Origin of the sequence: Methanolobus tindarius DSM 2278 (assembly GCF_000504205.1) — an archaeon.
GTDB lineage: Archaea > Halobacteriota > Methanosarcinia > Methanosarcinales > Methanosarcinaceae > Methanolobus > Methanolobus tindarius.
Genome location: NZ_AZAJ01000001.1, coordinates 346,030 through 403,700 on the forward strand (window position 1 = coordinate 346,030; position 57,671 = coordinate 403,700).

Below are 57,671 nucleotides of genomic sequence, written 5' to 3' on the forward strand. Positions count from 1 at the left end.
AAGTTTGTTGTATTCGGTTGGCACACCGCCACCTACTCCACCATCCGTATAGAAGAAGCCGGTTACTGTGTCCTTACTGGTTGCACTGTAAACGTTCCTGTACATGAGCGGAATCGTTGGCACGTTGTCAGCTATAAGAACCTGCATCTTGTCAACCAGTTCCTTACGCTCATCCTCATCCATTGTGCTCATCTGCTCTTCTGCAAGAGCCATGAATTCCGAATTGTTCCATCCGGTTGATGTCGGGAATGAGTTCAGCATTCTGGCAGGGTCTGTGGATGTACCATGTGAGTATATTGCAAGGTCAAAATTACCTGCACCGACCAGTCCGTCAACGGTCTTGGTGTCTCCAGGTTTAAGAGTTATACTAATGCCTATTTCCTTCAGGTATGTCTGGACAAGTTCAGCAATCCTCTGGCTCTGCTGGTCAGAAGAATACAATAACTGGAACTCAAGTGGGTTTCCTTCTGAATCCAGTCTTATACCATCACTGTTAGTCTCAGAATAACCTGCATCATCCAGTATCTGATTGGCTTTTTCAATATCATATTCATACTGGGTTACATCAGGATTATACCAGCTTGAATAAGGAGGAACATATCCCGGATTTCCTTCAATTCCACCACCATGAAGTACTCTGCTCTCAATATCCGAACAATTCAGTGAATAATAAATTGCCTGGCGAACAGTCGTATCATTGAGTATTGTATTTGAAGGAATATTGAATCTCAGGCGGTAAACCCAGTAACCTGGTCCGCTGATAACCTCCATGTTGTCTGATTCATCAAGTGCCTGAACCTGGTCGAGAGTGAGGCCTGATTCATCCACTTCCCCTGTCTTCAGGGAAATAACAACATCGGATGTCTTGACATAGATGAGAGTGTCTATAATTGGTTCGCCAAGGAAGTAATCCTTGTTAGCAGTGTATTTGTAGGACTGCTGGTCCGTGTCATAATCTTCAAGAATGAAAGGCCCTGTACCTATTGCAGCCTCATCTTCCATGTATTTACTTGGGTCTTCAACATCTTCCCAGATGTGTTCTGGCATTATTGGGATGACTGCTGCAACCTGTTGCATGAAAGGTGCATAAGGATAATTTAGTGTGATAACAACAGTATGTTCATCGAGAGCCTCAACACTGTTAATTACGCCAGTGTTATACCAGCTTGAACCTATAGGACTTATTGATGCTTTTCCTTTTATGTAATCCATTGTGAAAACGACATCATCTGCTGTGAATGGTTCACCATCATGCCATGTTACTCCTTCTCTCAGGTGGAATGTCCATTCAAGACCATCATCGGAACTTTCCCATGATTCAGCAAGCAGACCAGTGAAATCTCCTGACTCTTCCGGCCACACAAGTGCATCAAAACAGTAGCTTGTCATGATATATCCGGGACCACGAGGATAGAATGTCAATGGGGAAGGAAAACCCCAGTCTGCTGTTGAGCTTGTGCCCCAGCTTGCAGTAAATACTCTTTCTTCGGTGCTGTCTTCGCCTGAAGCTGATGCAGGTACGAATAATGCTGCGATTACTGTACTTACAAGAAGTAATGATATGAAAAGAGAAATTGATCTTTTACTCAATTTCATCGTTACCATCCTCTGTTGTATTCCTCATAACAAGGAATACAGATATATTCACCATTCTGCACTCTGGCTCTGGATTCTGCCATCATTTCACCGCATTTTGTACACTGGACTGAATTGAATATCCTTGCTTTTCCGGGAATTTTTGCATCAACAAATTTGACCTCAAACATCTCGTCAACAGGAGTGTTTCTCATTGTGACTGAAATGCCATCCATTCTTTCCCTGAACTCTTTTACCTCTTCATCAGTAGCAGTTCCTGACATGACCTTAGGACGAAGTTCACTGACCTTCGGGTCGATGTTGTCTATATTGAAACTTGCTTTAAGGGCTACCCTTACAGCTTTTTTGCTGTCACGGCAGATGAATGTGAATACCTGTTTTGCATGGTCCTTGTAAATGAGATTGCCTTTGCCTATTGTGCAGCCCGTAAGCACCTGAACTGCATCGACTCCACAAGCATCGTTTTCCACGATGGTGACAAGTTCCTCGTCAATGTCCCTTTCGGTTTCCAGTTTTTCAATACCTGCTTTTGCTGCGATGTAACCAATTGTAAGGCCAGGACAGACGTGTCCGTGGAACTTCGCAGCATCTTCAAATGGAGCAATTTCTCTAGTTGTGTTTTCGGTAGAACAATCTGATGACATGATAATCACGAATGGTAAAAGTAAGTAATACATATAATAGTTTTCGTGTTATTAGATTTTACTCGAATATAATAATAACATCGATAATTTGATATCAAATATTGTAAATCATATGATAACACAAATTATACGATACCCGTAATATTGTGAACTAAAAATCAATAAAAAAGATGAAAAGAATAAATGTGCAGACATCATTTTATCTGATATTAAGTAGAATCATTTTCCCTGTACATTTTAGCAAGCGGGTCTTTTCCCTGGGGAAACATTGCACTGAAAGGTTCGAATTTTCCAAGTTCTTCAACTGTGCAGAAATGCATGCCATCATCTGCACCCATCATCATTAAAGGACGGGCTTTGTCCACATTGCATAATCCAGTCTCATCATATACTTCATCTTCAACTTCCAGGTGGACAACTTTTCCCATAATAAGTATGTAGCTGGCTTCTTCATACAGTTTGAAAAGTTCACACTCCATCCATGCATAAGATCCTTTTATTCCGGGAGCACTGATCTTTTTTGATGGTTTTTCCTCAAGACCTGCAAATTCAAATTCATCCTGATCGGCAGGAATCGCTTTTGCAGTTGGTATAACCTTGTCTGCAAAATCTGCACCGGCAAGATTCACGACAAATTCTCCTGTTTCTCTGATATTGTCAAGCGTGTCTCTTCTTTTTGCCGTTGCGATGCATATAAGATCAAGAGGTCTTAGTACCGGCATTACGCAGCCATACGGAGCAATGTTTCTTACACCTTCCTTACTTACCGTAGATATGAAAGCAACAGGAAGAGGCATTACAGATTCTTTTTTGAATGGTTTTAATTCCATAGTTTTCACCATTTTATTTACAGATTTTAGTAATACCATAATACAATAAATAGCTATTAGTTGTTATTTTTATGTTTATTCGTAACATTGATATATGAAGAAATACTATTTAGAACCAGACAGGTCGAACACTATCACAACAATAACTAGAAGTTCTCCGAAATATATTCTGTATAGCATGTTAGTGGTTCACGCATAACTGCTGTGTTTGGCCTGTTAATATTGGCCAATTTATTTACCAAGACCTTCCACTTTAATTGGCCAATCCTCCTATTCTACGGAAAAAAGGCTTCAGATAATTGAATCTATAGGATTAGTAAAGATTGCGGATTTTACAGAAAATATACTACAGTGACGTATAAATAGCCGTAAAAATACATAGAGAATTGCAATTAAAAATAGTTCTTCCGTATAAGAGTAAATTAGCATTATAATATAATTACATCAATTTGTAGCATAGAAACTAAGATGTATAACTAAAATAAAGCACTATATATAGTATTGTTACTACTTCTTAATAAATTATTTCTTTAGAAATATAGATTCGTAGGTAGGTTTCCAGGTATTTTGCAGGTTGCAGAATTTATGAATACGGATACATCAAGGAGTTACCAAATGGTTGAAAAGACTAACATGATTAAAGTGGTAGGTAATGAAACAAGATTAAAAATACTGGATTCACTTTCTTCCAAAGATAAACACATCACAGAAATTGCAAATGAGCTTGGAATTTCATGTACAAGTATTTCCAAACACGTACGGGTGCTGGAAGAAGCGAAGCTTGTTGAAAGAAATATATTTGGTAAAAGTCATGTTCTTTCACTTCCAAATAAAGTGAATAAAAAAATAATTAATCAAGACTACTCATCAGATTTGGAATTGTACATTCTGGATAATTATTATTTGGTTTGATAAAACCAACTACTATTTTTCACCACCAATTCAGAGTCATTCACACTCCGGCAAAAATGCCATTCAAAATGCCATTATTACTTAAAAAGCTAATAGCTATGAGGTAAAATCCACTCTATAAATACAACTTTTTTCAGATGCTCCGTGTTAATTTTGGTATGAGATTTTTCAATTTAATATTACATCATCCATGAAAAATACCTTGTTAACCGGTGATTGAACATGAATGGAAAAACAGATGAAAAAACTATCATCTCATCTATGGAAAACAGCCAGGTTGAAGTAAAAAATGATAGCTGGCTTTCAAAAGAATTATTATGGCAAACATCTGGTGGAGAAAGGGTTTTCCTTCATGAGAAGTCGATTGTCGTGGAACTGCCATCTGGTAGAAATACGCTCACTACATCCTGGTTAAATGGAGGATACCGGAACGATATTCGCTACATATATAATCATCAGGTTCTGCATGAATCTGATGTTGACCATGAAGTTTCCTCTCTAGAAGGAGGAGGAATTTCAGCTTATGCTGCGCTGGTTTCAAAAAAGCTGGGACTTGATCCACTATATTCTACCGGTCTTATGACGGCAGCTAATATGAAAAACGTGGCAATAGTAACCCACAATTTCAGAGATCTTGAAGTTACAGCAATCATCACCGGTGGAATTGAAGTCAATGGGGGACGTGCAGGGGATCCTGCAACATATTACCAGGAAAACGGACAGTTCACCATGATTCCCGGGACAATTAACACCATTTTGCTCATCGGTGCCAATGTTCCGCATTATGCCATGGTGAACGCGGTAGTTACAGCTAGTGAAGCTAAAGCCGTTGCAGTAAATGAACTTATGGCTCCCAGCCAGTATTCTCAGGGAATCGCCACCGGGTCAGGAACAGATATGATAGCTGTGGTTTCTGATAATACCAGCCATCTGTATCTTGACGACTCCGGAAAACATTCCAAACTCGGGGAGCTCATAGGAAAATGTGTGAAAGAAGCTACCAAAAAAGCCCTTGCACAGCAATCTGACCTTACATCACAGACCCAATGCAATATGTTAGTGCGGCTTGAAAGGTTTGGAATTGATGAAAAAAAATACTGGGAAGAAGCTTCCTCCATGGAAGGGGAAAACAGGAAAACGCAATTTATCGAAGAGCTCAGGATTATTGCAAAAAATCCTGCACTTGTGAGTCTAACAACATCCCTGCTCCATATTGTTGATGAAATATCATGGGAATTGCTTCCTGAGAAAGCCGGCAAAAAAGCTGCACTTTCACTTATAAAAAGTATTCCTGAAATTTTACCTTGCGATAAACAACCACCATTTTACAAACTCCTCAACGAAAAAGACAGTATACTCAACAACTGGGTACGTATTACTGCCTGGGTCTGTAAAAATGGAAAATGTTATGCAGAAGAAAATCACAGCGAGAGCAACAATTAAAATAAATTACCCAGTATGAACCGGAGAGAATTCAATGAATAGAAATTATGTTTTTGTTTTGCTTATACTTTTGATCTGTAGTCCCTTATCAGGATGCATAGGAGACAGCAGTCAGGAAACAAATAATCCTGTCAATGAAGACTACAATTCTTCAAAAGATTATTTTCCTGACAAGATAGACATAGAATATGCACAGGGATTCACAGTTGAATATCATAATAATTACAAACTTGTAACTGTGATGGACTCTGTTACAAACAATGAATATTCATACATACTTGTGCAAAAGGGAACTCCTGTTCCTGAGCATGATGAAGATTCCGTTGTAATTGAAATACCTGTAGAAAGTGTTGCTACTCTTTCCACAACACATTTGCCAGCTCTTGAGATTATCGGAGAGACTGACAAACTCAAAGCTGTCAGCTCTTTTACATATATAAATTCGGTTCCTGTAAGGCAAATGATTGAAGAGGGAACTATAGAAGAAGTAGGAACCGGCAGCTACATGAATACCGAAGCAATGGTCAGGATAAATCCGGATCTTGTTTTTACTCTCACTACAGGTGTCCCTTACGATGACAAACATATAGACAATCTGATTGATATCGGGATAAAACCCGTAGTTGTTGATGAATACAAAGAAGAATCCGCACTTGCCGGAGCAGAATGGATCAAGTTCATATCCCTGTTTTTCAATGCGGAAGATAAAGCTAATGAATATTTTGATCAGGTTGCAAATGACTATAATGAACTTGCAGAAATGGCAAAATCTGTAGAAAACAGACCGGTTGTAATGAGTGGAATGGCATGGGAAGGTACATGGTACGTACCTGGTGGGAACAGCCTGATAGCCCAGTACATCGATGATGCCGGAGCTAGCTATTTCTGGAATGACAATAATGACACAGGTACTGTAACCCTTGATTTTGAAGCAGTATTTGACATGGGTAAAGATGCTGATTACTGGGTTTCTTCAGGAACCTGGAACAACTTAGAGGAGCTTGAAGCTGAAGATTCTCTTTACATAGAATTTAATTCAGTAAACAATGGAACTGTCTATTCCAGTTACTACAAGGTCAACGAAAACGGAGGGAACGACTATTATGAATCCGGAGTTGTGAGACCTGATCTGGTACTGGCTGATTTTGTAAAAATGTTCCATCCCGAATTAGTTCCTGACCATGAAATGGTTTATCATAAGAGGATAGAATGAAAAAAACTGAAAAACAAGATTTGAATAAAAAAATGCAATTAAAGAATCATTCACAGAGAACAGCACTGCTCCTGGGATTCTTTCTTATTGCATTGTTTTTTTTCTTTGTGTTAGACCTTGTATTCGGATCAGTGAACATCCCACTTGGAGAAACACTTTCAGTAATACTCGGGAATACTCCGGTAGATGATTCATCAAAGATAATAATAATGGATCTGAGACTTCCAAGGGCATTAGCGGCTGTTTTTGGTGGTGCTGCACTGGCAGTTGCAGGTCTTCTGATGCAGACATTATTCAGGAATCCCCTTGCAGGACCATTTATTCTTGGAATCAGTTCAGGTGCAAGCCTTGGAGTTGCCATAGTAATTCTTCTATTTGGAGGAGTTTCTGCAGCAACACTCCCACAAATGCTTCGAAGCCTTGGTTTTCTGGGTAGTGCCACAGTTGCCATGGCAGCATTTCTTGGATCTTCAGCGGTGCTTATGATAGTACTTTTCGTATCGCGGAAAATCCAGAGCAATGTCACAATTCTCATTTTAGGACTGATGTTCGGTTACATCACAAACGCCCTGGTTACAATCCTTATACACTTCAGTGACCCTGAAAAAGTAAAAGCATTTTCAGAATGGACTTTTGGTACTTTTGATATCAGATGGACGGAAATAAGCATACTTGCCCCCGTGATTATAATCGCCCTGATATTTGCATTTTTACTTACAAAGCCCCTGAATGCTTTGCTGCTGGGCGAAGAATATGCTACCAGTATGGGAATGAACTTCAGCAAAACACGGAGCTACCTGATAATTATCACAGCCCTTCTTGCAGGTGTTGTAACTGCTTTCTGCGGACCAATCACTTTCCTTGGCGTGGCTGTTCCACATCTTTGCAGAGGAATTTTTGTCACTGCCGATCACAGGATACTGGTACCGGGATGCACATTAATCGGAGGAGGACTTGCATTATTTGCAGATATGATAGCACATCTTCCGGGAAGTAGTCTTACTTTGCCGTTAAGTTCAGTTACATCAATGCTTGGAGCACCTGTTATCATATGGGTCATACTTTACGGTAACAAACTTGGAAGAGGTGTTTCCGTTTGAAAGATGCACCTCTTATATCAACATCAGGCCTTTCAATAGGTTACAAACACAGGAACAAGGAATCCACAATAGTCTCCAGTAATCTTAATTTGGATTTGATGCCTGGAGAACTTGTCTGTCTTATTGGTCCAAATGGTGCCGGTAAATCAACTTTAATAAGAACACTTATTGGAATGCAACCCGGTATTTCAGGTGACGTACATCTTGCAGGAAAATTACTGAGTGATTACAGTGCCATAGAAAAAGCCAGGGTTTTAAGTGTGGTATTGACATCACAGGTATCAATTTCACATTTCAGGGCTTTTGATGTTGCATCTTTAGGCCGTTATCCGCATACAGGATGGTCAGGCACTTTATCAGAAAAGGACAGGGAAATAGTATCCTATTCATTAGCAGCAGTTGGTGCCAGTGAACTTTCCTCACGTTACATGTCAGAACTAAGTGACGGAGAAAAACAGAAAGTGATGATCGCACGTGGACTGGCCCAGGACCCTTCAGTACTTATTCTTGATGAACCAACTGCATTCCTTGATATGCCACACAAAATAGAGATAATGAGAATTCTTAAATCACTTTCACGTCATCCGGGCAGAGCTGTTCTGCTTTCGATTCATGATCTTGATATTGCCATGCGAACAGCCGATAAAATATGGCTTTTTAATAAAAATGGAGATTTTTATTCAGGTGCTCCTGAAGATCTTATTTTAAAAGGTGTTTTCGGATCGGCTTTTGAAATGGGAGGAGTACATTTTGATAATAAAAAAGGGACATTTGTTATTTCTCCTGAACAAAAAGGAAATGTCACCCTCATAGGGGAAGACAATAATGACAATAACGAATTTATCTGGACATCTCATGCACTTGAACGTGCAGGATACAGTATTTGCAGTGATGGTAACTGTGATATTACTATTGAGATTCAGAATAACAATGGAGATACCTGCTGGAGATATTTGAACCATACAGCAGAACATGATTTCTTTTCCATTGCAGATATGATACAGTTCCTGTGCAGGACACACGAAAAAGATAGCAATGAAAAGCAGATAACTGATAATTTCTCCACCAGGCTTTCAGGAGGAATCAGTCTCCAGTGATCCAGATTGCAATCTACGGAAAAGGTGGTATCGGCAAATCCACCATCTCAGCAAATCTTTCGGCTGCCCTTGGAAACAGGGGAAAACGTGTACTACAGGTAGGGTGTGATCCTAAACATGATTCCACCAGACTTCTTCTGGATGGAGAATCAATACCTACTGTACTGGATTATATCCGCGATACTTATCCAGAACATCGAAAACTTGATGACATACTTTTCAGAGGATATGCAGACATAGCCTGTGTAGAAGCCGGAGGTCCGGAACCCGGGGTTGGATGTGCAGGCAGGGGAATCCTGAGCACTTTTGAAATCCTTGAAAAACTGGGAATTGAAGAAATACCTTTTGATATCAAGCTCTATGATGTCCTGGGGGATGTTGTATGTGGAGGATTTGCAGTTCCTATAAGAAAAGAATATGCTGATGCCATATACATTGTAAGCTCAGGAGAATACATGGCACTGTATGCTGCCAACAATATTCTTCGCGGAATCAGTAATTTTGATGATAATTCACCCCGGGTTGCAGGAATTATCCATAATAGCAGGGGACTGGAGCATGAAAATGAAAAAGTAAGAGCCTTTGCCGATGCCGTTGGATTACCAGTGGTTACTTCGATTCCCAGGGATGAATTGTTTGCTGAAGCTGAAAAAGAAGGATGCACAGTTATACAGGGATATCCTATGTCTGTACCTTCATTCTTATTTAAGCAACTTGCAGATCATGTTGAAAAGGTATCTAATGAGGACATCAGTCTTTTCAAAGCAAATCCGCTTAGCAATGAAGAAATGGAAAAGATAGTTCTTGGGAGAGTTCATAGTTTTAAACAGAATAAAAACAATTTAGCTGCAAGTCAAAAACCACTGCACTTTGAAATACCTGAGAAAAAACAAAAATCCCTGGTAAATAAGAAAAACCATTTTTTAACAAAGAATGTAAAAAACAAAAAACCACTTCAGGGATGTTCATTTGCGGGTGCTGTCACTGTAACTTCCAGAATAACCGATGCACTGACAATAGTTCATGGTCCCGGAAGCTGTGCACATATTGCATCCCATTTTCTCAATAACTCGCTGCTTAACGCCAGTTCAAGATATGGAATTGTTCCCTCAGAAAGTGAGGGAAAAAATCTTGTTTCTACTGAGATGGGTGAAAAATCCTTCATCTTTGGAGGAGTTGACAAGCTTGCTATGTGCATTGAAGAAGCCTGTATGAAAGGATGGAATACCATTTTCGTTGTCACTACATGTCCTTCGGGACTTATAGGGGATGATGTCGAACAGGCAGCATTAAGAGTGAAACAAAAATTCCCTGAAACAGATATACTCCCAATAGAAGTAGATGGTAATCTTGCAGGTGATTTTTCACAGGGAATTGTTGAAGCATATAAAATAATTAGCAATATGATAGACCCGGTCATTAAAGAAAACGAAGATAAATCCCTAGTTAATATTGTAGGGGAAAAAACACTGTCAGGAAATCTAAATTCAAATTATGGAATTATTAAAGAACTTCTTGGAAGTATAGGAGTTGAAGTCAATTGCCGTTTTGTGTCAACTACAACTGTTGACGAAATCAGGAAATTCAAAAGGGCTTCATTGAATATTCTGGCACATAACGACGATTCTGGCACTGTTTTAAAGAGATTATTGGAATCAAATGCAGGTGTCGAATTCTTTGGTCTTCCGTTTCCCATAGGTTTTAATGAAACTGCTGAGTGGCTGGATCTACTTGCAGATCGCTTTGATACTGAAATAAGATCAGAAGAATTAATTGCCTGCCATAAGAATTTATATTTTTCCGAAATCGAAAGCCTGCGTCTTATTCTGAAAGGAAAGAGAGTGATAATAAGTTCTTTTTCCTTGAATCTTGACTGGATAATTGATACAATCATAGATCTTGGAATGGAACTGGTAAAAGTAGGCCTGATTGCATCATCATATGATGATTTCAGAAGCAAATATATTGGGATATTGCCATTGGAATATGATTATACTACCGAAAAAAGGCAAAAGGATATAGAAGCACTTAACCCTGATCTTGTATTATCAAATTATCCACCTATGATGACAAAAAATGGAGTTCATCACGATGCCATACCTATTTCTCCTGATGTAGGTTTTTATAGCGGACTTGTAATGGCCAGACGATGGGGAACACTCATGAGACTTCCGGTTCTAGAAGGATGGAAACTGGATGGAGTTGACGTGTCATGACACTAACAGCAGATGCATTTACCGGTTCACTGCTGGCAGTGGAAGGTATTAAAGATGCAGCAGTTGTATTAAACGGCCCAACAGGTTGTAAGTTCTACCATTCACATATTTCCGATTGCCAATACCCAAGAGCTTCCTCTTTTGACCCGCTTGGCTATACAGAAGAATTCTATTTCGGCCAGCCACGGGTACCATGCACCTATCTTGAGGGTGATGATTACGTTGCCGGCTCAACTGAAAAACTACGGAGAATTCTCCCTGCTATTGCAGCAAAAAGTGATGATCTGCTTGTGATCTTAAATTCACCGGGAGCTTCTTTGATAGGAGATGACCTTAAAAAGTTCATTGATTCTGCCGGCCTGTCAAACCGTTGTATAGCTATTGAGAATGCTGGATATTCATCACCTGTCTGTGAAGGATTTGAGCAAACTGTAATAGAGATCCTCAAATGGATGAATCCTGAAAAGAATTTGAATAATTCAAATCCGGTAAAGGTGAATCTTGTTGGAATCTCACTTTACAATAGTAACTGGGACAGCACAGTATATGAATTAAGAAGAATTCTTTCGTTTTTGAATATTGAGATCGAAGCTGTCATTTGTGCCGGAACAAGTTTTGAGGAACTAAAGAAATCCACATCTTCTGTATGTAACATTGTAGTTTTTCCGGAATATGGACTTAAAATTGCAAAATGGTATGAAGAAAAACTTGGCATCCCATATGTTTTATCCCCGGCAGGTGCTCCAGTTGGATATGATGCAACTGAAATATGGATTGAGAAAATTGCATCGTTTATGGAGCTGGATTCATCTCATGCTATCGAAATTTTAAGAAATGAACGGAAAAAGCATTATCATAAAATCTCACGTTTTCATTCTCTTACAGGCCTTCCAAAAGGTGCAACGTTTACCATCAATGGGGATAGTTCAGTTGTTTTGCCTTTAACAAAATGGCTGTATGAATATCTGGGAATGGCACCGGTTGGTGTAAAGATATTACCGGGATCTAAACCTGAGATTGAAAGTCAGATTATTGATTTTCTTGAAAAAACAGGATTTTCAGAGTCCTGGAACAAGTTTTGTGACGATGAACCGGTTGATATCGTAATTTCCGACGGGCACACAATCAGGATGATACAGGAAAAAAGCCTGTGTAAAAAAGGTATCGAGATTGCTATGCCATCATCAGGATACTTGAATTTCCTGCCAAGAACATATGTTGGAATTAATGGCGCCTTGTTGTTACTGGAAGAAATATTCAATGGCTTAAGGAGGAGACCATTATAAATTTGTATGTTAACACCCTTAATAATTACAAAGCATTTTATTATTTCTTCTGGCGAAGTCGAAGTAAGTCATGGTTTTCTTTAGATAAAAATGCAAGAAAAAATGTGTGATTACATCTGCTAACTTGAATGTTCTTGCATTTAGAAAACAGAAATATTTGATATAGCAATTACAATCGTTTTCAGATTGTAACTGCTATCTTTTTTTAGATTAATTGGTTAAATCACTTTCATGCTATTAGCTTTCAAACCATAAATGAATCAAATACTGTAGTCTTTCAGTAGTTATTGTTTCATTTGTATTCTCAAATGACTGGTAATTCAGCCAGTAATGTATAGCTTGCTGAAGTTCATTTGTACTTATAAGCAGATGCCTGAAAGAAAATTCGTTGGCTGGGTTTAAATTGTGGAAGGTGTAGATGAAGAAAAAAGGGGTTGCCAGCCAACCGGCCAAATAACGTGTTGACAGAAAAATATTGGTTGCAATGAAGGATGGTCAACTACATTATTTGGCTCCTGCGACTTAATTGGTAATTGTAATATTTAAGCGTATGATTTGCGATAATATCTGTTAGCTTAAACTATAATGATTTAAGTTTTTTACTTTACTCTGTGATTTCAAACTTGATTTAGTTTCATTCTGGCTGACAGCCACTTAATTTTTATCCAAAACATGCCAAATCATTGTTTGTTTTTAAGCTAATAAATAAAAACAATACGAAACATATATATCATCATAAATAATCATTCATATTATGTCCTATGAAAATGTCAAAATCCTCAATGCACTTGAAAATGAAACACGTTTGAAAATGTTTAAACATATAAATAAAGAGGATATGCACATCTCAAAAGTGGCAAGAATATTAGAGATTTCTATTCCTGTGGCATCTAAACATGCCAGTATACTTGAAGATGCAAATCTTATCGAAAGAAAAATTTTTGGAAAAACACATGTCCTTTCCAGCAAAAATAAAAAATTATTCAAATTTGCAGAGGAATCAAAAGAAGTAATAACTAAGGATTATCAAAAAATATTCAATACAGTAGAGTCACTTCGAAGAATTGCATCAAATGACTGAGTTTCATAATTGCAACTTGATGAAAATGTTTAAAAAACTTTTAATATGTATTATTTTCACGATCTTCTGCATTTACTCTGTAGCAAATGTCAGCGCTGTAGGAGTCGGTGTTAGTCCTGCAAACATGAGCTTTGATGCACATGTAGGAATAACGGAGTATCAATCTCTTTTTGTAATAAACGACGGACAAAGCATATCAGATTACAGGGTATATGTTGATGACCAATACGTAGACTGGTTTTCTATATCACCCAACAACTTCACACTCCAGCCTGGAGAACATAAAGAAGTGATCATTGGACTTAAACCACCTGTTTCAGCAAACGGAAACTATGATATGAAAGCCTATGTCATAGCTTCAGCACCCTCTTCTGACTTTGAAGTCGGCAGTGGAATAAAGATACCGGTAAAAATAAATGTCTCAAATAAAGGCTTATTCTACGCTTCAGGAGCCATATTAGTACTGGCTGTCGGAATGATACTTACCGGAACCAGATGGAATAGAAAAAGAAAACAGAATCGGGTTAATTTGAATACTGCTGAGATTAGAATTGCTGATACAGCGGTTGTATCCTCTGCTGTTGATGAAGTTACTAATTGTGATTTGGGCTTGGGTTCTGGATTGGAAGACGAGATTGATTAACAAACAGGCGTATTGTAGAAATCCTTTTGAATACCTTTTACATCTACAATTCGTAATTCCACAAGTTCCAAATAATGAATAAACTATCATTTAGAAGGGCAGTGATGAAGGAACATGCCTCTTTTAGCGGGTCGTTTGTTGTTCTTTGTTTACTCTGATTTAAGAGAACTAATAGAAACGCAAGGTTTTGCAAAACCTGGCATTTAGCCTCCTTAAAATAATAACTACAATCCTTTTATCAAGGAATCGTAATCATAACATCAGAACTACTCATCCTAACGCTCATATTATAAAATGATGCTCTGACAAGACCATCGTCCAGCATTTCAACGTCACCCTGAGTTGAAAGGTAACTGTACCAGGCACTTGGATACTCAGAGTATATTGTAAGATTTGTTACTTCTACAAATGGGTAAGTTTTTTCTTCATGGTCTTCAACCTGAAGGTTTACGGTGGAAATGCCATTTCCGCCCATGCTGTCGGCAACTCCAACCACATTGAATGTCTGGATATTCAGAAGCTTTGTATCTTTATCCACTGTGATGAAAGGTCTGGATCTTACCAGTGATTCATTGCTTGTGGATTGCTGCAATATTACAGCTCCGTTTTCAAAAATGAAATCCTGATCTATCCAGAAGTTATTTGATGAACTGTATTTAAAAGACCCTGTTGTAAAATTCATAATTTTATTTGAAGTATATTTTATCTCAGAATATTCATATGGAGGTAATTTTTCGTATTCTATCAGGAACGAGCCGTCAAGCATGGTGAGAGTAAATGGCTTATCAGCATCCTCTAACATGTCAGAAAAACCATATATCGGACCCATGATATCGAATGTGAAATTCTCATCAGTAGCTACTACAGGAGTTGAAACTTTACCATAGAAGAACTGTTTGCCATTAAGTTCCGTGTCAATAAGCATTGTACTGTCATCAGTCCATTCAGCCTCAAGCGTGTTGTTACCATCTATTATAACTTCATAAGTACCTGGATAACCTCCATCCCCTACAAGGAAAAAAGATGAAACAGATGTCACATTATTCAAAGGATAAAATGAATCAAAGCGGTTCTCAGGTTCTGCTACATTAATCATTGAAATATTTAACCAGCTACTGTTTGGATCAACTGTCAATGTTCCACTTGAAGAAACAGAGGGACCATATGGCATTTCCTTGCCTCCTAAGGGAATCTGGACCTTTTCATTTGAACTTCCTGAAGCAGCAAGTGACGCTATTTTTACAAAACTGTCTCTCACTTCCTGCATATGCTGGATGTCATTTTCAGAGCCCAGTGAAGGTACATAGTAAGCATTGATGGCAGAAATGAACGTTGTTAGGACTGCAAGAATCAAAATTGCAGCTATTACCGTTGAAACTGCATCGCTTGATGAAACCAGTTTTCTGATCATACTCTTCTGACCTCACCTATAGCTATTATTGCCTTCTGATGAATTACCGTGACTTTTACGTCACTCATATTGATACTTGAAGCAGTACTTGAACTAAGATATATTGTATCCGGGAATTTCCAGAAGCTTTCATTGCTAAGCTCAGTTAACCTGTAACCTTTTTTATCAAAAATGTTGGAAGCATTACTGATCTCAATCCGCACATCATTGGTCCTGATAGGATCTCCTCCAACATGTATAATATCTATTACACCGATGTCAGTCTGGTTAAAACTCATTTCAACTTCAAGGTGAGGTGGACGTTCGTCCGGCAGAAGAGCATATATACCAATCGAAAGGACTGCTGCCAGGGTCACTACCATTGCAAGTTTGAGTACTTCACCAATCATTTCCGAAGCCATTTTTCCACCTAGTAATTCATAAGCATTGTAAAGCAGGCAAAGGTAATTGCAAGGAATATGACAGAATGCTTAAGACCTGAAAAGAGATTACCATGAGCCATTTCACCAAGTATCAGACCTGAAAAGAAACCTAATATACCACATGTATTGAACATAGTCGAGGTAATCTGATCGACATTAAGCATATTATCGCCGCCAAGCCCTGACATTGAAGGTATGAACTGTGTTGAGAATGAATAACAGACATACATAAACGTTCCAAAAGCAATGTAAACGGTTGCGAGGTAAATGAAACCCGTATGGAACCTGTCATCCCTGAGTTTAAGCATGTTCTCGGTATCTTCTGCAGCTATTAGAAGCACGTCTCTGGTATCATCACTTACCTCGGTAGCCTTTACAAGAAGAGTTACTGCCCTTCTAAGAGCCGGAGTTCCAATCCTGTTCTCAAAACGTGAAAGGGCATCCTTCATCTCACCGCCCCATTCCATATCCAGCCAGACCCTTTTTACTTCACCTGACAATAATCCCACATCAGATTTCAAAAGGAGACTTATTGCATGGTTTATGGGGATGCCCATCTCATTTACTTCAGCAAGACGCCTGAGAAAATCCGGGACAGCTTTGTCAAGTTTTGATAGGTTTCTCATCTTATATTCATGGGCAAGTGATACCGGGAGCAAAGCAATGATTATAGACAGGACTATCTGCTTGTTCAGGTCATCAGATGTCATCAAAAATGGCAGTGTCATTAACGGAACGCTCAGAATAAAAGCATAGACAGGTTTTTCAAGTATCGGTGCCAGAGGGTTCTTTAATTTACCAATTATTTTTCTTTTCAGTTTTTTATTATTGTATTTCTTAAGGTTTGATTCGTAATTCTCTTCATCTATTTCTTCTTCATCCATTAGCTGTGACTTTCGCTGTGTCTCCCTGTTTACATAATGAATTCCAAGTTCTTCTTTTGGAGAAATAGAATCAATAAGCACGATAAGCGCAATAGAACCCAACGGCAGACCAAGGTATAATGCCTGGAACAAATATGAGGTCTGGCTGAGATTGAGCAGACCAATGGTCACGAGCGTAATAAGTAAAAAGATCGGAACTGCAACAAAGGCAACCACATATACTTCAGAGATAATCTCCAGTGTTTTTATAAACATTTCCTGGGTTTTTTTCGCATGCAGGAAATATTGTTCGGTTTTAACAGCAAAATACTGATGTATATCACTTCCACCCTGTATCATTGGGACGAGGTTTTCAAGAAAATCATGAAATGTCTTGGAAGGAGTGTATTTTGCAGTATTTTTAACGGCTTTTACAAGGTCATGACCCAGAAGCTCCACATCCCTCACTATATAAAGAGCCTCGGTTGCAATTTCACCATATATATGTGGATTCTCCGCCAGTTCCTTGATAGTTTCATAAATTGGGGTTCCACCTTTTGTCATACCATAACAAAAAGATGAAGCATGAGGCAACAGTACATCTATTTTGGTTGCACGTGAATAAGCAATGAAACGCGGATACTGGAGATAAGACCAGTAAACAAGATAAGCAGAGATAATTGGGAGAACAGCATATGTAATACTTGAAAATATTACTCCATGATATGTTTTTAGCAAACCGAATATTGGAATATCCACCAGATACTGCATTAGAAACAGAGATACAAGTACAGTTGTATAGGTCTGGAAGGCATATAATGCTCCCTGCTCAACATATGTGGAGTAATGTATATCCATTCTTGCCGATCTGAGACTGGTTATAAGATAATCATACTTGTCAGAACGCTTTTTTGCGTATCTCCTGACAAAACTAAAGTTTATCAGTGAATTATACATGTTAGGAAACTCCATGTCATAACTCACCTGAATTCAACAATCTGATTACCTTTTCAGGATCCTTGTTGTAAGAATTAATCAAACGAATAAACTGGTAATAATCTCTGATGTCTTTTTCAAGCATCAGATCAAGAAACATGGTTCTTCGTTTAATTTCTTCATTAACTCTTGATTCAGACCAGCCTAATTTGTGCCCTATATCATGAAGAACTTTTGAACTTTTAAATTCAAAAGAGTCCTTAACCGGATCCCACAAAAAAGTATCTTTCAGTTTGATGCCATTTGTTACACCAATTACTTCTGATACATGTGAAGCTTTTCTTTTTTCGATACCATTCTCGTATATGTTGGATTGCATGGAAATAATGTCCAGTGCACTGAACATTGCAGGTGGTACATTAATGGGAGGATTTGTAAATCTGTTAATAACTTCCTGTGGTGCACCTGCGTGGAATGTAGAACATGTTGCATGGCCTGCATTCATTGCCTGGAAAAGGGTTTGTGATTCACGACCCCTGACTTCTCCTACCAGCAAATATTCGGGTCTTTGCCTCAGTGATGCACGCAAAAGGTCTTCCAGATCTATAGTACCCATTTTGTTTACTGCTAATCCATCTCTTGTTATCGTAGATATCCAGTTCTTGTGAGGGAGATTAATCTCAGGAGTATCTTCAAGAGTAACTATCCTGATACTCATAGGGATAAAAAGGCAGATAGCATTTAGCGATGAAGTCTTCCCGGTAGCAGTACCACCACAAAAAAGGATACTTTTTCCGTGTTCCATGCAGAACCAGAAATAAGCCATCATTTCCGATGAGAATGTATTCCAGGAGATCAGATCAAGAGGCGTTAGTGGCACTTTTTTTTGCCTGCGGATGCTGAAGGAACTTCCTCTGGGGCTTATATCGTGGCCATATGTGATATTAATACGAGACCCATCACGCATTATGGTATCCAGTATAGGTGTGGATCTCGAAAGATGCCTGGAACTTTGCTGTGCTATCAGTGTAACAAAATGATCAAGATCTTCATCATTTGAAAAGACAACATTGGTTTTGATATTCCCATATGCTTTATGGTAAACGAATATCGGGATGTTGACTCCATTACACCATACATCCTCAATCTTGCTGTCTTTCATAATTCCGCTTATGGAACCAAAGTCGATAAAATCACGTTTCAGGTAATAATAGATTTTCTCAAATGTCCTTGCCTGAAGATCAAAATATTCTGTCAGTGTACGCTTTGTGTTTTCTCTCAGAAGTTGATAGCGATCAATTGAAGTGAGATCTGACTCGCCTTCAATGTTTGAAATTGTCATCTGGTCTCCCATGACATTATTGAATTCTTCAAGCAATGTTTTTTCGAATTTGTTCAGTTTTGGTTCAACCAGATGATAATAAATTGCATTCTTCTGTTTATCCTTCAATATACAGACAAGACAATATGGCTCATCTACCCAGTAACGTTCCAGTTCTTCCATGTGAGAAGGAGCTGTAAAAGAGACAAGGTCATCTATTATTTCAGACATATCAAAAAGCAAATCATCATTTCCCCTGGAGAAATGAGCGGTAATTCCTTTCAGGATGGCAGGTTTCTCCGGCATGTTGGCCGATGCGATAATTTGCATTACTGAACTGTTAAATTTATTGATGATTGCCTTCATATCCAGAACCCCGTTTTTTTGTTTTTAGTCCAGTTAGCTGATTTAATTTATTGAATTTGAAGCAGGATTAATTGCTGTTTCAAATTATTTGATCTGCTGCAATACCAGGATATCCGACATTGCAGCACATATGCAAAAATCAATTGCAATAGTTACATAGTCAGGACTGAAACTGCAATTTAGTAGAAAATATGTGTGACAGGTTCTATAAAAAAAAGAGCTTTTGGATTAGAAATAGTACCTTTTTAGCTAACAAACCTGTGAAATTAATCGAGCTTATTTTTGCTATGACCAGAAAATATTGTATTAGAAAAAGTTCATTATATGCCGAGAGAATGATGTGTAAACATTTGTTCCCGAATTATCCACAATTTCACCTTGAATAATTGTTACAGGAATTCTGATACCTGCGCCCATACCCAATTTGCTGTTATCAGAACAAGCCGCGATGCTAATTTTAAGAGAAATGTTACCTGATGCAAGTTCTGGTGGAATACAAATTACAGTAACTTCTTTTGTCATACTCGGTGAAAGGTCAAAAGATGATGGAAAAATTCCTACCAAGTCAGAGTATTCATCAGCTGTGTAAACAGAATAAGTAGAAAACTCATTACCATTATTAATGATGGTAATGTTTTTCTGGAAAATCCCTTCTTTCAAATCAAACTCAAGGCTGTACGGGGATGCTCCCACCGATACAGCTGATGTGGTCTGCACCAAAAGAAGAACAGAAAAAATAGTTAGTATTGATTTAAAGGCTAGTTTTTTAGTGCTATAATGAATCACATATAATAATATATAATATAATAATATATAATTTTTGGAGCAGCAAATGATTTCAGGATTTAGATTTCAAAATGCAGAAAAATAGAATGGAACCTTAAGGCTCCATTACAATATTAGTGGAAAATACAGTATTTTCAGTGTTCACATCAATTATTGCAATCTCAAACGTCTCACCGACATAAATCCATTGCTGACCCAGTACCGGAACCTTCTCACCATCTGAATTTGTATCGAAATCAAACTTGTATGTCGCAGTTTGACCTGGTTGTAAGGCTATTTTATCCATTCCATCTCCTCTATTCTCCTGCTCTGCCGGATAGAATGTAAGATTTTCGTTTGAAAGATAGCCGGTCATTTTTGGAATACCATGAGAAATCATAATCTTGATGTCTTCCTTATAGATAACATCTCCACCCATATGCTTTATGGTAATAATTCCATCTGATTCCGAACATGCTACGTCAAAAACAGCACTAGTAGGGTCATCTTTTGTCTGAACACTACCCGCAAAACTACTGACGGCAGCAGCAAGGATCACTGTCACAACAATCATCAACATGACACCAATTACAGGACTAACTGCGCTGTCATTATCAATTGATTTTCTGTTTGCTTTCATCCAGTCACCACCACATCTTTCGTGAAAATAACCTTGTTAGTTGGCATATGAACAATCTTTATAGTTACAACATCACCTGCATGGATAGTTCTGGTATCGGGATCAATATGATATGAATCCATAGGATCCCCTTCACACCAGTCTGCAAACATTGCCTGCATAGCAGTCTTCCAACTATCTCCTTGAGATGAATAAGAAATATATCTTCCAAGATCTTCATCCCAATAGTAGTCAGATATGTAATTAGAATATTCGTCCGCAACCATAGTCATTCCTGGTTCCAGTATATATTCTCCAAAAAATTGGCCTTCTGTGGGAAAATTACCTAGATTCCAGTATGGAGACGTTCCAGTGTTACTATTTCCACTATTACTACTAAAAGCCATTGAAACAGTGTTATTTGAATTTGGTAAAACTTCCATTGTTTTAATATCTCCACGAGCATTCGGATTTATTGTTATAATCTTCAGATCAGAAGTTGGTATCTTATCACCTGTGATCTCCGTAATTGCAATATAACTCATATTAGCACTATTATTGTAAGGTATATCCACACGCATCTCTACATCAAATGAAGCAGAAGGTACAGCCTCTGAGCCTTTCAACATGCCAGTACTGTAGGAACTGACGGCGGCTGCAAGGATAACGGTGACAACAACCATTAGCATCACACCAATTACAGGTGATGCTGCCGACAAATTATTTATAAATTTATTTGACATTTTCATTGTTTCACCTCAGGGTAGCAGTGTGATTTTAGTAGAATAGATAGTCTGACCTGAATTTAAGTCTATGATAGTTATCCTGAAGGGCTCACCTAGTTCCACTTTCTGGAATATTTCCTCTCCATCGAAAGTTACGAAATCATTAGATGAGGAATGTGTAAAATTGACCTTTGCTTCATCCCCGGGATTTAAAAAATTGCTATTCGAAATAAATGTAACATTATCAGAATCAATAAATCCTGATGTTGAAGGATATCCTGACTCTATTTCTACCCGTATATTCCTCCTGTCAATTGTATCGCCACCCATATGCTCAAGATGAACAAAACCATCCTGAATAGATGCTTCGGCCATCAATGTAACCTGAGGTGCCATTTCCTGAGATTTCATACTGTTAGAATATGAACTCACAGCAGCAGCAAGTATGATCGTAACAACAATCATCAGCATCACGCCAATAACAGGAGATACTGCATTTCTATCAGAAAAAAATCTATGATCTTTATTCAATCAGACCACCTCTACATCAGACTCAAAAATTACTTTCCCACTTGGAATATCCACAAGGCTAACCGTAATAAAATCACCAGAACTGATATTTTCCCAACCAGATATTACTGCTTCTATACCAGTGTCATAGCTGGATACATCATTTTCATTGCAATCAGCAATCATCACTACACCGGGTCTGAGAATGTAATTCCCAAAATTAACCTCCTCGTCCTGTCCAAAATCTCCAATTGCAGGGTTGCTCCAGTAAGGAGAAACACTAGTAATACTCGGAGTATTACCATTAACTACATCCGTATTTCCCACATTCGGATAAACTTCATTCAAATAGAAATCATTGTTACCACCAGTGTATGAGGTTATTATCTTGAGATCTTTTGTATCAATGGAATCTCCAGTTATCTCTTTGATTTTCATAAAAGAAATATTTTCACCTCCTATATCCACCCCTTTTTTTATCTGTACTTCAAATGTAGCAGAGGGAGCTGTTTTTGTGCCACTCACAAGCCCACCGCTGTATGAACTTACTGCAGCAGCAAGGATAACAGTGACCACCACCATGAGCATTACACCAATTACAGGCGAGGCAGCGAGATTATTATCTAAAAATGTTTTTCGTTGTTTCATATGTATCATATGTAACTCCACCTTACAATATCATGAAAAATTGAAGAATATTCGTTTTTACAAAAATAGGTCATTATTAGATGTATATAAACCACATAATTATGATTAGATATGTTAGCTTTTATGAAAAAATAGGTATGAATTAGTTAAAATAAAGAAGAGGGAAAAATCCCCCATAGTGAAAACTATTTTCAGCTTATTTCAGCCCAGAAAACAAGCTTTCCTTCCATTGAACCTATGCCAATAAAATCATCAGGTACATTCAGGGATGCCTGTACAGTTTCTGTGGTTTCAGATTCAACAACGTTTGAATACCCGTCCCATGTACCGGAATTTAGCATAAGACCATCAACATATAAATCCTTTGCAACATCTGTCACCTGAGCTGTAACAGTGGCATCGGTTGCGCCTTTATTTTTAATGTGCAAAGTGTGCTCATCACTAACCTCACCAGCTGAAAGTGTACCGAAATTCATTGTACCCGGAGTAACCTCTATAGATATTGAAGGGATTATAGTTGCACTTAGCGAAACTGATGTGGCTTCATAAGAATTGTAAGAGTCATCATCTTCTTCATCACTAACAGTGATGTAAGCTACTTCAGTTAGTGCATCACTATTGCTATCATCGTCATAAACTATCAATTTTACAGTGTAAGAACCATTTTCTGTATAAGTATGAACAGGATCTTGCTCAGTAGAATCAATAACGTTATCTCCGTCAAAATCCCATTGCCACGCACTTACATTTCCTGAAGATTGATCTGTAAACTGCACCGATAGCGGTGCTTGCCCTGAAGTTATATTTACAGTAAAATCTGCTTTCAGTGAAGTCCCACTGCTTCCACCACCGCTTTTAATAGTAATATAATCAGTCTTTGTTTCCACATCACTGTCACTATTACTGGATGATATCAATTTTACAGTATAAGTACCAGCACTCTGGTAGGTGTAAACTGGATTCTGTTCTGTTGAATCAATTGAATTATCACCATCAAAATCCCATTGCCACGATGTAGCATTCGTTGATTTGTCAGTAAACTTTACTGTCAAAGGCACTTTTCCTGATGTAATATTTGCAGTAAAATCCGCTATTACTTCGGGAGTACTGGTTTCTGAACTTACAGTCACCTGTGTATCACCGAGCACTGTAATGTAATTATAAGCTTCTGGAGCAACATATCCTGAAATAGTGTAAACACCATCATCCGTATCATCAGGAACCATTACTGAATACTCAACTGTTTTTGATTCACCTGATTGCAACATACTTACCCATGCCCATTCAGTTGTATTCACATTAAAAAGACTACCATCGTTATCTAATGATCCAATTGTCCAGCCATCTGGCAGCGTCTCACGGAGAAGAGGACCGATGACATCAGCATTCATTTTTAGAGTCACACTCACATTGAATGTCTCCCCAGGAGTAACATTCATATTAGATATTTCTCGCACTGCAGTTATATCACCTGCCGCATAAGCAGGAGTTGAAAGTGACATTACGAGACACAGAAATGTTGGAAAAATAATATAAATATGTACTTTTTCTTTAACCATCATACTATCTCCTTTTTTATTGTACTAACCAATCATGAATTAATTCTTGAAATCGATCTCCTGTTAACTCTTCACCTGTTTCAGGCACAGGAGTCATTGTGAGCCAGCATTTGACTGCAGCATGAAACTCATCCCCTGTGATAATGATGCCTTCATCGGAATCTATATCATTCCAGGGATTCCAATCAGTTGAATTCTGTTCTGTAACAGTTATGTAAGACTTTTTTAGTTCAATATCACTACCTTTGGAATTGCTCACCTTTAACGAGACAGCGTACACCCCAGATTGATTGAAAACGTACACTGGATTTTGTTCAATAGAATCAACAGTACCATCATTTTCAAAATCCCATTCCCAGGATGATGCATTAACAGAAGCATCGGAAAAAGCCACTGATAATGGAGATTCTCCTATTGTTACATTTGATGTAAAGGCTGCTTTTGGTAGTATACTTGTACTGAGATTCCCAAATGCATACACCCTTCCATCATCACCGATCGTATATACAATTCCATCAGAAATAGCAGGAGAAGCACCCCCACCATTATAGCTCCAAAGAACTTCTCCTGAAAAAGCATCTAGAGCATAAGTATAGTCATAACTGAAAGAAGTCTTCGTTTTTCCAACAAACACCTTTCCACCAGCTACAGCAGGAGAATTACTCCAACCACCAAGGTCATCATCATCTTCATCGGTTTCCCATACAGTTTCACCAGTAGTAGCATTAAAACAATATACTCGACGTGTACTATAGCCACCAGTTAAGTATATGTTACCATATGCACAAGCAGGACAAGAATCAGTTCTTCTTATTGTTTTTTCCCACAGAACAGTGCCATCATGTTTGTCCATTGCATAAATACCACCATCCCCGTTCCAATTGTATTTCGTGAAATATACAATATCATTGTAAATGCTTGCAGTCCCACTAGGCTCATTGTAAACTGACTTGTGCCATATCAACTCTCCTGTATCTGCATCAACACAATAGAGATCACCTTTGTTCTCTTGCATCTTGCAAGATGAAAAATACACCATCCCTTCAGAATATGCAGGTGTAACAAGCGCATTGCCATTTACTTTATAAGACCAAATCTCTGTTCCGTTTGACTCATACGAACAATAGTAATGACTTCCAGAATAATCCCCCACATAGACTTTTCCATTAACAATCATGTTTCCTCCGTTAACAGAATCATATCTTGCACAGGAAACATTGCCATTATAATAACATGGAGAGGCCCATGAGGAATAATCTGCACTGCCAGAACCATACCCCCCCTCATATTCCCCTGTATACATATCAAGTGCTTTTATTTCAGGACCGTCAATGGTAGCATACAACCCGTTTTCATCGCAGTTTACAAACACTTTACCTTCAGCTACAACTGGCGAAGAACTGGTAACCGCATCGATAGCAGCGCTTACCCATAATAATTCATTTGTATCAGGTGCATTTCCAGGATAAAAACCAGTATGCTCCACATCCTTATGGAATTGATACCAGTTAAAATCAATATTTTCATACTCAGAAGAAACTGATTGTACCAATACATTATTATTTTCATTTGACTCATTTATCTTGCAATTATAATCAACTGTTGTCACAACCTGATAGATTCCAGATTCAGGAGGAAGCCATGTGAAAGCAACAGAAGTGTTTTCACCTGCTTTGAGGGAGGTTACTATCTGATATGCAAGTTCGTTACCATCTATTGCCAGTGAAACTCCAAAACTACCCGCATCCGAGGTTCCGCTGTTCTCAATGCGAACTCGTATTCTGTTTGGTTGTTCTGCAACTACAGTTTCGGAATCAAAAGATATTGGTACAAGATCTGAAGCATTACCATTATCATCTGAAACATAATTTTCAAATTTAGCCATTAAAGGATAATTATCTTCAACAATAGAATCTAAGAATGCATATGACGTATCACCAATACCATCCTGATTCAAATCGTCACCATCATATGTATCCCAATAATTTCCAAGAAAAGTGGTATAGTTAGAGTTGTTGATAAAGTATGAATAGAAATCAGTAGTATTCCAAATAACTGATGAAGGTGTAATACTTGCTACAATATCAGCATCGTTTGAATAAAAATTATTTAAATATATTTTATTGCCACTACCAGACCCCCATAAATCAATAGCACAGGTGTTGTTCTGGAAATTGTTCTTTGATACAGTATTAGACTTACTACCAATATAAAGACAAAGTGCAACACAATCGTTATCTGAAAAGACATTTCCCGTAAATGTACCTCCATTACCTAAACTATAAATGGCAAAATAATCTCCAGTGCATTTTTTAACGATGTTATTTTCAAAAACAAGATTATCACTGCCTTTACTAATGAAAATTCCATATTTATGGGTCAAACTATCAAATATACAATTGACGATGTTACAATCATCTGCTTCCACTTCAACACCATTAGAACTATTAATTACAGATACCCCTTCAAGTGTACAACCGGAAGCCTGCATTTCAATATTATCTCCAGAAAGATCAAATATTACATTTTTAGGATCAGAACCAACTATATAAATATCATTTTTAGTGAAGTCTATTTTTCCATAGGTCCCATCCTCAAGATATATTGTGTCACCTGATAATGCATTGGAAAGTGTGTCTGAAAGGGTGGAATCATTTGTAGCAGTCCAGACTGTAGCAGAACATGATACTGTCATTAACAGAAATACTAAATTGATTAGTATAATTTTACAGAACCTTTTTCCTTTTCCAATTAACATTCTTCCCCCTACAACACCTATCGAACACAGAAATTATGACATTAATATTTGATAAGTGAATATAAGATGCATTTTGCTATTCAGCTTTTTAGACTCATGATTTTGTAAGCCATTTATTGATTAATATCTGGATTCTGTCACCATCAATAGTAGCTCCCGTAGTTGGTGCACCCTCTCGAGTAATCCAGCAGTGAATAGCTTGCTGGAACTCATCACTACTTAACTTTTCTTCAGAATCAGAATATGGATCATCCCATGGATTCCACTCGGCAAGAGCAAAAAGATAACCGGCATCATTTCCATAATAGATGACACCATCTTTTATTACAACACCATGAAGAGTGTAATCATTCTTTTCTTCAGATGGTTGGTAATACCATTGAAGATCAGGTTCGATATTTTCAGTTGAATCTTTAAAACAATAAACTCTGCTATCTTCTGTGTTGGTTGTAAAATAAATGTATATGTCTCCATATGCATCTTCATATGCAGTAGAAATTACCGGTGATGCCTGAATACCACCATTTGCTGTATAGTTCCAGATTACTGACAGATCTGATTCATTCAGACAATAAAAATCATGATTACCTGTAAATTTGCCTGTTCCAACGTATATTCTTCCATTATAAACTGCTGGAGTAGAAGTACTTGAACCAATATAGACTTTATTTGCATCAGAGGTATCAAATTTACCTGAATATTCTACTCCAATATAGAAACAGTAACCAGCTTCTGAAACTGAATAAATACGCCCGGTTTTGGGAGAATATGTGATTGAGGCTCTTATTTCTTCCCGTTCACCATTGTAGCCAAATCCTAATAATTCTGAGACATTAACCTCATCAATTAATGTGCCATCGTCTTTATCTATCGATGTTATGTGGAGTGCATCATCCCCATATATAACGGAATTTTCAATTATTGTAGCTCCGGCATAATAGTATCCTTTTTCATCTGATGAGGAAACTCTTGACCAGACTTCGTTACCTGATTCGTCATAGCAGTAATATTTTCTATCCCCTTCCCCTTCACTTATCCATTCTCCAAAATAGATCTTACCATCATTATACAACACTGGGGTGTTTAACTGTGTTTTGTTTAGACTATCACTGCTTATGGTCTGGTTCCAGAGTTCTTCTCCCGTTAAAGCATCAAATGAATATACCCGCCCAAAAGAAACAACAAATAATTTACCATTACCATATGCGGGGGTACCAAGAACAGCAGTATCTCCAACATAGATATTCTTTGACCATTCCATATCCCCGTTATATGCATTGACAGCATAGACCGTATCATTAGCGACTACATACACCAGATCATCAACCACAATAGGTTGCACATCTATTCCTAACGCTTCATCAATGTTGTAAGTATACGTAGACCATGATTCCGTTTCATCAGGTTCCTGTATGGCTGCCCTGTCAGAAGTTACTCCATTGTTATAAATGCCAGACTGAAACTGGGGCCAATCAGTATTAGTAAAGAGCAAGTCACCATCTACAGTCACTTCGCTATCTCCGGCAACTTCAGAACTAGACACAACAAAATCAGTATCTTCGAAAAATTGTCCATAAACTTCCCCGGTAATAGAATAAGTACCACCGCTGATTGTTTCCGGAACCTGTACTTCATATACAATAGTCCTTCCTGAATCAGGAGATAAAATACCATACATCATGAGCCACCCACAAGGGTCATCCTCATCTTTTTCCTGATATATCATTTCATCATTATCTATTGGAGTTACTGTCCAACTATCCGGCAGATACTCCTGCAGGCCTGCAGCCGTAAATTCTTCTGATGATGAATTTATAACAACTGTGACCTGAAAACTATCACCTGGCTCTACAGTTGATGGTTCAATTGTCCGTATTGCAGTTATTTCTTCTGCAGCCATTGATATTGAAGTGAAAGAGAGTATAAAGTAAATAGAAATGAATAAAATTGAAATACATCTTCCTTTTTCCATATTAGTACCACCATAATCAGCAAAAACCAAGTATATTGAAACTTTATTTTCATCTGTATTTTTGATACTATATGAACATTGAATAATCAATAAGATCTGTTAGTTTATAAGATAAATAATATGATTTTCTTTATTGATAAAATCTTATTCTCCTGTCAACTGTACAATACTGATTGTTAATTCGTCCACAACATATACCTGTGCCATAAATAGTATTAAAAAAGTATAATCATTGATTTTCACTCAATTGTATTCGCCTTTTCTAACCAAGAAAAGAATACATGGAAAACGGAAATTTATTAGTTGTAAATTCAATAAAAATTCGAACACATGTGTTGTATCGAAAATAATGAAGAGATACAAGGTAAATTAGATAAAGATTTACTAAAAATTAAGTTAAAAAGAAAACTGAATTAAATTAATAATTCAGTCTTACCAGAACAATGGCAATGAGTATCTGGATTTCCAGTAAGAAACTATATACATTAACTCATTTTGCGATACCTTTTCATTTGTCTGTGGAATCAAATAATTGCTTTTCCAATAAGAAATAGCAGTCATAGCCTCCACCATTGACACCTGCTGTTCTGACGTAGAAGCTGGATCATTCCATGGGAACTGGTCACCTCCCACACAGTAAAGATAGCCGCCATCTGTTCCGAAATATGCTTTACCCTGAGAAACAGCGACACCCTGCAGAATATAGCCAGTGTCCGGCGGATTGTACTCCCATACAAGATTACCATCACCATCAAGACAGTATAACGTACCATTATTATTTGCTGATGTGAAGTAGATATATGGTGTATCATAATATGTTGAAACTACAGGAGAAGATTTCACACCACCTGATACGCTATATGACCATATTTCATCGCCCGTGCTGTCATCCAGACAGATCAATTCTCCCGGGTTATAATGTTCTCCCTGTCCGACATACACTTTTCCATCATATACTGCAGGTGTAGAAGTACTGAAGATTTGCTCAGAACACCACCCCTGATCTGAAAAAGTTCCATCTGTTGAATCAAACATTATTTTCCATACATAACCTGTGGGTTGTCCACTTTCGGATGTTGTGTATACATATCCATCGTTATACATCACAGAAGAACGAAATACCCCCGGATCAGCTTTTGCAAAAGATATTTCAGAGCTAACAGTACTATTAAGGGAAATTTCATCTGCAAGTTCTCCGGTTTTTCTGTCAAGACTTATGAGCCCACCTTCATGTGTGGAGAAAACAACATAATCACCAATAACAGAGGCCCCATTCCATATGAATCCCACTGTATCGGTAATTGGATATTTCCATAGAAGTGTGCCCAGATCATCATAGCAATAATAATATTTCGTATCAGAGTCCAGTGAAATACCTTCTCCAAGGTAAATTCTGTGATCATAATATGTTATCGGGCACTCAAAACTGTCATCTGTAACGTTTACAGTCCACAGGAGATCACCTTCACTGGAGTTATAAGCATATAGATTACCTCCATATGTTGCAACAAAAATATTACCATCGCCATATGCAGGAGTTGCAGAATGCAAATCTGCACTTTCCCAGGTAAACTTGGACCATCCTGTATTATCTTCATATTCCCCGGTAGTCTTGTCATAGGCAAATACTGCACCACTGGAAGATATTACATAGACCATATTCCCCTTAATTATAGGAGGAATATCAATACAACCATCAAAGTCATCTGCACTCCATTTAACTTTAACTGAATTATCACATGGTGCATAAGCAGTTGTTATTCCATTATTGGAACTGTCACGCTGGAACTGTGACCAATCATTATCAGATAAAACCTCTACAGAAGTTTCAGGTTTTACTTCAATAGACTGTATCAGTTCATTGTTACTCTCATCTTCTTCTTCAACCACACTGTTAACATCGACAGTTATTGTCAGGTCAGAGTTTCCGGTGACTGAAGGAAGCCAATTAAACACAACATCTGTGCTCTGGGCCGGACCGAGAGAAGAAATTGTTTCACTTGCGAGTACTGTTGTGCCTTCCTTTACTTCAACAGTGAATGGACCTGCAATCATATAACCCATATTTGACACAGTTGCAGTCAGTTCATATGGCTGGTTAATATAAACTGTAGAAATACTAAGTTCTGATGGAACCAGATCAGGATTACCACTCTGAACCTCTACATCAATAGACATTTCATTGTTTGTAGTACTGATTTCAGTTATGCCATCGGAAGACGTGACTAAAGTGATTTCATAGTTGCCTGATTCAGTAGGAGTCCAGTCAAAACTTACGGATTGGCTGCATGCTCCTCCAAGCACTGAAATAGTCTGACTGTCAATTTCATTACCATTAACCTGTAAGGATACAGAAACATCGTCTACATATTTATTTCCAGCATTGCTTATAGTAGCTGTAATTTCATTGGAATAATAAGGATAGGCAATTCCTGTAGGTAATTCCAGATCACTTGCTACTATATCAATAATCGGTGTTGCTTCCGAATAAGCATACACTTTTCCACCTCTGAGTATAGTATAGATATTACCATCTGATATTGCAGTAGAGCCACCGGCTGCCTTCCATAATACATCACCTGTATATGCATTGAGTTCAACCAAACCTGTGAATCCACCAGTTGTTGTTGAACTGAATTGTGTACCAGCAAATACTTTTCCATCTGCTACAGAAACCGAATCAGTCCAGCCACCAGCGCCTTTGGTGTTCCATATGATCGAACCATTGCTAGCATTTATACAATATACATTGTTAGGAGCTGAGACGTATATATTCCCATATGCTATTGCAGGGGTGGAATCAGTACTGCCAATATTAGTAGTCCAGATTACAGAACCATCTTCCATACTAAGAGCACTTACTGAAGCTGACCCATAGAAATTAAATGCTGTAGCATACAACCGGCCATCGTCCCCAAGAGCAGCAGAGCCACAGGCACTATCAAAAGGCTGATCCCATATTTCCTCACCTGTTGTTGCGTCTACACAATAGATGTGACCACCAGGGGTTGCCAGATAATCCCAGCAGGTAAGGTAAATCTTTCCATCCTTATATGCCGGTGTACCCTGTGCATATGAGTAAGAATACGATTCATGATCTACGGTAAAATTCCATAATTCTCTTCCTGTTTCCTCGTCCAGACAATAATAATGCATATCATTCCAATCATTGCAGAATACTTTACCGTCAGCAATCAATGGACCACCATTACAGGACGCCATGTTCCCCGGAAGTTTGAAAATCCACTTTATAGTTCCGTTTTCAGCATAAACACATGTAGTGTTCAGACCTGTGGATGTAAAGACCATGCCATCGTGATAGGCAGGAGATGACCAGGAACCATACTGTATAGGATCTACAGGTGTACTCCACTGCACTTCACCGGTAATCTCATCAATTGCTTTAAGCTTATTATCAGCACAGTTTACGAATACCATTCCTTCAGCGACAACCGGTGCGGAATCGCCAACTGCATTCACACTTACGTTCCACAACTCATCATATGCTTCTGGTAGTGATTCAGGATAAAATCCAGTATGTGCCATGTCTTTTTGGAATTGATGCCATGTGGTTGATCCACTTTCTTCAGCCAGTCCCACTGGTATAAAGAAAAGTGTCAGCATAACCACAGCCATAATAGGAATTATGTTCTGTATTTTCTTTTTCATGTTTATACCTCCAGGGCAGAGAAGTTTTTACAGATAACTAAATACCGAGATTGTTTGTTGGAATCCAAATGTGAAAACTGCATCCAACCATTCACAGAACCCTGAATTTAATTAGTGTCTTCCCCACCAACCAACACAATTTGTATATTATTAGTATGTGAGCTTGCTTTTGAAGCTTTCAACTTTTAAAATTTGTTGGAAATCAGAATTGATAAAAGGTAATTTCTATACCTATATTAATTTGTAAAAACAGGAAAGAAATGTTATACTAATAACTAACAAAGATTGTTGTTCAAAAAAGAAAACATCACCCGGGTTTCCCCGGATGTTTTAGAAATTCTAACTTTATTTTACTGGATCAACCAGAGGTGGATGACTTCCTGCATTCTGTCAGATGTCATTTCTGCACCAGTCTCTGGAATGTCTATCTTGTTTATCCAGCATTTGATTGCTTCCTGAAGTTCTGAGCCGGTTACAACTTCATCTTCTTCTGAACCGATATCATCCCATGGGTTCCAGTCCTCGGTAAGTTCGATGCTTGAATCACCAAGTACGTTGATATCATCGACATCCACGTTATTGACATAAGCAGATACAACACCGTCAAACTCGTAGTCATCGAGTGACTCACCGGCAGGGTACTGGATAACATATTTGATTGTCTTTGAGTCGCCTGCATTCATTGAACCTGCCCACATCCATTCATAAGTGTCAGGATCGTCAGATTCCCTGAACAGGGCACCATCTTCGTCTGCACTTGTAAGTATCCAGTCGGAAGGTACTGTTTCGATAAGATAGAGTGCTTCCAGATACTCGTTGGCTGTGATTGTGACTGTGACAAGTGTTGAATTATACTGATCAGAGTCAACGTTGAAGGTCTGGTACTTAATTGTCCTCTGGGCATCGATTGGCGTCTCATCATTCACTGTGATGCTGACGGAATAGAATACCTTGTCAAGATCCTGGGCAAAGGTTTCTGTGTCCCATGGTGCGTAGTAGAAGCTGACAACGTCACCGTCTGAGACGGAGTTAAGACCAAGACCGTAGTCAGTAGCTTCACCGTTGACATAGATTCCCCAGCTTGCTCCTGGCCAGGACTGTGCTTCGATTCCTCCGATGCTTTCAAGGTAGAAACTGCCATAATCAGCATATGAGTCATCGTTGATGTAATATTCAACTCCTGATTCAAGAAGTGCACCAAGACATGTGCGCTGGCTGACAGGATAGGTCTCACTTGAATCTGATGCTGTAAAGTCAATGTCTGTCTCCATAACGGTTACGTTACCACTGTAGAGTTCGTTGAAAAGCTCAGATTCTATTTCACCATCAGTAAATGCAGCCATGAGAGGATATTCATCAGTACCTGACGCACCAGGACTGTAAGATGAATCACCTATACCATCACCGTCAGCATCTGAACCTGTGTAGGTGTCGTAGTAGTTACCAAGGATACTGCTGTAGCTGTTGCCCTGATAAGTATAGTCGATAGCTTCAGGAGAGTGCCAGGTCAGGGACACTGTGGCACCGTTTGCCATATCTGTATTTACATACGGAGTAGAACAGTTGAAGAAGTTATTTTGATACACTGTGAAATCAGTTGCACCTGCAGCTGCAATGGGACTAGAACCAGTATATGTAGATGAAACAGTGTCAATTGTATTTCCTCTTATGACTACATCACCACCAACAGATATTGGTGCCACCATTCCAGCGTAATTTTCAATTACATTGTTTTCAATGACAGTAGTGGAGGTATCAGTAGCCATTGTAATTAATCCCATATTAGAAGCCGAATCATAATTTAGGAAAGTATTACCGATAATTTCTGCATTATCAAAATCACCAAATACTATGCTTCCCATACCATAGGCGCTCCCATCGAAAGTATTGTATTTTATGATGAGATTTCCATAGTTCAATCCATATACTTGTAAATTTATGTTACCATTATTAGAGGTAGAGGTACAGTTTTCAACGTATATATTACCTTCAGCATAAAGACTTGTAATACCACAATCTGCCACAGTTAAATTTGTAACTTTATAATTAGTACTGCCAAAAACATGTACAGTCAATCCTTCTGCTTCGATGTTTTCTCCATCAAGCAATTTCTCTTGAAAAATAACAACATCCTTTCCATCACCTATTATGTGGACATTATCAGGTAATGAAACGTCATCTCCTGAATATGTACCTTCATGCCAGTAGATTGTTGCACCAGCAGCAGCATTCTCGATCTTGCTTTTATAATCGTCTCCGTCGTTAATGTGAACAACACTTGCTGCTGCAATTGTAACGGAATTGTCACCTTTTGTGGTGTTACTGCACATATCAAAAGAACCACCAACGTCTTCCATTGCCTTTACCAGACCAGTTATTGAATATGTGCCTGCGGTGGCGTTTTCAGGTACTGTAACATCATATACAATAGTTACAGGGACAGCAGGGTCCAGAGTTGAACCGGATTCATCCACCCACGTATGATTTCCATCTTCTATGACATGAGAGAGTCCGTCATTGTCAATTGTCGTAAGGGTCCAGTAGTCCGGAAGGTCTTCCAGTATACCTGCCGTTCTCATACTGGTGCCTGTTGCAGTCAGGCTGACTGTTACCTCAAAGGTTTCCCCCGGATTAACAGTACTTGTATTTATTGTTCGTTCACCCACAACACCTGCCATTGCGGGAGATGCAAGAACCGCAACGCAGGCCAGCGTCATTAATAACATTAAAGAGAGTTTTCTCATAGATTTTTTCACTCCGTTTATTTGTACTCCAACTTCCACCGGACTTTGATAGAAAAAGATTCTCAGAGTATGATTTGCACTGAGAAAGGAATTCGATTGATATCTTATTCGATGATGTCTGCTTTTCTAACCAAGGCCGGAATATGAATAATATGTGAGAAATCAATGCTATATAATACACCCAATAATGGAAACATATGTTATTCTTTATAGTAATAACAAATGAATAATTAATAGAAGAAGAAAAGAAAAAAATGCAAGGTAATCCTACGGATTACCTTGAATATACTTAAGCTGATGCTACAAACACTTTCTTATTGTCATTACCGAAAGTGATATATCCATCAGCAGCAGCTATTCCCTGAAGTGTATAGCCTGAACCAGCTGGTATCCAAGAACCGCTGTCACTAAAAGAGTTGGTATACCTATCAAATTCGTACCAGTAGAGGCCTCCAGTACCACTATTATGTGTGACATATACACGCTCTGTGAATAATATATCATACAAGCTATTGCCGGTATTTGTAGTCACGACAGGTGATGCCTTGATAGAAGATCCTAATGCAGTAGTTGTAGCTACTGGTTCATATTGGGTGAAGAAACCATCCTCCTCGTCTGCTCTATCGATTTCATATACCCTTACACTACCATCATCACTTGCAACATAAAGTTCTGATACACTTACAGCTATCGATGTTGTGGTCCTTGAACTAATCATGGAAGTATTGTCATAATCTCCAAAATCACCTGTGCTTGCGTTGAATTCAACACCAACAACATATGATTCACTTCCAGTGGGTGATGCTGTTACCGGGAAGAATATCATATTATCATCGGTAAATAACCCAGTCCATGTTCCTGGATCAATAACTGCAGCACCACGAGACATCAATGAAATGCCCATTTCGGTTGAAGCATCAAAGCTGTCTTCCAGTGTACCGTCATTCTTATCGTATGAGCGTACAACTCCTGCGTCATCGGATATTATTACGTAATCATCTGTAATAGCCGGAGCTGTGTAGTAGTGACCGTATCCTGTTGTGTCTGACCAGATTTCTGCACCGGTAGCTGCATTCATACAGTAGAAACCACCCTGCTGTGCAACGTAGGTCCAGCTGGCTACTTCTGTCATGTTTGCGGCAGCGACGTAGATTTTACCGTCATCGTATTTGATTGGGCTGTTAAGCTGGTATTCATCAGGAATCAATGCATCATTGTACCAGATTACTGCACCGGTAGCTGCGTTAAGAGCGTATACAGTTGTGTCTGTGGTTGTGTTTCCGTATGAAAGGCCAACGTACAGTCTGTTGTTGTCACCATCATATGCAGGTGTACCGATCTCAAAGGAACTTACATCTCCACCGATTGCTGTGTTAACCCATTCAACCTCTTCGTTTACAAGGTCAAAAGCAAACACGGTACCGTTAGAATATACATAGTAAGCAATTCCGTTTCCGATAACCGGTGCGGAATCAAATCCTGTCCATCCCGTAGCAGTATCAGTGAAAGTCCAGTTGTCACTGAAATCAGTAGGAAGATCATCGTCTGTAACACCATTATTGTTGTTGTTTCCCTGGAATGAAGCCCAGTCATCGGCAGAAGCTGCTGATGTTAACATTACAAAAACTACCCCTATGCTCAATAAGAGCATCCAGATATTTCTATTTCTCATATTTCTATTTCTCCCAAAATTTGGTATTTAATACATCTTGAGGAACATGGCCATTGAAAGTACCTAATTCCCCAAACTCTATATTTGTCCACCATCAATGAAAACACAACATGTATTTTCATTTGGCATAATAAAAATTAATATTAAAACATATAAACATACTTATTTTGTTCATATATGTTATCTATAAAGGAGATATCTAATTTAATAAAATTATACAGATAAAACAAAAACGAGATTCTCCTTAAATGAAATACAAATCAAAAAGAAAGAAAGGAAGGAAGAAAGTATGATAAATAATAATTTAATGCCAGTATCACATTGGGTATTTAGACTTCCAGTATGAAACAATAAGCATTATCTCATCCTGAGATATCCTGTGATCAGTATCAGGAATAACATAACCGGATTTCCAGTAAGAAATCGCAGTCATCACCTCATTCTGAGAAATAAGATTTCCTGACTCAGAATCAGGATCATTCCATGGATTCCAGTCAACACTAATACAATCCTCAACTGTTCTTGTATGTATGAAAACAGAATTTCCTGCCGTTAATGAAACATTGTAACTTCCGGATTTATTATAGGTATGCACCGGGTCTTTAATACCATAATCTTCAATTCCGTCACCATCCACATCCCATGACCATGAAGTAGCATCTGAAGAAGTATCCGTGAACTGCACAGTTAAAGGAAAATCTCCGTAAGTAACATTTACTTCAAAATCCGCAAACACATGTTGCTCTTTAACACTTTGACTATTGGCAAGCCCAAACAGGTAGCCACCATCATTTCCAAAGAAAAGCCATCCGTCAGAAATAACGACTCCCTGCAGGATATAATTATTCATCCCATTTGATGGCAGATAGTTCCATTGTTCCATAGCTTCAGTATTACCCGGATAGTCTTTTAGACAATAGACAGTTCCATCTGCACAATTAGTTGTAAAATAAATATATACCTCACCGTCACCGTCATCATACGCCCTTGAAATTGCAGGAGATGCCTTAACCCCGGCATTTGTTTCAAAATTCCATATCTCACTCAGGTCAGATTCATCCAGACAATAAAGTTTTCCCTCTGTCCAGCCGCCACAACCAACATAGACCCTGCCATTAAAAAACGAAGGAGTTGAAGTACATGCACCATCCAATTGAGCATAATTACTATCATACACATTGAAAGAACCAGTCTGATCAAAACCTATAGAATAACAATAACCACCTTTCGAAGTTAAAAAAAGCTTTTCTGAATCAGAATCATAGCTCACAGAAGATTTGAACTCTCCTGCATCATCTATAGAGAACATCTCACTGACATTAACCTCATCTATTAAAGAACCGTCATCCTTGTCCAAGGAAGTAAGATAACCTTTGGAATCCACAAATATTACAAAGTCCTCTACAACAGCAGGACCTGCCCAGTAATATCCACCTCCTGATGCTGCATCCTTTGACCAGCATTCATCTCCTGTATCCGTATAACAATAGAAAGTTCCATCATTACCATATTTATCCAAACAGTCCCCAAAATATATACGATGAGAATCATAAACTATTGGAGTATACAACCAGTTGCCAATTTGATCAGTTTCCCATATAAGCTCTCCATTCAAAGAATCAAGAGCATACACTTTACCGTTCTCTCTTGGAATGAACAAAGTACCATTACCATATGCAGGTGAACCCAACTGATAGCTAATTTGCTCAATAGTAGTGCTCCACACCACACTTCCACTGTTTTTTTGAATTGCAGATACATTACCACCTGGAAACACCATGTATAATATGTCATCAACGACAACAGAAGGGCAATCAACAGCTTCACCTGAAAAAAGCCTGTTCCACGACATACTTGAGGGAGTTGTAATAGGTGCCCTATCACAAGTTAAACCACTATTACAACTATCTTTCTGGAACTCTGTCCAGTCAGAAGCAAATGAAATATCTGCCATTGTCAGAGATGCGATCAACAGACATGACAGAAATACAACTAACTTCATACAAGCCACCATTTTTCACAATATTTTTCATTACGCTCTGCTTAAAATTACATTGAATAATTACACTTCCAGTTGGAAATGATAAGCATGATCTCATCCTGTGATATACTATGACCAGTCTCAGGAATGACATAATTAGATTTCCAGTAGGAAACAGCAATCATAACCTCATCCTGAGAAATATAACTTCCCCGATCTGAATCAGGATCATTCCACGGATTCCAGTCAGCTACTGTAATAAAACCTACTTTTGACTCCATATCATATCCACCATGATTGCTTACATTAAGACTTACAGTATAATTTTCCTCTTCTGAATAAACATGGACAGGATTCTGTTCTGTAGACAATGAAGTACCATCACCAAAGTCCCATTCCCATGAATCCGGGTTGTTGGTTGAAATATCAGAGAACTGTACAGTCAGACTTATGTTACCTGAAGTTACGTTTGCAGTAAAATCACATTCCGGCACAGGGATAACAGTTGCAACCCATGGAATATAGTCTACATTATCATTTACTGCATTTCCAACACCAGATGGATTGGTAGTTTCATGGTAAGGACCTGAATCATCACCCCACCAGTTGTAGGTAGCATTAATCTCTTCCAGTGCATGGTTCACAACACCACCGTATGCTGAACCATCTGTACCACTATATGTCTGGACGTTATCGGTTATGTTCGCTCCGGTGATCACTACGTTTATAGGCCCTGCATTGTTCTTATCAGGTTCACCAATACGTATACCTCGTTCGTTGAATGAATAGTTACCACCATTGATCTGCACACCATCAAGAACTGCATCATTAGGTGAAATATAACTGCCATCATCTCTTGCCTTGATCATAATTCCTGCACCTTCATTATATCCAAGACCATTGTTAGTAACAGTCAGGTTATTGAACACAAGGTTGGCATAGTTACCTGCCTTCAGATTGATATCAAAACCACCATTCCATATCTGGTTCCAGAAATCGCTCTTACCGTTATTATCAACAAGAACATTATTGAAAGTTGAATCTGACAGCTTTTCAACATAGATACCTTTATAATCATTTTCACTGAAACTGCTATCATCTACAGTGACAAACTGCACATTACTGGTTTCGTTTATGTCAACGGTTTTAGCAAAGTACCATCCATAATCACAGTTATCAAATGTGGAATCCTTCACTACAAAATAACTAAGGCTTGCATCAGTTGCAACCTTAAGGCCTATCTCATTCTCAACTGTGTGAGTGGTTGCACCAACCACATTAACATTGTCAAACTCAATATAAGAAACACTGTCATTATTGTGTACCTCAAAACCGTAAACACCGTCAGGTACTACCCTTATGTTTTTTATTAAGACAGTATCTTCTTCAGATGCTCCTGAAGCTGATAATTTGACAATTCTTTCATCCACATTCTTTTGCAATATGGAATCCACAAGCGGGTCATCTCCGCTTCCGCTACCAACTAAAGATACCTTCCTATTGACATCAATATTCTCGCTGTAAGTACCAGGCAACAGATAAATGGTGTCAACAGGGTCTGCAACTTCTATGGCATCCTGAATGCTTCCGTAAGGAGTAACATAGTATGTCATTGGTGTTGTATCAAATTCAGCTCCAAGCCATGGAGAATACACTGCATTGTCAGTGACATTATCCCCGGTTCCGACTGAATTGGTAGTTTCATGATAAGGGCCGGTAGCATCTCCCCACCAGTTAAGTGCTGCATTAACTTCCGTAATATTAACATCGACATACAGACCGGAATCACCATTTCCAGCGATGTTATTATTGTGAATCCCTACATTGACCGGATCAGGAATATCATATTCAGGATACCATACCTCATAATCATATACACTTATTCCATCGTAGAGATTATTCAGAATATCATTGTTTTCAATATCAATAGTGTCCACACCATTGGCAATATCAATACCATATTCATTGTTCTCTACAAGATTGTTAGTAACCTTAATGTCTGAACATGTGTTTTCCCATGGAGAGCCGTATAATGCTACAGGAAAATCAGTCACACTGATAGCAACTTCATTATCATGGACATAATTGGCATCAACTGTCACATTGCTTGTATCAACAACCATAATAGCAGTTCCTGACCAGTCTGTTCCCGGCCATCCGCAATGTGATACATTGTTACCCTGAATAAGTCCACTTGCAGCGTAACCAAATTGTATACCATTTGGTGCCCATGTAATATTGTCACCATTATACGGGCCGATAACAGTGTTGCCTATTACTTCATTATCACCGGAGTAAAGTCCGATACCTCCACGGGCAAACTGATCTATCAGATTATCCTGGATAGTAATGTTCATGGAACCATACCCAAGAATACCAAAAGTTTCCTTTCCATCTACCAGAATATTGACAAAATTGTTATCGTGGATAGAAGAAAGTATTTCACTATTATCCCGATTAACGTTCCTGCATATTACACTGCTCCACCTCTGTGATGGTGCAAAATTATTTGCATCAATAGTAAAACCGGACATTTCAACAGTAATGCACTCTGAACCATATACCGTATCATTAGAACTTGAATATGTTCCACCCAAAAGTCCTACTACATATTCAAATGTCTTCGAAGACTCAGCAATAGTTATTATTTCAGGAGACTGCGGACATTTTATCGTAGCACCTTCAGGTGCTTGCAGTTTGACGCTTTTATTAACAGTAATACTTTCTTCATATATGCCTGGCATCACAGAAATTGTATCACCCGGCAATGCATCATCTATTGCATCCTGTATCGTAGGATATACAACAATAGTACTTGCTACAGAAACACCACCTGAATTCTCTGCATAATTACAATCTACTACTAAAGTAGATGCTTCAGCAAATCCAATACACATAAAAATGATAGATAGAGTAAATACTACCCAAATAACTTTCCCAATTTTCATAAAACCACCATCTAAAATTAAGTTTGTAAAATAAATTTCATTTTTCAAGTGGGTTTAACAGAACATCTTATTTAAACATGGAAAAGTCAATAAGATATGTTATATGTAGAGCTTATAAAATGAGATTCAACACTTCTAAATCTGAATCCAAAATAAAACTCTAGACACTGCATATCGCAAATGAGGAAAAACCAGGTGTATCAGATTCAAAGATAAAATGTTCATCAGTTTCTTCAACCATTTCAGTAGGCAGATTTTGCCACATGTCATCTGCAAATCTGAAAAGATTTATAGAAGAAATTTCTATTTCATTTTCTTCTATCCATGGACGTTTTACCTTAAAACCTATCAAAGGAGCATCTAATGTCAGCGGATCAACTCCTTCTGCAACAATCCAGATATTCAGATGCTTATATACGATTCCAGGCGGATCACTTTTCACAAGAAGTGAACGGTTCCTCAGTATTTCTACCTTAACTTCTACAATATCAGAACAATCTTTTGTTTTTAAGCGAATATATTCTACAGGATTTTCTTCAGCATCAAAATAATAAGAAGTAAAGCCATCCGGAGAGATTTCACATGAAAGTGTATCCTTAAAAATAACATTTTCATATTTATTCTTCCTGAAAGAAAGGAAGCCTTTTCTTTCCCCTATATAAATTCCAGTACCTGCTAATATTAAAAACAGACAAAATACTAATATCCAAATGCTAATACTTGATGATGAAGCATTGGTTGGAACTAAATCAATAGTATCAGAATCATTGGATGAAGGAATTTCATCTTCTGCTGTTGAACGTAATGGAACCACTGCAGTGCCAGATGATGATTCTTTTTTGATACCTGTAATAACAAATGGTGAAAATCCAGGTGTTTCCGATTCAAAATAAAGATACCTTTCGTCCTCTTTCACTTTTTGTGTTTCGAGCTCTTTCCACTTATTATCATTGTAACGGTAAAGGGAAATTAATGATGACTGGATATCATTATCTGATACCCAGGATTTTTCAACCTTAAAGGAAATTACTGCATTTTCAATGTTATCTGCTGTTGCGAATCCTGTGTCACCAACCCAGATATTCATATACTTATACACCTCGCCAGGAGGTGCTTCTGATACCAGGGTGGAAATTCCTTTAAGGATTTCAATTGTAGTGCTTACAACCCCGGAATTTTTCAAAGCAATGAAACTAATAGATTTTATAGGATTATCATCTGAGTTAAAAGAAAAAGTCGTAACTTTTTTAGCCAGTACATTCTGGCTTTTGGATACTTTATCCAGGATGTTATCGTAATCTTCTCCAAAATAACCTCCTCCGCTGACATATCTTCCACTTGAAGAACTGCTACTGGCACTATCTGAGGATGACACCGAAGTAACATTCCATATCCATTCTTTTTGTGCAGTTCCATTCTCGTTTTCAGCAAAGATTGTAAGATTGTATAATCCGTTTGCTGCTGAAGAACAATAGTAGGATGCATTCATAGAACTATAGTTTGTCTGCACAATCACATCATCAAGAATCCATGTGATATTTGCGATCTCATCAGTAGTAATTTCAAATAACCTTGAAGCACCAGTTTGATCTGTAATATAAGAACTTGATGGAGATATCAAAGAAATTATGATTCGGGGATAAGCAATGATATAATCTATTTTCTTCTCAGTATCATTTCCATAATTGTTTCCGGCCTCAAGAGAAACAGTATAACATCCAGCTTCAGTGTATGTGTGTACAACATTCCTGTCTGTTGAGCTGGTTCCATCACCAAAATTCCATTTCCATGATGTGGCATTCAAAGACTGGTCTGTGAACATTACTGTTAAAGGAATTTTTCCATTTGTCACATTAGTTGTGAAATTCACAACCGGAAAAACATCGTTAGCTTCTTTCTTAATTGTAATCATTATGGTTTCAGAATCCGTAGAATAACCATCTGAAACTAAAAATGAAATTTCATATTTGCCAGCTTCAATTCCGGTTGTGTTCCATTCAAAGACATTCCCATAAAGTGTTCCAAATTCGGCAGTTGTTGAATATGTTAATTTGTCATTGTCTGCATCAGAAGCATGAAGAATAATCTTTACTATATCAGAACTATTTACACTTATATCTTCTATATTTTCAAGAACCGGGGCATTATTTTCTTTCATTTCTGCCCAGAATATTAGTTTTCCTTCCATTGAACCAATGCCAATGAATTCTTCTGGTACGTTTAATTGCACGCCGGATTCAACATAATCATCCTTTGATATTTCTTTTCCATAACTAACCCAGGAAGCATTATTAATTTCCAATCCTTCCACATAAAGGTCTTTTGCAACGTCAATAACTTCAGAAGTAACATAAGTCTTTGAACTTCCTTTATTGAATATTGTAAGCTTATGCACCTCACTGGACATGCCAGCAGATAATTTTCCAAAATCAATTGTATCCGGTGTAATTATTATGGATATTGAAGGACTGATTTTTGTAGAAAGAGATACAGCCGTTGCTTCTGAATAGGTTTCTATTTTAGTAACAACAGTTGAATTCTGAACTTGTTCTGAAGCATTTACAGGAAATGTAAATAAGAATACCAGGGAAAACAAAAAAACTAAAAGTAATAATTTGCTTTCCTGCATCCCTTATTCACCTATTAGTTTTTCCTACAAAGAAAGGTAGATTATTTTCTACCTTTCATTGTAGCAAATATACCAGCAATAATTACTCCGGCAATACTTGCTAAAACTCCAAATCCAGGGGAACTTTGTGTTGATTCCACAGGAATTGTTGATTCTTCTTCAATATCTTCAACTGTGGATTCAAGTTCCTCTACATCTTCTGCTGCAGATGAAGAAACAGACATCTTTTCAGCACTAAAAGGAGCAGCAATGGTAAATGGTGAGAAACCCGGTGTGTTAGATTCAAAGTGAACACTTGTATCATCTTCACTCAGAACACTTGTGTCAAGTTCATTCCATGCATCATCTGAATATCTATAAAGAATAATATCGTCAGATGAGACTCCATTCTCTTCCATCCATTCTTTCTTAACACTGAATCCTATGACAGGATCCTCAATGTTATCAGATGTTGCAAAACCAACTTTGCCTACCCAGATATTCATATTCTGATAAACAATTCCTGGTGCGTCAGAATCTGCAAATGTTGACCGATCATTAAGAACTTCAATTGTAGTGGAAATCTTGCCGGAGTTTTTAAGGCCGGTAAACTGTACATAGTTTATTGCATTTTCATCAGCTGAGAATTCATATTTAATGAGGCTTCCTTTGTTGATGAATACACTTTCTACTTCCTTTTTCAGAATATTTTCATACTCTTCACCGGAGGTTCCACCACCGCCACCTCCTCCACCACTGGAGGATGAGGAAGTACTTGAAGAAGACGAGGATGAAGAATCATCAGTAGATGTCGAAGATGATAAAACTTCTATTTTTTGATCTCCTATTGTAGTTGATGTAATTCTGTCGCCATTATTGCTATTGAGTCCGGAAATAATTCCATAGACAGAATAGGAACCGGCTGATGCTGTATCGGGAACCTCAACATAATATGTAATACTCATTTGTTCGCCTTCATCTACTTTTTTGGTCCAGAGCCATGTGGCTAACGAATCATCTTTACTATAGGTACTGTTACCATAATTTCCGCTACTTATTGCCCATCCCTCAGGTAGGTTTTCTTCAATTTTAGGTGCATCAATCTCTTCTTGGAAATATACATAAATTGTTACCGTGAAAGTATCACCTGCATCGACAGACAATTCAGATATGCTTCTTGTGGCTGTAATTTCATCAGAACCTAAAGCATTGGTTCCAAATAAAATTAAAATCAGCAATGAAAACGCAAAACCATATGTTATCTTTTTAGTTATCATAAGTACTCCTTATTGTAACGAAACTTAGTATTTTTAAAAGAAACATATTTCTTATATATAAACATAATGAAATTGTACAAGAGGTAATAATCATCATTATGATTATAAACAATAGTTATTACAATATTTATATAGATGTTAAACTAATATGTAAAATCTTAAATACAAAGGAACAATAGCAATAAAAATGCAAAAGATATCTGATAAGATCAGAAAACTATCAAGCATCAGAAATAAGCATAAAAAACCTTCAGATACAGTTGCCCAAGAAACAGATGAATTAGAGCCAATTGTATCATTTGAACCTGATATCGATACTGAAGAGATAGAACGTTATTGGGTTGATGAGCCTTATGTATTTATTTCTATCTTAAAATATGATAATGATCTGTTTTATCATGTTGTTGAACCGGAACTTAATGAAATAGAAAGATCAGTACTTGATGAAGTTCTGTTCACAATAGGTGACGTACTCACCCTAAAACAAGTAAAAGATCTGGATAAAATTGATAAGGACAACAAATACAAGCTCCTTAAAGAAAAAATAAAAGAATTACTTTCTGACTATTCACAGAGATCAGGAAATTCTTTTGAGAAAATATTCTACTATATAAAGAGAGATTTCATTGATTTTGGAAAGATAGGTTCCATCATGAAGGATCCTACTATCGAAGATGCATGGTGCAATGGAGTGGGGATTCCTGTTTATATTTTTCATTCAACCTATGGGAATCTTATAACTAACATTACATTCGAGAGTGATGAAGATATAGCTGCCTTTGTTATGAGAGTCGCACACCAGAGCTCCAGACATATTTCTAAATCCTCTCCGATACTTGACACAGTAATGCAGGACGGATCCAGGATTAATATCACATATGGACATGAAATCAGTCCAAAAGGAAGCTCTTTCAGTATAAGAAAGCAAAAAAAAGTCCCTTTAACTCCTCTTGACCTGATTGCCTGGAATACTTTTTCCTCAGATATTATGGCTTATTTCTGGCTTTGTATGGAAAATGGGAAAAATATACTGATATGCGGTGGTACGGCAAGTGGAAAAACATCCACCATGAATGCAGTCTGCATGTTTATTCCTTTAAACGTCAGAGTTGTAACTTTAGAGGATACGCGGGAAATACAGTTGCCACATGAGAACTGGATACCAATGGTTACCCGTGGAGGAATCTCACAGGATAATGTTGGAAACATTGATCTGGAAGATCTTCTGCGGGCCTCCCTGAGACAAAGACCTGACTATTTACTGGTTGGGGAAGTCAGGGGTAGCGAGTCACAAATATTATTCCAGGCGATGAATGCAGGCCATGCTACATGTTCAACTTTCCATGCAGGTTCTCCTACAGAAGTAATAAACCGATTTACAAATCCACCAATTAATGTTCCTGCAGCCATGTTTACAGCATTAGATATAATATGTATGCAGTCTACGACGTTTGAAAGTGGTACTGAAATAAGGAAAGTATCCAAAATAGCTGAAGTTACAGGTGTTTCAGAATCAATTGACATTCAGGATGTATTCATATGGAGCAAACTAAATGATCATTTTGAATATCACCAGTCCAAAGTTCTTGATGAAATAAAATCAAGAAGAGGATGGAATGAAGTAGATTTAGAAAATAATCTCAATAAAAGAAAATATTTTCTGGAAACTTTAATAGCAAAAAATATCCGGGGTTACAATGAAATCATATTTTGGATAAATTATTTCAATAGTTCTCCTGAAAAAAGCATACAGGAATTAAATCACCAGTAATCATACTTAAGTCATAGTTGAGCAAGAACAATAAGCAAAACATATATAGACATTCATCTTTAGTAAAGAAATATGACAGATAATACTAACGAAGAATTGAAAGAAGATGAGAAATCTAATTTTTTAAAATTATTCTATGCACTTGATAGCAAAACAAGATTAGCTATTATTCAAAGTTTATTTGAAAATGAGAAACATATTTCAGAAATTGCCCGTGAGCAAAAAATCTCCGTGCCTGTTGCAGCAAAGCATGTTAACATCCTGGAAGATGCAAATCTTGTTAAAAGAAATATTTATGGAAAAACTCATGTTCTGGAATTAAACAATAAGGATGTGGCCAAATCACTTGATATTCTGGCACCAACTAAGACTGTAGAGGTCAAAAAAGGAACAAATCTTCTGGATGCTCTGAAGGAAGTTGCCATTATCGAAACAAAAAAATTACGAGGAAAAGACCATGTAATCTCAACTAATGGAGATGAGGGGTTTTTTATCTATGAACTGGATGGACAGTTTTGTGATCAAACAGTTCAGAATTGCATATTCAGAAAAGATGTAACTGTTGTCTGGAAAAAACTGGAACCTGTGGCAAAATTATGCTTAAATATCAAAGTGAGAGATGATGACTAAGACAGATTTATGCAAAAAAGATAATTATCTAAATCGTGGAAGAAACACTTATTCTTACTAACTAAAATAAAATTATTAAAACAAAATTGTTTTCAAACATACTCATTCCTTGCCTCCACCATGGCAAGAAGATTTCTCAAAGGTGTCTCCGGAGCCAGCCCACATCCCGGAGCAAGGATGTCGATATCAGTATCAAGACATTCAAAAGCCTCTTTTCTAACATCATTTGGTGTTTTTATATATAGAGTATGTGCAGTTGAAATGTTCCCTATTACAGCTATATTATTACTGTGTGCGCTATTTACCACATATTCCAGATCCTTCACATTTTCTTCCACGCTTATAGCACTGAAACCGCATTCAAGGATATCCGGAACTATACTATCAATTTCACCACAAATATGTAGAATACTATGACCTTGTATGTTTTCATTGAATCTGACTAATTCAGGTTTTATAATTTCTCTAAATGCAGCAGGCCCTATCATCTCCGGAGAAGACGTGGCATCTGCAAGCACCACTGCATCCGCACCTGAAAGAAAATAGGCGTTGGCACAGGCAATACAGGCATCAACACATTTTTCTACAATTTTCCTTGCAATTTCAGGTTTCTTTACAGTTAATTTTAAAAATGGTTTTATTCCACAAAGATAAGAAGAAAGATCAGCAGGCCCTTCAATGCCTGCAACAATAGGAACTGACAATCCTTTATCATTTTTAAGAAGTGAAATTGCTTCCATTACAACATGTATTCTTCCTTTTTCCAGCAGATCAACTGGTACATCAAACTCTGAAGGGTCTTTTTCAAAAGGATGAGTTATTATCGATGGTGTCCTTGCTTTTGTGCCGATATCAATTTGACATCCAAGTGCCTCACCGACAACTGTCACATCAAATGGAATACGTATGACCTCGAGTTTTGCAACAGTATGTAAAGAAGAAGCAAGTTTTGCCATTTTTTCCGGATTGCTGTCTGCTTCAGGCCTGCTGGATCCGGAAATTTCCATCAAATCAAGTATTGGTGATGTGGTGACCGTGCCTGTAAGGGGAGGGGTAACTTTTTTTCCATCAAGTATATCCTGAAATTTTTTTGAAATATGAGGGTCTGTTTCGCTAATATAATACCATCCTTAAAATTACATCTGTTTCGGATATATTTAGATGGAAATCTGATAAAAAGGATCCTATATTCAGTTTAAAATGATATAACCCTTAATTTTTATTAGAGGAAAGACTAAATGTTTTTAAGTGGGCCTAACCGGATTCGAACCGGTGACCGCTCGGTTATGAGCCGAGCGCTCTAACCTGGCTAAGCTACAGGCCCAATACGAGAAAAGTTTGAAGCGCCGCAAACAGGGCTCGAACCTGTGACATTCTGGTTAACAGCCAGACACTCTACCAACTGAGTTATTGCGGCTCTCAGCATGGCGCTCACGCGCGAATCCTTCTAATGCACTTATTGCTTTTAAACCTTTTGATTGCACGGCTTTGTTGGTCCAATTTTGGCCTGGTTTTAACCCCATATTTACACAATATTTACCCTGAAAAACCAGGTCATCATTATGATGATGATTATATATCATAAAACATATATGTTCCAGTAGAAACGAAGGGGTAGAGAACAGTATTAGCTTAATATACAGTAACACCATAAAGTTACAAATCCAATATTTTTCATAAGAGTATACTCAATAGAATGCCCTGACATACCTAATCATCTGACACAATATTAACATAAGCGCCGCAACGCGGGCAAGCACCCTTGTCTGTCAGTTCATAAGACTCTAATCCAAACATACCTCTTTTTATAAGCAATTCTCCACATTCAGGACAAAAAGTATGTTCGTGACCATTTCCCGGAACATTGCCTATATACACATATTTAATACCTTCTTCCCTTGCAATGAAATAAGCCTTTTCCAGTGTTTCTACAGGAGTTGAGCTAATATCCTGCAACTTGTAGTAAGGATGAAAACGTGTAAAATGAACTGGAGTGTCTGCACCCAGGTTCTCGTTAATCCACTTAGACATTTCACGTATCTCATTTTCAGAATCATTGAGAGTAGGGATAACCAGATTAATAACTTCCACATGCATTCCAAGCTCCTTTGCAAGTTTTGCAGACTCAAGAACAGGAGCAAGTTTAGCACTTGTAATATTCCTGTAGAACTCCTCAGTAAAAGCCTTGATATCAACCCTGAAAGCGTCAAGATATGGAGCTATTGTTTCCAGAGCTTCCCTAGTTATATATCCATTTGTAACGTAAACCGTACCAAGTCCCTTTTCCTTTGCAAGCCTGGCGCAATCATAAGTGTACTCAAACCATATTGTCGGCTCATTATAAGTCCATGCAATTGACCTTGCGCCGGAAGACACAGCTCTTTGCACAGCCTTTTCAGGGCTTATTTCAATGGCATTAGCCTCATCAATACTTATCTGTGAAATTGTCCAGTTCTGACAATGCTTACACCTGAAATTACATCCTATGGTCCCAAGAGAATAAACAAGTGAGCCGGGATAAAAATGATACAACGGTTTTTTCTCAATCGGATCAAGAGCTTCACTTGAAACAACATTATAATTCAGCGTGTAAAGAGTCCCGTCCCGGTTCTCCCTCACAGCACAAAAACCACGCTTACCAGGTGATATCCTGCACCTGTGGGCACATAAATTACATCGGACCTTACCGTCATCAAGTTTCTCATAGAGCATAGCTTCCTTTATCATCAGAAATCCCCTTTTAAAGATTTGATTTCATTATTGATGAAACTAAGCATTGATAAAAAATAAGCACACAATTAACTCTAAAATAATAAACTAAGTATTATCTTAAATATGTCAGGACAAAAGATTCAGCCTCGCATCAAAAAATGTCTTTGTAACATTTATCATGATATCTTCACCGGAACTTCCTTCAAGGAAAAATACAACTGCAGTGTCGTTGGAATTTACAGAATATTCTGCCGAATCAATTCCTGCATCATCTGCTAATGTTTCAAAATAACTTTCCCAGGAAGTGGGATATGATGTCTGAATAGTCATTGTCATGTCCGTAAACAGTACACCATCCCAGTAAAGAGAATCAGAACCATTGGTTCTGAAGTTAACCTCTTCGATAGAATTACTGCTGATAGCTTTTCTGGGACCGTTTAGATCAATTACATTAAATTCCACAGTTATATTACTGGAATTATGTGTTTTTCTTATATCCATCTGAGGACCAAGACGCATTAATGAAAAGCTATCCTGGGCCAGAATGAGAGCTCCGCTCTCATAGACATATTTCTGGTTTATAAAATAATGATTATCAGAGATGTAACTTACAGTTCCAAGATCAAGTAGTAAAGGATCACTATTGTAATCTATTCCCGGAGTGGTTCCCACAATATTAATTCCAAAATCATCATCGTTTATAGTAAGTCTTCCACTGGACTTTTCAGGGCTGAACATGGGCAGTGAAGCTCCACCCATCTTTATGGGAACACTTACAGAAAGGCTTGTGGAAGGTTCGGTTCTTGCATAACCTGAAAGGATATCAAGTTCATTTTTCATCCCTGCCATATCATAAAAGACATCGTCCATATGTGACTGTTCCGCAGAGGTTTTCCATTCAGGAATATACTGCACATAAACAAGAGTTATCACAGATACCACTATACCAAAAAGAAGGACAGCAGAGATTGCAGCAGAAATAGCTCTTTCATTGCCAAGGAAATCTCTTAAATCCTTATGCTTCCTCTGGCAGCAACCGCTTTTTATTTTTATCATGGATTTGTCCTCGCATAGTAATCTGCCATATCTGACTCATCCAGTGTTACATTGTATATCTCCACCTCATCGAGATAACCACGGAAATAATAGTCATTGCTGCCATAGTTCTGCCTGCCTATCCACAAATCATAATTATTTGGCACAAGTGAATAACCATTCATAGAAAGTGACTCTACAAATGTAGCATCTTTGTAGAAGCTCACATCATTTCCATCAGCAACAACACCTATCTGATACCAGGTATTTTTCTGAAGATTCATTCCTGTAGTTTCAACATAATGATAACCTGAACTTGTCCATTCAAACCAGAGTTCTCCACTACTGACAAAAACGTCAAAGTTGTCCTGATCATTTGCTCCTTTACCGATAATACAATAGTCATTATTATTATTTGCAAGTCTTAACCAGAATATCAGACTCACATTCTGGTCAAAATCAAGGGAATTGTCATCTGAAACGACAAGATAATCACCATTACCGTCAAAATACATCGCTGAATTATTTATTGCTGTGCCGACAGACCATTTTGCATCTTGGATAGAAGCATCATTGCCATTAACACTGTCATAAGCAACTGAACCTGAACCTTCATCGAATTTCCATCTTGAAACAGGAATCACAGATGATGTTCCTGGTTCTTCTGTCTCTTCCGGAGGGAAAAGCTCGTAATAACCACTACAGGTAATATAGGTGTTAGAAGGATTGAAATTGATCTCAGTGCTTCCTGAACCATAGAAACCGATGTTTGAAATATTGATACCGGAATTATTGGTTTGCCAGTTAATGATTGTGTCACTATCCACTTTAAGATAGGTCTGGCTGCTATAAGATGGAAGTTCATATTTTAGAGTTGAATAATAATTCGAGATTGGATAAACATAGATATTTGTGACCAGACCTGTGTCCTGCAAGACATCGTTTATGTACAGATTAACGTTCAGGTTGAAATTTGATATGGAATCACTACCACCCATGGAAATATGTCCTGAAGTCTGGTCATTTACAACTTCAAGTTTGACTTCATCAGATAGAGCCAGGTTGTACCTGGTACCGTCTATATCTACATACCGGTAATTACCATCATTTGTAAAGCTGATATAGCCGCCGTCCTTAATTACGCCGCCTATTGAGTTTTTATTCAGGATTATACTGTTTGCAAATATACCCGATGGAGCCACAACAGTTACTCCCTGGGAAACACTGTCTGTATTTCCATCATCATCGGTAACAGTAAGGCTTATTGTATAGGTTCCTGCGGAAGAGTACTGGTGTGAAGGATCCTGAACTGTAGAAGTTCCTCCGTCACCGAAATTCCATGACCATGCAACAACTGTTCCATCTGAATCTGTAGACTGATCTGTAAAGGTAACCGTTTGAAGCACCCCGGGACTTGCAGGTGAATATATGAAATCAGCAACCGGATCATATTGTGATGGTGTTACATTGCCACCTGATCCAGACCCTGAACCCATTTCGAGTTCTTCTCCTAGAAGAGAACCACTTTCAATAACAAGATTGGAATCCGTTTGCAGTAAAATCATGCCAACGTAATCATCCTCATTGATGGTCGTGTTCCAGAGAAGATCCGTATCAATTACAATGGTTTGTCCAAGGTGCCAGCTATTGCTCCCTATTAGCTGCTTCAGTTGTGACGAGGATATATCCCTGCGTGTGCCATTCAGATTAAGGACTAATTCCACTTTATCAAGGTCAATATTCTCACCGCCTGAATGCCTCAGATAGACAGTATCTGAACTGACATCCACCCAGCCATCTACATCTGCATGCACAGCATCTTCTGATTCAAGATAGGAGAATACAAACACAGCTATTACAGAAAATGCAAGCACAGCTATAGCTGTCAAAAGTATCTCACCGATTATTTCGGAAACTGCATTTTCATCATGGAATATTTCCATGATTCCAGATTTTTCATTTTTAAGCTGTGTTCCCATGTATTTCACCTCAGATGAAGAATGCAAAGAGTATGTAAGCAATTGACATCATCATGATGGAATGCTTATATCCTGAATGAATGGTTCCGCCTCCCATTTTCCCTGCTACCAGACCTGAACAGAAACCCTGTATCATAGCTGCATGGAAAAATATCAGGGTATATTTGTCAAGGTCAAAAGCAGTCGACAAGCTTAGACCTGAAATTGCACCTTCTGTGGATGCAGGCATTGCCGGCAGGAAATAAGCTGCCAGTATGTAAACTATGAACAGAAAAACCATGAAAGCTATGTAAATAATAAAGATGTAAACAAACATCTCTGCATTACGTTCTTTTTTAAGCTGCCTCTGGATGTCAGCATCATGAGCTGCAATTGCCAGCACGCTTTTTACGTCACCTGTAGCCTCATTGGCTTTAATTATGAGATTAATGATACGTCTGGTCATTTCCGTACGTATCCTGAACTCAAATTTTTTCAGTGCATCATCAAGCTTTGCTCCCCATGAAATATCATTTACAAGACGTTTTACTTCTGAATGAAGGATACCTATCTTAAGCTGCATACTCATGACAATAGCATCGACTAGAAGAATTCCAGCCTCATTTATGCTTGCCAGATTATTGAGAAAATCAGGAATGTGATTTTCAATCTGATTTACGCGATAGGTTCGTAGTTCATCAAAAATTATGAAAGGAACAAGCAGAATAATAAGTGCTATGAATATCTGATCGTCGATTATGCTTACAGTCAGAACATTGAAGCTATTTATATAGAGAATGTTTGCAACATTTATGTACTCATTAACGGTATAGAATAGGTACACTAGTGAAACAGGTACAGTAATAAATAAAACATGAGATGGATTATTTGTGAAAAGAGCCAGTGGATGTGTAACCTTATCAATGAACTTTACAATTCTGGCATAATTGCGCATATTTTTCCTTTTGACTTCTTCATCTGATTCTCCGGCTTTTAATGGAATATGGGAAAAAATATCCAGTTTTTTTTCCACAACATAGAAATCAGGAATCTTCGGATTATCATTTGTCAGTGAATTAAGCAGAAGAAGGAAAATAACGGTTCCTATCGGGATAATCAGGTAAACTATCAGATTTAGAATACTAGCTGAGCTTGAACTTACAAGTCCCAGTACTACAAGAATAGTTATCAAAAACAGCGGGCCTGCAACAAACGCTGAGATATATACTTCTGCAAGCACACTAAGAGTTTCAAAGAATATTTTCTGCTCTTTTGTAGCGGTGAGTCGGTACTGGTCATTCTTTGCCTTGAGATATGAGCTTACATCACCACCGCTGGTCACAATGGAAGTCATTCCATCCAGAAAATCCTTAAATTTCTTGGAAGGGGTTCTCTGTCCAGCACGGTCAAAAGCCTGAAGAAGATCGGTACCATAGTATTCCATGTCCTTTACGATATAACCCACTTCTTCTGCCGCAGCACCATAAATGTAATAGTTCTGTGCCAGTGACTTCATGATATCAATAAGATTCATTCCACCACCATGGCTCATTGCATAGAGATATGCAGTAGTGTGTGGAAGAGACTGGTTAATGAGTGTTCCCCTTACATTTGCTTGTACTTCAGGTATTGACATGAAAATGTAATATGTCAATGAGGAGGCTATTACAGCAAAAAGAACAGCCAGCCCGATACTTAGCAATAAATGAAAATTCGACCAGATCCAGGGAATTTCAGTACCAACACCTAACATATAGGGCCTGACGTTTCCAAGAAGGTAATATCCGGCAAGCAGTCCGACAAAACCTGCAAACAATGCCATTATAAACGAAAAGAAATAAGTCTGGGCAATGTATTGTTCTATCAGCATACCCAGCCCTGCTTTACGAATTAAAAGGCGCTGGTCCTCATATCGATGGATGTGTCTCCTCACATATTTTCCGAATATAAGGTGAGCTGCTGAGTCGATGATATCCATACCAGATTCCCCTACATGTTCTGTTCTATCATTGTCTGAAATGTATCGGCTTCTATGGCTTCAATAACAGATTCAGGATTTGCATCATAAGCCTGTACTACCAGTGAAATCCTTACATAATCTCTCATGTTCTTCTCTCGGAGATAAGTAAGAATGCGGACTCTGTTATCCAGTTCAGTTGCAAGTTTATTCCTGTCCCAGCCTCTTGCAACCATAACCTTGTTCAGGGTGTACGAATCCCCAGTCTTAATGAAAGTGTCACTAATAGGGTCCCATCGGTAGAGTTCGTTTATGCGGATGTAACCGGTTTTGGCATCTATACCTGTAAATTCCACAAGACTCTGTGTTCTGCGAACCCTTTTATTATTCACAAATGTCTGCATCTGGATACTCAGGATATCAAGTGACTGAAGCATTACATGTGGAACATTAAGTGGTGGACTGTCAAGCCTGTTGACAACAGTCTGAACGTCACCTGCGTGCATTGTGGAATATGTTGCATGTCCCGTGGATATGGCCTGGAACAGTGTGAGAGCTTCCTCACCCCTGATTTCTCCTACAAGTATGTATTCCGGTCTCTGCCTGAGAGCTGAGCGCAGCAGGTCATACATGGATATTTCACCCAAACTGTTCACATTAAGTGGCTTGCGTGTAACTCCTGCTATCCAGTTATCATGATGGAGTGTAAGTTCCCTGGTATCTTCAATCGAGACTACCTTTGACAATGGAGGGATGAAGAGTGAAACTGCGTTAAGCAGGGATGTTTTTCCTGATGCGGTACCGCCTGCAAATATGGCGCAATCTCCATTTTCCATTGCAAGCCAGAAATAGGCCATCATTTCAATGTTACAGGTGTTATAATTCACAAGATCAATAGGAGTAATTGGATCCCCACGGAACTTCCTTATGGTAAAAGAACTTCCCCTTGTTGTGATTTCTTTTCCAAGGGTTGCCTGAAGACGTGAACCATCAGGAAGAGTTGCATCAACCATCGGTTCGCCAACAGAGATGTGCTTACCGCTTTTCTGGCAGAGCTTTATTACAAGCGAATTGAGTTCCTCTTCACTGAAAGCAATATTTGTCTTTATGTTGCGGTATTTATTATGATACATGAAAACCGGGACTTCTATCCCATCACATGAAATATCCTCTATGCCCGGATCCAGCATCAGTGAGTTTATACGGTCGTGGCCAAGGAAATTACGTTTAAGATAGTAGAATATCTTGTAGGTTGAAGATATTTCCAGGCTCGCATGATACCTGTTAAAAAGGGCGAGTGCATTTTCCATCAGCACAGTTTCTTTATTTCTGTCTGTGCTGACACCACCAAGACTCAGAATATCCTGAAGATCGTCATACACCCTTTCAAGAATATCTTTTTCATATAAGGTCAGCGTTGGCTCGACCACGTGATAATAGTAGATGTTGCCCTTTTCCAGTATGCTGATGAATGAATAAGGTTCGTTTACCCAGTAACGTTCAACCTCCTGGTATCCGTCAGGAATTTCAAATTCCACCAGCAGACCGTGTATTTCAGGATCATAATCAGGAAGTCTTGTACGTGGATGAATTATTGAATTAATTCCTGATTTGATATCAGTAACCAGAGTAGATAATCTGGAAGACTTTTTATCATCTATGGGGACTTCTTCGTTTTCAGTAAGAAGTTTTTCATCAATAATTAGATCCTGAGGTTCCATCATCGATTATTATATAATCGCTAGTATATAAAAAGTCTTTGATTTTTATTAT

Annotated in this window: 39 protein-coding genes and 2 tRNA genes (1 of these 41 running past the window's edge); 11 read left to right on the forward strand and 30 right to left on the reverse strand. The window is 38.1% G+C overall.

Features of this window, described 5'->3' with window-relative positions:
• The 3 genes from METTI_RS01585 to METTI_RS01595 all read right to left on the reverse strand — a co-directional run.
• A protein-coding gene (locus tag METTI_RS01585) for an ABC transporter substrate-binding protein (RefSeq protein WP_023844059.1) crosses the window boundary here: on the reverse strand, positions 1 to 1,596 show its 5' portion. 144 nt of this gene lie to the left of the window's left edge; 1,596 of the gene's 1,740 nt are visible here — the first part of the coding sequence; the start codon lies at positions 1,594 to 1,596; its stop codon lies beyond the left edge, outside the window.
• A gap of 2 nt (positions 1,597 to 1,598) precedes the next feature.
• A complete protein-coding gene (locus tag METTI_RS01590) occupies positions 1,599 to 2,240 on the reverse strand; it encodes an FmdE family protein (protein WP_048135014.1) in 642 nt (213 codons plus the stop codon).
• Between the two features lie 209 nt (positions 2,241 to 2,449).
• Positions 2,450 to 3,070, reverse strand: coding sequence for a flavin reductase family protein (locus METTI_RS01595; RefSeq protein WP_048135016.1), 621 nt, complete (start codon positions 3,068 to 3,070; stop codon positions 2,450 to 2,452).
• A gap of 615 nt (positions 3,071 to 3,685) precedes the next feature.
• Here METTI_RS01595 and METTI_RS01600 point away from each other — a divergent pair.
• The 9 genes from METTI_RS01600 to METTI_RS14915 all read left to right on the forward strand — a co-directional run bounded on the left by METTI_RS01600 (position 3,686) and on the right by METTI_RS14915 (position 14,061).
• Positions 3,686 to 3,982 (forward strand): ArsR/SmtB family transcription factor, encoded by a 297-nt coding sequence (locus METTI_RS01600; protein ID WP_023844062.1) that lies wholly within the window; start codon positions 3,686 to 3,688, stop codon positions 3,980 to 3,982.
• Positions 3,983 to 4,204: 222 nt separating this feature from the next.
• Positions 4,205 to 5,425: an adenosylcobinamide amidohydrolase gene (locus METTI_RS01605; protein WP_023844063.1), complete on the forward strand. Its 1,221-nt coding sequence runs from the start codon at positions 4,205 to 4,207 to the stop codon at positions 5,423 to 5,425.
• A gap of 34 nt (positions 5,426 to 5,459) precedes the next feature.
• Positions 5,460 to 6,638 (forward strand): ABC transporter substrate-binding protein, encoded by a 1,179-nt coding sequence (locus METTI_RS01610; protein ID WP_023844064.1) that lies wholly within the window; start codon positions 5,460 to 5,462, stop codon positions 6,636 to 6,638.
• Positions 6,635 to 7,738: an iron ABC transporter permease gene (locus METTI_RS01615; RefSeq protein WP_023844065.1), complete on the forward strand. Its 1,104-nt coding sequence runs from the start codon at positions 6,635 to 6,637 to the stop codon at positions 7,736 to 7,738. The genes METTI_RS01610 and METTI_RS01615 overlap by 4 nt, the downstream gene beginning before the upstream one ends.
• Positions 7,735 to 8,835, forward strand: coding sequence for an ABC transporter ATP-binding protein (locus METTI_RS01620; protein ID WP_023844066.1), 1,101 nt, complete (start codon positions 7,735 to 7,737; stop codon positions 8,833 to 8,835). The genes METTI_RS01615 and METTI_RS01620 overlap by 4 nt, the downstream gene beginning before the upstream one ends.
• A complete protein-coding gene (locus METTI_RS01625; protein ID WP_023844067.1) occupies positions 8,832 to 11,051 on the forward strand; it encodes a nitrogenase component 1 in 2,220 nt (739 codons plus the stop codon). Before METTI_RS01620 ends, METTI_RS01625 begins: the two co-directional genes overlap by 4 nt.
• The gene (locus tag METTI_RS01630) at positions 11,048 to 12,337 is read left to right on the forward strand and encodes a nitrogenase component 1 (RefSeq protein ID WP_023844068.1); all 1,290 of its coding nucleotides are present in this window, start codon (positions 11,048 to 11,050) and stop codon (positions 12,335 to 12,337) included. The genes METTI_RS01625 and METTI_RS01630 overlap by 4 nt, the downstream gene beginning before the upstream one ends.
• A gap of 754 nt (positions 12,338 to 13,091) precedes the next feature.
• On the forward strand, positions 13,092 to 13,418 hold the full coding sequence (locus METTI_RS01635) for an ArsR/SmtB family transcription factor (protein WP_023844069.1): 327 nt from the start codon (positions 13,092 to 13,094) through the stop codon (positions 13,416 to 13,418).
• 25 nt (positions 13,419 to 13,443) lie between these two features.
• Positions 13,444 to 14,061, forward strand: a complete 618-nt coding sequence (locus tag METTI_RS14915; RefSeq protein WP_023844070.1) for a hypothetical protein — start codon at positions 13,444 to 13,446, stop codon at positions 14,059 to 14,061.
• A 238-nt stretch (positions 14,062 to 14,299) separates the two neighbouring features.
• Here METTI_RS14915 and METTI_RS01645 read toward each other — a convergent pair whose 3' ends face one another.
• From METTI_RS01645 to METTI_RS14945, 19 genes are all read right to left on the reverse strand, one after another.
• On the reverse strand, positions 14,300 to 15,472 hold the full coding sequence (locus tag METTI_RS01645; RefSeq protein ID WP_023844071.1) for a DUF7289 family protein: 1,173 nt from the start codon (positions 15,470 to 15,472) through the stop codon (positions 14,300 to 14,302).
• Entirely contained in the window at positions 15,469 to 15,873 is a 405-nt protein-coding gene (locus METTI_RS01650) for a type IV pilin N-terminal domain-containing protein (RefSeq protein WP_023844072.1), read from the reverse strand. Before METTI_RS01650 ends, METTI_RS01645 begins: the two co-directional genes overlap by 4 nt.
• 8 nt (positions 15,874 to 15,881) lie before the next feature.
• Entirely contained in the window at positions 15,882 to 17,729 is a 1,848-nt protein-coding gene (locus METTI_RS01655) for a type II secretion system F family protein (protein WP_048135017.1), read from the reverse strand.
• A 1-nt stretch (position 17,730) separates the two neighbouring features.
• Positions 17,731 to 19,380 carry a type II/IV secretion system ATPase subunit gene (locus tag METTI_RS01660; RefSeq protein ID WP_023844074.1) on the reverse strand — a complete coding sequence of 550 codons (1,650 nt, stop codon included), beginning with the start codon at positions 19,378 to 19,380 and terminating at the stop codon, positions 17,731 to 17,733.
• A 306-nt stretch (positions 19,381 to 19,686) separates the two neighbouring features.
• On the reverse strand, positions 19,687 to 20,097 hold the full coding sequence (locus tag METTI_RS01665) for a hypothetical protein (RefSeq protein WP_156916230.1): 411 nt from the start codon (positions 20,095 to 20,097) through the stop codon (positions 19,687 to 19,689).
• A 163-nt stretch (positions 20,098 to 20,260) separates the two neighbouring features.
• Complete coding sequence (locus METTI_RS14920) at positions 20,261 to 20,785, reverse strand: type IV pilin (protein WP_023844076.1); 525 nt, start codon at positions 20,783 to 20,785, stop codon at positions 20,261 to 20,263.
• Positions 20,782 to 21,507, reverse strand: coding sequence for a type IV pilin N-terminal domain-containing protein (locus tag METTI_RS14925; RefSeq protein WP_169729090.1), 726 nt, complete (start codon positions 21,505 to 21,507; stop codon positions 20,782 to 20,784). Before METTI_RS14925 ends, METTI_RS14920 begins: the two co-directional genes overlap by 4 nt.
• 15 nt (positions 21,508 to 21,522) lie before the next feature.
• Positions 21,523 to 22,020 carry a type IV pilin gene (locus METTI_RS14930; protein ID WP_023844078.1) on the reverse strand — a complete coding sequence of 166 codons (498 nt, stop codon included), beginning with the start codon at positions 22,018 to 22,020 and terminating at the stop codon, positions 21,523 to 21,525.
• On the reverse strand, positions 22,021 to 22,656 hold the full coding sequence (locus METTI_RS01685) for a type IV pilin N-terminal domain-containing protein (protein ID WP_023844079.1): 636 nt from the start codon (positions 22,654 to 22,656) through the stop codon (positions 22,021 to 22,023).
• Between the two features lie 182 nt (positions 22,657 to 22,838).
• Positions 22,839 to 24,209, reverse strand: a complete 1,371-nt coding sequence (locus tag METTI_RS01690) for a PKD domain-containing protein (RefSeq protein WP_048135023.1) — start codon at positions 24,207 to 24,209, stop codon at positions 22,839 to 22,841.
• 13 nt (positions 24,210 to 24,222) lie between these two features.
• Positions 24,223 to 26,901 carry an outer membrane protein assembly factor BamB family protein gene (locus METTI_RS14935; RefSeq protein WP_169729091.1) on the reverse strand — a complete coding sequence of 893 codons (2,679 nt, stop codon included), beginning with the start codon at positions 26,899 to 26,901 and terminating at the stop codon, positions 24,223 to 24,225.
• Positions 26,902 to 27,058: 157 nt separating this feature from the next.
• The gene (locus METTI_RS01700; RefSeq protein ID WP_023844082.1) at positions 27,059 to 28,936 is read right to left on the reverse strand and encodes an outer membrane protein assembly factor BamB family protein; all 1,878 of its coding nucleotides are present in this window, start codon (positions 28,934 to 28,936) and stop codon (positions 27,059 to 27,061) included.
• A gap of 432 nt (positions 28,937 to 29,368) precedes the next feature.
• Positions 29,369 to 32,605, reverse strand: coding sequence for an outer membrane protein assembly factor BamB family protein (locus METTI_RS01705; protein ID WP_023844083.1), 3,237 nt, complete (start codon positions 32,603 to 32,605; stop codon positions 29,369 to 29,371).
• A gap of 350 nt (positions 32,606 to 32,955) precedes the next feature.
• Positions 32,956 to 35,322: a DUF4430 domain-containing protein gene (locus METTI_RS01710; RefSeq protein WP_023844084.1), complete on the reverse strand. Its 2,367-nt coding sequence runs from the start codon at positions 35,320 to 35,322 to the stop codon at positions 32,956 to 32,958.
• Between the two features lie 316 nt (positions 35,323 to 35,638).
• Positions 35,639 to 37,021: an outer membrane protein assembly factor BamB family protein gene (locus tag METTI_RS01715; protein ID WP_023844085.1), complete on the reverse strand. Its 1,383-nt coding sequence runs from the start codon at positions 37,019 to 37,021 to the stop codon at positions 35,639 to 35,641.
• A 316-nt stretch (positions 37,022 to 37,337) separates the two neighbouring features.
• Positions 37,338 to 39,023: an outer membrane protein assembly factor BamB family protein gene (locus METTI_RS01720; protein WP_023844086.1), complete on the reverse strand. Its 1,686-nt coding sequence runs from the start codon at positions 39,021 to 39,023 to the stop codon at positions 37,338 to 37,340.
• Between the two features lie 47 nt (positions 39,024 to 39,070).
• Positions 39,071 to 41,950, reverse strand: coding sequence for a right-handed parallel beta-helix repeat-containing protein (locus METTI_RS01725; RefSeq protein ID WP_023844087.1), 2,880 nt, complete (start codon positions 41,948 to 41,950; stop codon positions 39,071 to 39,073).
• Positions 41,951 to 42,110: 160 nt separating this feature from the next.
• Positions 42,111 to 44,579 (reverse strand): PGF-pre-PGF domain-containing protein, encoded by a 2,469-nt coding sequence (locus METTI_RS14940; protein WP_023844088.1) that lies wholly within the window; start codon positions 44,577 to 44,579, stop codon positions 42,111 to 42,113.
• 41 nt (positions 44,580 to 44,620) lie between these two features.
• Entirely contained in the window at positions 44,621 to 45,835 is a 1,215-nt protein-coding gene (locus tag METTI_RS14945; RefSeq protein ID WP_023844089.1) for a PGF-pre-PGF domain-containing protein, read from the reverse strand.
• Between the two features lie 187 nt (positions 45,836 to 46,022).
• Between METTI_RS14945 and METTI_RS01740 the strand changes: the two genes are divergently transcribed.
• Positions 46,023 to 47,606: a type II/IV secretion system ATPase subunit gene (locus METTI_RS01740; protein ID WP_023844090.1), complete on the forward strand. Its 1,584-nt coding sequence runs from the start codon at positions 46,023 to 46,025 to the stop codon at positions 47,604 to 47,606.
• Positions 47,607 to 47,678: 72 nt separating this feature from the next.
• Positions 47,679 to 48,236 (forward strand): winged helix-turn-helix domain-containing protein, encoded by a 558-nt coding sequence (locus tag METTI_RS01745; RefSeq protein WP_023844091.1) that lies wholly within the window; start codon positions 47,679 to 47,681, stop codon positions 48,234 to 48,236.
• A gap of 92 nt (positions 48,237 to 48,328) precedes the next feature.
• Here the strand turns inward: METTI_RS01745 and mtaA are convergent, their stop codons facing one another.
• The 8 genes from mtaA to METTI_RS01785 all read right to left on the reverse strand — a co-directional run bounded on the left by mtaA (position 48,329) and on the right by METTI_RS01785 (position 57,622).
• Positions 48,329 to 49,354 (reverse strand): methylcobamide:CoM methyltransferase MtaA, encoded by a 1,026-nt coding sequence (gene mtaA / locus METTI_RS01750; protein WP_023844092.1) that lies wholly within the window; start codon positions 49,352 to 49,354, stop codon positions 48,329 to 48,331.
• A 131-nt stretch (positions 49,355 to 49,485) separates the two neighbouring features.
• A tRNA-Ile gene (locus tag METTI_RS01755) sits at positions 49,486 to 49,560 on the reverse strand.
• Positions 49,561 to 49,580: 20 nt separating this feature from the next.
• Positions 49,581 to 49,653: transfer RNA gene (locus METTI_RS01760), tRNA-Asn, on the reverse strand.
• Positions 49,654 to 49,946: 293 nt separating this feature from the next.
• Positions 49,947 to 50,963, reverse strand: a complete 1,017-nt coding sequence (amrS, locus tag METTI_RS01765) for an AmmeMemoRadiSam system radical SAM enzyme (protein WP_023844093.1) — start codon at positions 50,961 to 50,963, stop codon at positions 49,947 to 49,949.
• Positions 50,964 to 51,074: 111 nt separating this feature from the next.
• Positions 51,075 to 52,004: a DUF7289 family protein gene (locus METTI_RS01770; RefSeq protein ID WP_023844094.1), complete on the reverse strand. Its 930-nt coding sequence runs from the start codon at positions 52,002 to 52,004 to the stop codon at positions 51,075 to 51,077.
• Positions 52,001 to 53,962, reverse strand: coding sequence for a LamG-like jellyroll fold domain-containing protein (locus METTI_RS14950; protein WP_023844095.1), 1,962 nt, complete (start codon positions 53,960 to 53,962; stop codon positions 52,001 to 52,003). The genes METTI_RS01770 and METTI_RS14950 overlap by 4 nt, the downstream gene beginning before the upstream one ends.
• A gap of 10 nt (positions 53,963 to 53,972) precedes the next feature.
• Positions 53,973 to 55,919: a type II secretion system F family protein gene (locus METTI_RS01780; RefSeq protein WP_023844096.1), complete on the reverse strand. Its 1,947-nt coding sequence runs from the start codon at positions 55,917 to 55,919 to the stop codon at positions 53,973 to 53,975.
• An 11-nt stretch (positions 55,920 to 55,930) separates the two neighbouring features.
• Complete coding sequence (locus METTI_RS01785; RefSeq protein WP_023844097.1) at positions 55,931 to 57,622, reverse strand: type II/IV secretion system ATPase subunit; 1,692 nt, start codon at positions 57,620 to 57,622, stop codon at positions 55,931 to 55,933.
• Between the last annotated feature and the right edge of the window lie 49 nt (positions 57,623 to 57,671).

Excerpts from the sequence above, each read along its gene's own strand:
- METTI_RS01590 (WP_048135014.1), bottom strand. The coding sequence starts at position 2,240 with ATGTCATCAGATTGTTCTACCGAAAACACAACTAGAGAAATTGCTCCA.
- METTI_RS01595 (WP_048135016.1), bottom strand. The coding sequence starts at position 3,070 with ATGGAATTAAAACCATTCAAAAAAGAATCTGTAATGCCTCTTCCTGTT.
- METTI_RS01600 (WP_023844062.1), top strand. The coding sequence starts at position 3,686 with ATGGTTGAAAAGACTAACATGATTAAAGTGGTAGGTAATGAAACAAGA.
- METTI_RS01605 (WP_023844063.1), top strand. The coding sequence starts at position 4,205 with ATGAATGGAAAAACAGATGAAAAAACTATCATCTCATCTATGGAAAAC.
- METTI_RS01610 (WP_023844064.1), top strand. The coding sequence starts at position 5,460 with ATGAATAGAAATTATGTTTTTGTTTTGCTTATACTTTTGATCTGTAGT.
- METTI_RS01615 (WP_023844065.1), top strand. The coding sequence starts at position 6,635 with ATGAAAAAAACTGAAAAACAAGATTTGAATAAAAAAATGCAATTAAAG.
- METTI_RS01630 (WP_023844068.1), top strand. The coding sequence starts at position 11,048 with ATGACACTAACAGCAGATGCATTTACCGGTTCACTGCTGGCAGTGGAA.
- METTI_RS01635 (WP_023844069.1), top strand. The coding sequence starts at position 13,092 with ATGTCCTATGAAAATGTCAAAATCCTCAATGCACTTGAAAATGAAACA.
- METTI_RS14915 (WP_023844070.1), top strand. The coding sequence starts at position 13,444 with ATGTTTAAAAAACTTTTAATATGTATTATTTTCACGATCTTCTGCATT.
- METTI_RS01645 (WP_023844071.1), bottom strand. The coding sequence starts at position 15,472 with ATGATCAGAAAACTGGTTTCATCAAGCGATGCAGTTTCAACGGTAATA.
- METTI_RS01650 (WP_023844072.1), bottom strand. The coding sequence starts at position 15,873 with ATGGCTTCGGAAATGATTGGTGAAGTACTCAAACTTGCAATGGTAGTG.
- METTI_RS01655 (WP_048135017.1), bottom strand. The coding sequence starts at position 17,729 with ATGGAGTTTCCTAACATGTATAATTCACTGATAAACTTTAGTTTTGTC.
- METTI_RS01660 (WP_023844074.1), bottom strand. The coding sequence starts at position 19,380 with ATGAAGGCAATCATCAATAAATTTAACAGTTCAGTAATGCAAATTATC.
- METTI_RS14920 (WP_023844076.1), bottom strand. The coding sequence starts at position 20,785 with ATGAAAGCAAACAGAAAATCAATTGATAATGACAGCGCAGTTAGTCCT.
- METTI_RS14925 (WP_169729090.1), bottom strand. The coding sequence starts at position 21,507 with ATGTCAAATAAATTTATAAATAATTTGTCGGCAGCATCACCTGTAATT.
- METTI_RS01685 (WP_023844079.1), bottom strand. The coding sequence starts at position 22,656 with ATGATACATATGAAACAACGAAAAACATTTTTAGATAATAATCTCGCT.
- METTI_RS01690 (WP_048135023.1), bottom strand. The coding sequence starts at position 24,209 with ATGATGGTTAAAGAAAAAGTACATATTTATATTATTTTTCCAACATTT.
- METTI_RS14935 (WP_169729091.1), bottom strand. The coding sequence starts at position 26,901 with ATGACAGTATCATGTTCTGCTACAGTCTGGACTGCTACAAATGATTCC.
- METTI_RS01700 (WP_023844082.1), bottom strand. The coding sequence starts at position 28,936 with ATGGAAAAAGGAAGATGTATTTCAATTTTATTCATTTCTATTTACTTT.
- METTI_RS01705 (WP_023844083.1), bottom strand. The coding sequence starts at position 32,605 with ATGAAAAAGAAAATACAGAACATAATTCCTATTATGGCTGTGGTTATG.
- METTI_RS01710 (WP_023844084.1), bottom strand. The coding sequence starts at position 35,322 with ATGACGCTGGCCTGCGTTGCGGTTCTTGCATCTCCCGCAATGGCAGGT.
- METTI_RS01715 (WP_023844085.1), bottom strand. The coding sequence starts at position 37,021 with ATGAGAAATAGAAATATCTGGATGCTCTTATTGAGCATAGGGGTAGTT.
- METTI_RS01720 (WP_023844086.1), bottom strand. The coding sequence starts at position 39,023 with ATGAAGTTAGTTGTATTTCTGTCATGTCTGTTGATCGCATCTCTGACA.
- METTI_RS01725 (WP_023844087.1), bottom strand. The coding sequence starts at position 41,950 with ATGAAAATTGGGAAAGTTATTTGGGTAGTATTTACTCTATCTATCATT.
- METTI_RS14940 (WP_023844088.1), bottom strand. The coding sequence starts at position 44,579 with ATGCAGGAAAGCAAATTATTACTTTTAGTTTTTTTGTTTTCCCTGGTA.
- METTI_RS14945 (WP_023844089.1), bottom strand. The coding sequence starts at position 45,835 with ATGATAACTAAAAAGATAACATATGGTTTTGCGTTTTCATTGCTGATT.
- METTI_RS01740 (WP_023844090.1), top strand. The coding sequence starts at position 46,023 with ATGCAAAAGATATCTGATAAGATCAGAAAACTATCAAGCATCAGAAAT.
- METTI_RS01745 (WP_023844091.1), top strand. The coding sequence starts at position 47,679 with ATGACAGATAATACTAACGAAGAATTGAAAGAAGATGAGAAATCTAAT.
- amrS (WP_023844093.1), bottom strand. The coding sequence starts at position 50,963 with ATGATAAAGGAAGCTATGCTCTATGAGAAACTTGATGACGGTAAGGTC.
- METTI_RS01770 (WP_023844094.1), bottom strand. The coding sequence starts at position 52,004 with ATGATAAAAATAAAAAGCGGTTGCTGCCAGAGGAAGCATAAGGATTTA.
- METTI_RS14950 (WP_023844095.1), bottom strand. The coding sequence starts at position 53,962 with ATGGGAACACAGCTTAAAAATGAAAAATCTGGAATCATGGAAATATTC.
- METTI_RS01780 (WP_023844096.1), bottom strand. The coding sequence starts at position 55,919 with ATGGATATCATCGACTCAGCAGCTCACCTTATATTCGGAAAATATGTG.
- METTI_RS01785 (WP_023844097.1), bottom strand. The coding sequence starts at position 57,622 with ATGATGGAACCTCAGGATCTAATTATTGATGAAAAACTTCTTACTGAA.